A 57022-nucleotide genomic window follows, 5' to 3' on the forward strand; every position below is an offset into this window, starting at 1 on the left:
GCGCGTGATACAGGTGCCGATGCCGCCGGGCTTGCCTTTGATGCGATTGATCAGGCCAAGCGCGAAGGTTATGACCTTTTGCTGATCGATACGGCCGGGCGTTTACAGAACAAGGCGCATCTGATGGACGAACTTAAAAAGATCGTCCGTGTCATTCACAAACGCGATGAAACCGCCCCGCATGATACGTTGCTGGTGCTTGATGCCACCACCGGTCAGAATGCCCATTCCCAGGTCGAAGTCTTTTCCGAGGCAACCAATGTCACCGGCCTGATCGTGACCAAGCTGGATGGCACGGCAAAGGGCGGCGTTGTTGTCGCACTGGCCGAAAAATTTGCCAAACCGGTTCATGCAATCGGGGTGGGCGAAAGTGCCGAGGATTTGCGTCCGTTCGAGGCCAAATCATTTGCCCGCAGTCTGGCCGGGCTCGAAGACTGAGCCGCCAGACATCAAATCAGAAAAAGGCGGGGAAAATCCCGCCTTTTCTATGCCTGGAATTCATCCAGACTTTGCTGCAAATCACCGATAAGCTCCTTCATATCCTTAAGGGGCACGGATATGTCGCCCGGAATATCGTCAAGAGCACATAGATCAAGTGTCTTTCCGAGTTCTACGGACTGGTTTTTCAGACCCCGCGCAAGGCGCATATCGGCATCGGGCAGCATCCATGACATTGCCCGGTCACGTAACTGTTCCAGACTGTGCAGATCCGGATCGGGGGACGATGTCGGCAGGCCATAGGGCCGAAGGGCCAGTTCAAGACGGCGATTGATGTCACGCAGGCGATTGGCGGTATCGTGGCAGATCGCCTTCATCTGGTTGTCTGTGGCCATGGGGTAGATGGCCGATAGCCGCAGCGAAAGGTCAAGCGCGTCGAGCGCAACGTCATTGACGATTTCCTGATCCTGAAACGATGCCGTGCGGTCCGTCTCGCCGTGAAAGGCGTTGGGGGCGAAAACCGGCAGAACCTTGGCCTCCAGGGTGAAGTGCGCAGGCAACTGGCTTATGATTTCACCGTCGGCCAGAATAGGCTCACCTTCGCCACCTTCAAGGCGGATGTCGTCGCATTCCTGACTGATCGCATATGAGCTGTCATCAACAGAGCCAAACAGCAATTCAGCCGCAATATCCATGCCCGATAATGTGTCGACATTGGCCTGAATGGCAAACATGTGAAGTTTGCCGTCATCAAGGCGTTTGTTTTCGCGTGGACGCAAACCGCCGCCAAAATACTGGCCATTGGTAACCGTCAGCTGGCGCAGTTTCAGATTTCTTGCCGGATTGTCGCCACAGGTCACACTCAGTTCCAGTGGCTTCATGTCGTTCCAGCTTTGCCAGTTCGCCACCGCATAGCTGATGGCCCCGGTCCAGCGTTTCAGATCCGGGTCAATGCGTTTTCGGGCATCGGCGGGGACGCCGATACTGGCCGCATTGACAAAGCTTTTGCCATTGACCCGACCGATATCAAGCATGGCAATCTGGCCATTGATTGCCGCGCGCGCGGCCTGAAGGATATCGTCGGGGATATACAGGCTGCGGGCAAAATCGTTTGCCGTGCCAAGCGGCAGGGGAACCATCACCACGCCCGCCTCGATCACGGTATCGATAACCGCATTGATCGTGCCATCACCGCCGCCGATCACGACAATATCGCCCCGTTCGCAGGACGCGCTGATGAAGTCATTCATGGCGACGGGATCGTCACACAGTTCCAGTTCGGCCCGATAACCGGCATCCTCGAAAATGGCCCGCAATGGTTCTGCACCATTGTCCCGCCATGCGTCGGGCACCTTGTGGCGTGTCAGAAGGATGCAAACCTTGCCTGTCAACTCGGTCGATTTCACCTTGATGCCTCCAAAACGGGTGCGGGACTTGCTGCCTGTTTACCATGCTCGAACAGAACGGCAAGATTGAGACACAAAACCGGCGCCAATCTGGCGCCGGTTTTACAATGTGTGATTTAGGAAATGGTTGCGCGAAGCATCCATGCCGCTTCTTCGTGAACGCCAATGCGTTCCGTCAGAAGGTCGGCAGTCTTGACGTCCTCTGCCGCTTCGGCCTCTGCAACACCTTCGCGCAACAGGCGCGATACGCTATCGTGGTCTTCGACCAGTTCCTTGACCATGTCATTGGCCGGAAGAAGTTTGGTCTGATCCTTGACCACGGAATGTTCCATCATTTCCGCAAGGCCGGTGGGGGCCTGGAAGCCGATTGCACGAATGCGTTCTGCCATATCGTCAATCGCTTCGTTCAGGTCCTCATATTGCTCTTCGGTCATTTTATGCAGCGAATAGAAGGCCGGACCAACCACGTTCCAGTGAACCCCGCGAATTTTGGCATACAGTACGTGCGACGAGCCAATGATCTTGGTCAGCATCTTGGCCAGTTCGCGACGGTCTTTGCGGTCGACTCCGGTTTTGACCGGAAATTCTTTCGCAACGCTCTGCATACTGCTGTGTGCCATTTTTAACTCCTGTATTTCTTTATAACGTTCTGTCGCTCTGACCCCGACCCCGTTATTGGCGGCCGGGCATATCCCGAACGCATGCCCCAAAAACGTCACCCGAAAGCAAATGTTCCAGAAAATAAAATCGGAATAATTGGAACATTCTTTTGGATCACCCGTTTGAATGGGCAAGCAGTGCGAAAGAAAAAGCGCTGTTGTTTAATAACCAGGAGGTTGTGATGCTGAATAAAACTGTTCTTATGGCTGGTACTATTATGATGTCTGTTGCCGTGACTGCACCGGCTTATGCAGATGCATCGAAAAGCTCGGATCAGACAGGCACGATGGCAACCGATGACGCGATGAAATCGGATGCCAACAAAATGGCTGATAAGGCAGAGGCCGGCTATGAAGATGCCAAAGATTTCACCTATGAAGAAAAGAACGAATTTCTTGCCTGGGTTGAAGAAAAATCCAATCAGCTTGGCGAGAAATACGATGAAGTATCCGCAAGTGTCAGCGAGGAAAGCGAAGACGCTGTGGATGAACTTGCAGAAGCTTGGGACGGCGCCAGTGAAAATCTGAACGAGGCGTATGAAGAAACCAAGGATGCATCGGCTGATACCTGGGAAACCATGAAGGCCAAAACCCTTGAGGCTCTCAACAATGCTGAGCAGGCGCTCTCGGATGATCATGCCACCGAATAAGACATCACAACCTTGACTCGGTGATGTGGTGTTCCGGGTGTCCGCGGCCCGCCCTTTAACGTGAAGGGCGGGCCGCTTTACGTTTGACGATGTTCAGTCAGAGGCATCTATGGAAAAAGAAGACAAAAGCCAAAACCAAAACCAAAACCAAAACAATAAAGGTCTTGTCGGATGGTGGCGTGTCTGGCAGCAGCGTCTGGAAAAACTGGCCGCCGGTCGTAAAGGACTTGGCGGCATTGCGGTGGCTTCATTTCTTGAAACCACGATTATTCCCATTCCGATTGAAATCCTGATTGCGCCAATCATGGCAGCATCGCGCAGGCGCGGTGTGATTGTTGCGACCGTTACATTGCTTGGCAGCGTTGCCGGTGCGGTTTTCCTGTATTTGATTGCCTACGGCCTGTCGGGCGAGCTTATCCAGCCGATCATTGAAACAGCCGGCGGGCAGCAGGAATTCCAGAAGGTCGAACAGCAATTCGAAGAAGGCGGATTCTGGGTTGTCTTTGCAATCAGTATCGCGCCGATACCCATGCAGCTTGCCGCTCTGGCGGCCGGGGCGACGACATATCCTTTCTGGCTGTTTCTTGTCGCCATCGGGATATCGCGTGCCTTGCGCTACTATGGTTTGTGGTTGCTGGTTCTTGGTTTCGGTGTCGGGATCGCCCGTCTTTTCGAGGGCAAGAAACCTGACAGGCTTGAAAAGCCCGAGAAAGGTGATTCGGTTTAATCCGAAAACACGCAAAATCGAGATAGAAACAACAAAGCCCGGCTATTTGCCGGGCTTTTTTCAGAGATATTGAAAAAAATCTCTTTGGACTATTCCGCTTCAATCCGGAAATCGGTGGTGGTTTTCCCTTCGGTTTCCGGATCTTCGACATCCTCGGAGACCAAGCCGCGGCGAATCAGTTCACGAATGGCTGCTGCCCGGGTTGGCATACGATGCTCAAATCGCCAATCGTCGATGAACTTCAGCTCATCGTCGTCGAGCATAATCTGAAGCTTTTCAGTTCGTTTCGAGGTTGACACTCGTGGGCCCTCATTAAGTTCAGACGTTCTAGGGTGCGTCTGAAACCATTGATACGCAACGTGTTCAGAAATTTTGGAGTAACTTACGTTACCTCCGTTTTCTACATATTACAACCAGGTTCCTGAACTGAACCAGTCAACGCAACCTGATCAAGTAATGTAAAGTAATGATTAAATGTTATCTGCGTACAATGATCATATTGATGTGGTTATGTTTGTTGAGCTTGTTGTTGTTGTTAATGATTTGAAGCAGGTTCATTGTATTGCCTAAGTGAACCATACGATTTTACTTTAAATAATATTTTCTTTTGTTACGGTGGGGACATCCAAAAACGGAGGTTGTGATGTCTGATCAAGTTATGAACGAAATTGAAGATCACGTTCCCGCTCTGCGTCGCCATGCTTATCGGCTGACCAGCAGCATGGACCGTGCACAGGATCTCGTGCAGGACACCTTGCTGAAAGCCATCAGCAAGAAGGACCAGTTTGAAGAAGGCACCAGCCTTAAAGCCTGGTTGCACCGGATCCTTTTCAACACATTCATTTCTGGCAAACGTCGGGAGAAAACCCGCGGGCATCATGTCGACTGGGATGATCTGGGCGATGTCTATGGACATGGCAGCAACCAGATGGCCCGTTTGCAGTTGCGTGACGCCGATCGTATCCTTGGTGAACTTCCTGAACAGGAACGTCAGGCGATCCTTTTGACGGCTGTTGATGAAGTTTCCTATCAGGACGCCGCCGACCAGATGAATGTCGAGATTGGCACGGTCAAATCCCGTGTAGGTCGCGCACGCCGGAAGCTGCGTTCTTCCGTCGGCCGTATCGAAGCCCGGGAACACGCATCGCGGTTCGTGGGGGAGGCAGCCTGATGACCCATGTGCTTGCTGTTTACGGCAAGGACGACATCGTAAGTTACGTGCACGGATCCATTGACGATGAAGACAAGGGCGATATCGAAGATCTTGTCCAATCGGATCCGCGCGCCGCAGGAATTGTCCGTGATTTCGAAAAAGATCATTTAAGTGACGGAAAGACAGTTGATCTCCTGCGTTACCGTCGTCTTAAAAAATTGAAGTCTCTGGCTTCAGGTGCCGGTCTCCTGCATGAGTGATGCGTTAAATGCAATAGTGCATTGAAGCGAAAATTTATTGACTTTGTTGACCAACGGTCAGATAAAGTATGCATCGGAGTTGATCGTCTTTTCCCTCAACGTCTAAGGCCCTTCTCCGAAATCGGCCGGAACCTCTTGGTTTCGGCCCTTTTTTTGTCTTGATGCTGCCCTGCCAGCGATGAGGCCGCGAATCGATGCTTTCCATCCCCGTGCGGGGATGAATTTCGCGTCATGGTTATGAGCCATGCATCAAAACTGTCATTTGGATTTTTTGAAAATAATCCCGACATATATGTCTGGCATGTTTCCGTGTGGCCCGGCTTTATGCGCCTCCGACACAATCGGTATCCCAACTTTGCGTAACGGATCCGCCGTTTTGATGCTCGGCCATGCATGAATTGGGGGTTGCCAGAGGCAAGGCTAGCGGTGATAAATCTCTCGCTCAATACAACAATAAGAAAAAGGAGCAACCTGTTATGGTATCCGACGTCCACGGATCGGTCCGCGATCTGTTTGAATTTACTGACGCCGAAAAGGCAATTGCCCGTATCAAGGAAATTTATACGACGGGTGCAGAGTCCGTTCGCGACGCATTTATCCGGTTTGGAAACGGCGAGCAATCCACGCCTGTGCGCGCCTATTACCCGTATCTCGGGATCGAGGTGCCGCCCGAGAAATTGCATGTCGAAAGCACACTGTCCTACGGTGCGCCGCGTGACCCCGGCATTTATGGCACGACCCTGACGCGCCCGGACCTGTTCGAACAATATTACCGTGAACAGATCGAACTTCTGCTGAAAAACCACGACGTGCCGGTCGTCGTTGGTGTGTCGGATCGCCCGATTCCATTGCCGTTTCTTGTTGAAACCGCAACCGACAATATCGGCCCGACCGACATCCGCCAGCTTCAGATGATCTTCGATATGCCCGATCTGGCGCGCACCGATGATGATATCGCCAATGGTGTGCATTACGGCATTACCGAGGGACCAAAGCCGCTTTCGCTGTTTTCCGGCGAACGTGTTGACTACTCGCTGGCGCGTTTGCGGCATTACACCGCGACACTGCCGGAACATTTCCAGAAATTCGTGCTGTTCACCAACTATCAGCGCTATGTCGACGAATTCATCGAATTCGCCAAGCTCCAGCTTGAAGACTCCCAAAGCCCCTATGTCGCCTTTGTCGAACCAGGCCCGAAAGTCCATGTTCGCAAAAACGCGCCAAAGGGCTGGGTCGAAAGCGGCGAACCGGTCGCACAATTGCCGCAGATGCCGTCCTATCACCTGATCCGTGAAGACGGGCTTGGGGTGACGTTGGTCAATATCGGCGTTGGTCCGTCAAATGCCAAAACCGCAACCGACCATATTGCCGTTCTGCGCCCGCATTGCTGGTTGATGCTGGGCCATTGTGCCGGTCTTCGGCGCAGCCAGCTTCTTGGCGATTATGTTCTGGCCCATGGTTATGTGCGCGACGATCATGTGCTCGACTCCGATTTGCCGCTCTGGATTCCGGTGCCCCCGATTGCAGAGGTGCAGGTCGCCCTTGCCAATTCGGTGGCCAAGATCACCGGTCTTAAAGGGCGCGAAATGAAGGCCCGCATGCGGACCGGGACCGTGGCGACCACGGATAACCGGAACTGGGAACTGCGTTACAGCGAATTGTTTGTCCGCCTGAACCAGTCGCGGGCGATTGCGGTGGATATGGAAAGCGCCACGATTGCCGCCAACGGTTTCCGTTTCCGTGTGCCTTACGGCACGTTGCTGTGCGTTTCCGATAAACCGGTACACGGCGAACTGAAACTGCCGGGCATGGCCAACAACTTCTATCGCCAGCGTATCGGTCAACACCTTCAGGTCGGTCTTGATACCATCGATACCCTGCGAAACGAGGTCAACCAGCTGCATTCGCGCAAACTGCGTTCCCTTGACGAGCCGGCCTTCCGCTAGGTCCTCCTGACATTCACGAGAACGCCCGTTGCCTCACGGCGGCGGGCGTTTCAGACCGCTGACACCACACTCCCAACCTGATCGTCATTCCGTTTCGATGGGATGTGGATTCCGGCTCTGCGCCCCGAATGACGATTTGACCAACCGCCCGGCTAATCCAGCCAGCCAACCAACCCCGGACCGCTGACAAAGCATTATCAACCTGATCGTCATTCCCGCGACGGCGGGAATCCAGTCTCTTTCAACGGGGCATGGATTCCGGGTCTGCGCTTCGCTGCGCCCGGAATGACAGTTTTGATCAATCGCCAAACGCCACCAATCAGAGGGACCGCGACCCGAACCCTGCTGCCTCGAACAAACGCTGCTCGCTCTCGGTTGCCCCAAAACACACATCACCCCAAGGGCAACGGCGTTGCGGCATGGCAGACACACAAATCCCGCCATCGATCACCGGCCTTTCGGCACGTCCGAACGCACCATCGATCCGCTGGCAAGCAATCCTGCCCGCTGCTCCGGGCAAACCGATCCAATCCCGCCAAGCCAAGCCCGTTGCCCCCGGCATTGCCAAACGCCACCAACTGCACCCCGGACGGACCCTGCTGCCCCGAACAAGCACCCGCCGCCCTCGGTTGACGCCGCAAATGCACCTCACCCCAAGGGCCACACGTTGCCGCATGGCAGACACACAACTCCCGCCATCGATGACCGCCCTTTCGGCATGTCCGAACGCACCATCGGCCCACTGACAACCGATCCTGCCAGCCAATCCCGGTCAGACGATCCCGTGCCGATCCAATCCGGGCGCAATTCGGGCCCGCTGATTCTCGGCATTGTCACACTTCACCGACCGGACCGAACCAACTTGGCCCAGCCCCCGCTGCCCCGAACAAACGCCCTTGCCCCAAGGGCACATTTCTCCCGTCATGATAAACACCCGTTTTCGTAAGTTTCCGACGGCCTCACGGCCCGAACACACCACCGCCGTAATGACTTTTCCATGCGCCATTCACGGCCCGTTGGCGATACCGCCAGCGTCCTTTCAGACAATCAGATCGCTGTCCCGTCATCATCCCATTCCTGTTTTTGCCGCCCGAAACGCAAAAAACCCGCAAAGGCGAATCACGCTTTGCGGGTTTTGTCTCCGGACCCATTTGTCCTGTTGACTTTATCTTTATGCCACAACGAAAAGAACAAATCAAGAACTTTTCCTCAAAAACCCGGAAAAAGTTCCCGGTCAAAGCTCTGCGTGGAAAGAATGGTATATTGTTCAATGTCTTGGTCGGGCGTTTTGTGATGGTTTGATGAAGTCGGCAAAATCGGCTGCTTTGGGCTTTGGCCCTGCGGTTGCGTCCATTATCCTTCGCGCTTGGTTCCATCGGGACCGCAGTGATCTGAGCACGGGGAAAGCATGACCGACCAAAACCTGGCCAAGCCCGATTTACGCCTTTGGCAGATTTTCCTGATTTTTCTGCGTCTGGGGTTAACCAGCTTTGGCGGGCCGGTCGCCCATATCGGCTATTTCCGCGAAGAATTCGTTCTGCGCCGCAGGTGGCTTTCGGATGCAACCTACGGCGATCTGGTTGCACTTTGCCAATTTGCGCCCGGTCCGGCCAGTTCGCAGGTTGGCATGGGGATCGGCATGTCGCTGGGGGGGCTTGCCGGTGCCTTTGTGGCATGGCTCGGTTTTACCATGCCATCGGCAATCGTTCTGGCCGCACTCGGGCTTGGCCTTTCGGCGGCTGATCTGGCGGCGACCGGGCCGGTGATCTGGGGGCTTAAGCTGGTTGCGGTTGGTGTGGTAGCGCATGCGCTTGTCGGGATGGCACGCAGCTTATGCCCCGATGTCCCGCGCGCCATACTGGCGTTGATTGCGGCGGCGTTGATGATCGCGATCAACAGTGTTGGCATGCAGGCAATTGTGATTATCGGCGGGGCCTTTGCCGGTTTTGTGTTTCTGCGCGGTGATCATGGAAAGGTAGAGGGAAGCCTTGGTGCAGGCCTATCGCCGAAGGGGGCCATATGTGCCTTGGGCCTGTTTGTTCTGTTGCTGATCGGGTTGCCTTTATTGGCCAATATTGTCCCATCGCCCTGGCTTGCGGTGTTTGACGGGTTTTATCGCAGTGGCGCACTGGTTTTCGGCGGCGGGCATGTGGTGCTGCCGCTGTTGCAGGAAGCCGTGGTTGCCCCCGGATGGGTCGATCTGGATGTGTTTCTTGCCGGTTACGGTGCAACCCAAGCCGTGCCGGGGCCGATCTTTACGTTTGCGGCCTATCTGGGGGCTGTGTTGCAAAATGGTGCCGGGGGAATTTGGGGCGCTTCTGTGGCCCTGATCGCGATTTTCCTGCCCGCGTTTCTTCTGGTGATCGGGTTATTGCCGTTCTGGGATCGCGTGCGGCATATACCCAAAATGCGCGCCGGACTGGCCGGGATCAATGCGGCGGTTGTCGGTTTGCTGGCATCGGTTTTATATGACCCGATCTGGACCGGAACCATCCATGACGTAAAGGACGTGGTTATTGTGGCCCTTGCGTTCGTCGTTTTGCAATGGCGCGTAATGCCGGTCTGGGCGCTTGTTCTGGCCGGGGGTGCCGGCGGGGCAGTGATGGGTGTTCTGGGTTTGGCGGAGGCAATCACCTGATCCGAAATTTAGATCCATGGATCCCTTATTCCGCGACCTGACGGGCACTTTCGACTTCTACGGTCGTATCCCCGTTGCGGGCGACAATATCGGGAAACAGGGCCGCAATCGATCCGACAAAGCGACGCAGATCAAAGGCATCTCTGTCGCGCGTCAGTCCCAGACGCACGATCACCAGGTCCTTTGATGGAATGATGCTGATCGATTGTCCGTCATGACCAAGGGCAAAGAACGCGTCATCGGGAACAGGCGGCCCATCGTCACGCAGATTTCCATCGCTGTCGCGTGCCCCCGGAAGTTCAAGCCACCAATGTGCGCCATAGATGCCGTTTGGGGCCGCTGGTGCCGGGGTGATGGAATAATCGACCCAACCCGCGGGCAGCAGCCGTTCATCGTTCCAGATGCCATCCTGCAGGAACAATTGGCCAATCTTGGCCCAATCGCGCGCGGTGGCATGCATGAAGCTCGATCCGATGAAATAACCGTCCTGATCTGTTTCAATGACGGCATTGCCAATGCCAAGCGGCCGGAACAGCAAATCAAACGGAATACGCTGATAGCTTTGGGACGAGCCACTGATATTGCGCATCGCAGCCGACAGAATGTTTGTCGCCCCGGAATTATAGGCAAAGACGGTGCCCGGACGATGTTCAAGCGGGCGGGCAACAGCAAATCCGGCGGCTGCCGGTTCGACAAACAGCATCTGAACCACGTCCGATAACGGGTTCCAGTAGCTTTCATCAAATGCCAGCCCGCTGCTCATATGCAGCAATTGGTCATAGGTGATAACCGAACGCGGATCGTTAAGCTGTGATTGCCATTCATTGATCAGGACCGGGCCGTCAACGCCGGGGAGCATATGTTCCTGCTGCATGCGGCCAAGCAGGGCATTGAAGACGCTTTTGGTCATTGACCAGCCGGGCAGGGGGGTGCTGGCGGTGATGCCAGGTGCATAACGTTCGGCAATGACCTTGCCCCGGTGCAAAACAACAATAGCCCGGCTGCGCCGCGAGGCATTGGTGCCGGGTTCGTCCATCGCGTCTGCAAGAATGGTGCTAAAGGCGCGCCGGTCGATATTGCCAGGCACGGATGCCGTTCGAAGCGGCTGGGCCGGGATCGGGCGAATTAACGGGCTTGTCGTGCGAAGCTGTTCTATGCGTGCCGGATCATCGGAAAGTGTGCAGCCCAGATTGGGCCTATAAACAGCAATCCGTTTGCGAAAACCGAATGCATGCGCGCTGACCGTCTGATGACGCAAATCGACATTGGCGGTAATCAGCGACAAAGCAGGATTGTTATCGGCCAGAACATCTTCTTCATGTGCCCGGTTCGATGGCAGGCCATTCACAAAAATGGCCGAACACATGATTTTGGCCGTATAGCCCGCGCCGACCGGTGCCAGCCAGATGAAGAACGCGGAAATCACAAGAATGCCAAGCAATATCATGCCGATAAAGGTGGCTTTAATCCAGGTCATTCCGTTTCCCTTGCGCCGGGCGTTATTTGCCCTCTGCTTTTGTCAGGCAAAGAGGGTCGCCTGCTTTGCGGGATAGGTCAAGACAGCGCATTGTATAGTCGGACTAATCCGCGGTTACGATGCGGACCGGGCGGTATCGAAGCGAAATGACAAATCCCGCAAGGTAAAATCCGGCCAGCAGAAATGCCGCCCCCTGCCAGCTTGCCCAGTCGATCATGGCACCGGCGACCGGTGGAACAATCACAACGAAAATCTCGGCAAACTGGGCCAGCATCCCCTGAAGGGCGGGCATCGAAAGATCGCGACCGGCAATGCGCGGCAAAAGGGCAAAACATGTACCGGCAACCGATCCCTGCCCGATATTGAACAGGATTAATGCCAAGACGCTGATCACGATGTTCTGACTGACAAACAGGGCGAAGATGGCGGCTGCCATCACCGGAAGGCCGATGGCAAGGATCCGGCGGCCCGGGACATCGCGGCCCAGAAACATCCCGGCACCGACGCTTCCGATAATGTTTCCGGCAATCGCGGTGGTGCCGATGATGGCGGCAGCCACAGGAATGCTGATTGAAAGATTATCGGCCATCATGGCGGGCATGAACGCAAGGGCGGCGGACGTTGCCCCGGCAAAGGCCGCGAATGTCAGCGCAACCTGCATCGCCGGACGGGATTTCAGGACGCCGGAAATACCCGATGTCAGGGACCGGTTGAAATGCTGGTCGCGCGGTTTGGTCAGCAACATCAGGGCAGGCAGAAGAACGGCAACCGGGACGGTGCAGGCAACAACCGCCATGCGCCAGTCAAGCCATGCGACAATCGCGGCACTGGTCCAGTTCCCCATGGCAATGCCGACCGGGATAAAGGTGCCCCAGATGCTCATGGCCATGGCGACGGTTTTCGGATTGCCCAGATTGGCCATCCAGCTTGGCGCGCCCACCACAATCAGAAGATATCCGATACTGGTGACAAGGCGCCCGACATAAAGCATTCCGGTGTTTGATGCTGTTGCAAAGATTGCAGCCCCGATGATCATCATGATGCCGCCCAGAAACAGCGAACGGCGTAATCCGGCCTGTGCGGCCCAGACGCCTGCGGGAATCGCAAAAAGGGCCCCTGCCGCCGTGATCAGCGATGCGACAAGGCCGAACTGCGCCTGGCTCAGATCAAAACCGGCACGAAGATCGGGGGCAATCGGCCCCACCAGACCAACCTGCATCGAGGCAGTCAATCCAAGGCCATACAGAACAAAAATTGCAAAAATCGGTGGCATGAGGGGGCAATCCGTTACGTCAGCAAACTGTCTGGTCGGGGCAAACCAGAAGAACGGATTTCTTTTAGCTGAAACCCGTTACAACGATCCACGTATGAAATATGCGCGAAACGGCTATGCAGGTGGGTGGTCAAAGCCGGTCGTCAGACGAACGGCGGTGCCATCGGACAGGAAAAAACGTTCCCACAGGATGAATTTATCGACAATCGGCATCGGCGGGCCGTTGCGCCCGGATGTTGCGAAACTCAGGTGATCGGCCTGATCTTCGTGCCAGCCCATATGATGCAGGCGTTTTTCCGCCTGTGCGATTTCCGGCGTGGCAAAGCGCCAAAGGGATGTGCCAAGAAGATCACCAGAATCCCGTTGCCATTCCTTTTCGCGCGGTCCCGATGCGCACAGTAAACGATGGCTGCGATCCTCGATCAGATGAACACGTTGCCGCGAATGGATCACCAGCCGTTTGATTGCCTGATCCAATCGGAAATTGCGGTTGCGCGTCATCATCTGATGCAAAAGGTCGATCTGAAGCGGGGCGGGCGTTTGCAAACCCTTTTCCCATCGCGATACGGTTGCCTGTGTCACGCCGACAATATCGGCAAGGCGTGCCTGTTTGATCTCGCTTTCGCGGCGCCATTGGCGCAGGCGGCGACCAAATTCAGGATCGGGTGCTGTCGGGGGCAGTAGCTTCATTGCTTAACATCGCCTGACATTTCGAAAGGCAGCCCACCATAACACAGCCGGGAAATCAATAAAGGTTCAGGACGCAGCGCCAAGGCGATAGATATCGATCTGGCAGCGGCCATATTTGCGGCTATCAAGGGTTTCAAGGCCGTCGACTTCCGGTGCCGGTTCGCGCGGATCGCGTTCGGCAATGATCAGCGTTTCATCATTGATCCAACCGGCATTTGCCAGTCCCGCAATACTGGGGCCAAGCAAATCCTTCTGATAGGGCGGATCAAGAAACACCATGCTGGCCGGTTCGGGGGCACGTGGCGGTTTGGTCGCGTCGGCACGTTGAACGCGGGTTTTATCACCCAGTTTCAGATCGGCGATATTTTGTTCGATGGCGGCCAGTGCACCGCGATCAAGGTCAAAGAAAACCGCCTTTTGCGCACCGCGTGAAATGGCTTCAAGGCCGAGCGCCCCGGAACCGGCATAGGCATCCAGAATAAGTCCGTCATAAAGCGGGTTCTGGTCGTCCTCGTACCAGCGCGATGCATGTGTCAGGATGTTAAACAGGGCTTCGCGAACGCGATCCAGTGTCGGGCGTGTATCGCGCCCGGTGGGCGCGGTCAAAAGCCGCCCGCGAAGACTTCCGCCAACAATCCGCATTCTGCCTTAACCCTTTTTGCCGCGCGGACGATTGCCCGCCGGTTTCGATCCGCTGCGTCCCGCCGGGCGGTTGCCGGGTTTGCCATCGGCAATGCTGCCGCGGTTGTTGCCACCGGTATTGCCAGACGGCTTGCCGCGACCCCCACCAAACGATTTGCCGCCATCGTTGTTACGTTCACCACCGGCTTTGCCACCGGGCGCATAACGCCCGCGGCCTTTGTTGGCTGGGCGGTTTGTATTGTCGCGATCATCAAAACGATTATCCCGGTCGTTTCGAGCGCCGCGATCATTACGATCATTGCGGTCATTGCGATCTTCGCGGTTTTCCCGCGCTGGGCCGCTACGCGATACCTCTCCGCGTGCGACGGCCGGTTTGGCGCGATTACCCGGACGTGTCCGGTTTTCAAAGCTGTTCTCTGTCCGGGTGTCATCGGTGACGGTGTTTGGGTTGCTGCCCTGCTGGCGGCGGCGGGGGGCGGCGGGTTTGCCAAATACGGTACGCGGTGCCTTGGGGCGGCCGGTGCCGCCGCGCGCGACTGATTTCTTTTCGGAAACCTTGCTGTAATCACCTTTGAAGAACGCGGCCAGCTGTTCCTTCATCACCTTGCCGGTGATTTCTTCGCAATCGCCGGGTGCCAGATTGCCTAACTGGAACGGGCCATAGGATACACGCATCAGGCGCGTCACCGGCCAGCCAAGATGTTCCATCACGCGGCGGATTTCACGGTTTTTGCCTTCGCGAAGGGTCACCGTCATCCAGGCATTGCTGTCTTTCTGAACGTCAACTTCGGCCTGAATCGACCCGTAATTGATCCCATCAACCGTGACACCGTCTTCAAGCTGTTTGAGTTTGGCCTCGTCAATCCGGCCATGCACGCGCACCCGATAACGGCGTGCCCAGCCGGTGGCAGGCAGTTCAAGATAACGGGCAAGCTCGCCGTCATTGGTCAGCAGCAAAAGACCTTCGGAATTCAGATCAAGCCGCCCGACCGAGATCACGCGCGGCATATAGCTTGGCAGATGTTCGAAAACCGTATCGCGGCCCTGCTCGTCGCGGTGGCTGGTGACAAGCCCGCGTTTTTTAAACAGACGCCACAGGCGCGGCTTTTCCTTTTGCGGCAAGGGTTTGCCATTGACGTAAATTTCGTCTTCGTCGGTGACGGTCACGGCCGGGCTGTCAAGCACCTTGCCGTTCAGCTTCACCAAACCTTCCTCGATCATGCGTTCGGCATCACGACGCGAACAAACGCCGGAACGGGCAATGCGTTTGGCAATGCGTTCGGGTTTGCTTTCTTCGGTATCTTCGGTCGGGTTCGGGGTCTGGTCGCTCATTTGCGGGCCTCGGAAATCAGGGCGTCGAAGATTTTCGCATCGCCCGAACTGATATGAAATTCGGGATGCCACTGCACCCCAAGACAATAACGATATCCCGGATGTTCAATCCCCTCGATCACGCCATCCGGGGCGACGGAATTGATGATCACATCCGGGCCAACCTTATCCACGGCCTGATGATGGGCGGAATTGACCGACAGGCTTTTGACATCGCCAACAATGCGCGAAAGCAGGGTATCGGCTTCGACGGTCACATCATGCCCCGGCTCGTTGCGCGGGTTGGGCTGTTCATGCGCCAGACAGTTTTCAACACTGTCTGGGATATGCTGGATCAATGACCCGCCAAGGATCACGTTCAACAATTGCTGCCCGCCGCAAATGCCCAGAACCGGCATATTGCGTTTCAGCGCACCTTCGGCCATCGCCCATTCAAACTTGGTGCGGCGGTCTTTGGTGATCACCGTGTCATGGCGTTCTTCGGCCCCAAATAGGCTGGGATCGACATCAAATGCGCCACCGGTGACCACAAGCCCGTCAATCAGATCCAGAAGATCGGGAACCAGTTCCACCTCGTGGGGCAGGGGCATCGGAATGCCACCCGCCGCCGTGACCGCACCGGCATAGTTTTCACGCAGCGCATACCACGGAAATTTGGAATAGCCACCGGGTTCCTCGGAATCAAGGGTAATGCCGATGATCGGTTTTCTGGCACTCATGTTCTGTCAAATCCCGTTGGTGGTGGCTGATGGTTGCTTTGCATATGTGCGATGCCATGAATTTGGCCGGAAACTAACCCCGGTGCGTTAGAAGGGCAACGGCAATTCACGCATATGTGCAATCGGTCGCGATCTTATCACCGCTTGACCGATCCTTGCACAGATTGCAATCTCATATGCTTAACGCCCGATAAAAAACAAAACAAATCAAACCCGCAATGTGCCCGTTGGGGGCAATTGCTTTTCCGGGATGGAAAACAGATCATGAGCGCAGACAGCTTTATGGATATGGCGCTAGATGAGGCGCGCGCCGCCGCAAGGCGCGGTGAGGTGCCGGTTGGTGCGGTTCTGGTCGATGCCGACAGTGGCGAGGTGCTGGCACGTGCCGGCAACCTGACCGAGGAACTCAATGATCCGACAGCCCATGCCGAAATCCTTGTGATCCGTGCCGCTGCCGGGGCCAAGGGCGAGCCGCGCCTGCCCAATTGTGATCTGTATGTCACGCTGGAACCCTGCCCGATGTGTGCCGCCGCCATTTCATTTGCCCGCCTGCGGCGGGTTTATTTCGGGGCCTATGATCCCAAAAGCGGCGGCATCGATCACGGTCCGCGCGTGTTCGAAAGCACAAGCTGCCATCACCGCCCCGAAGTCTATGGCGGGATTGGCGAGGTCGAGGCGGGCAAGCTTTTGAAGGATTTCTTCGGATCTCTGAGGTGAGTGGTTTTATTTTTACTCAATATTTTTAGGGTCAATGACCGTACAATGAAACTCTTCAGCTGCTATAGTTAGATTGTGATCATTTGTAATGAGCGCGAAGTTTTCACTGATAGCAGTGGCAGCTATCAGGGCATCTCTACTTTGATTTTCAGGTCTTTTCTTTTTACCTGAGGCCTTATCAAGGTTTTGTATCCTGGATAGCAACTTTTCATAGAGCCCGTTGGCATCGCCCCATTTTGCTTCATTCCAGTTTGAGATGCCCCAAACTGCCGCGTTTGTGGGAATGGATTCTGCATCAATAGTCTGGAACCGTGAAAGCAACTGTGCTCGTCTATCAACGCAAGAAGTTTGTTTGATTTCATCAAGTTGAATATGAGTTACGAATAATTTGTGATTTGTAAAATGGTCTAAATTCGCAAGATCATCCAAAACGTGATTGAAAACATTGGTGTCCAACAGGTACTTATTTATTTTTTCCATGTTTTTGCTCAATTATAAAGATATTCTCCATACCGTATCATTGTATATAAATATTTGAAATTTATATTTATCTAATATTTCGAGATTAAATTTTTGATCTAATCTCTCTCATGGATTTGATAAAAAAGCCCGCCATTATGACGGGCCTTTGTTTTTATTCGCGTGTCTGTCCACGCAATCCCGGCAAATGCTGATACATCCAGGTTTCGCTAAGCGGGGCATCACCACGTTTCAGATACATCCGCAAATCAACCGGCTCATTGCCCTCGACTTTAAGGTCAAACGCCGCACGCCAGATACGGGTATCCATGATCGGTTCGATCTTGGTGCGGACAATTTCCCCGCGCGAGGTTGAAACAATGACTTCCGGGAACTCGCCATAGGCCAGGGTTCCAAGGATTTCCCCCTCGAATTCGACCGAGAATTTCAATTCGTCCTTCGGGCGGACCGTGCCGGGATTGCCGCCGCGGCCCATACGGGTGGCGGTCGCATGGGCAAGCTTGTCCATCGGGAACGGATTCTGTGCCTGCCAATACAGGCGATAACGGAACTGATAGCTGTTGCCCGCCTTGGCCGGAGCATTCGGCACCCAGAAGGCACCGATATTGTCATGAATTTCATCGTCGGTCGGGATTTCGACAAGCTGCACGGCCCCGTCTTCCCATGCGCCAAGCGGTTCGACCCACAGGCTGGGGCGGCGGTGATAACGCACACCGTCAAGATAATGGCTGACTTCGCGGTCACGCTGCATCAGGCCAAAACCACGCGGGTTTTTGTCACCGAATGCTGATGTGCGGATGATTTCCGGATTGTTCAACTGACGCCAGATGCGTTCGCCGTTTCCGGTCCAAAGCTCCAGCCCGTCGCTGTCATGCACTTCGGGACGCCAGTCAAAGCGGAACGATTTGTTCTGTTCCGAATACCAGAACATGCTGGTCAGCGGTGCGATGCCAAGGCGTTCGATATCCTTGCGCAGGAACAGGTGTTTTTCGACATCCATGGTCACACCTTCGCCGCGCGTCAGATAAAACCGGTAGGCACCCGTGATGCTGGGGCCATCCAGCAGGGCATAGACCGTGACCGGGGCATTGGCCGATTTCGCGGGCTCGATATAAAATTCGCGGAAATCGGGGAATTCTTCGGGCTGGGACGTTGCCGTATTGACGACAATACCGCGCGCAGACAGGCCATATTGACCTTCATCGCCAATCGCACGGAAATAGGATGCGCCAAGAAACGCTGCCCAGTCCTGTGTTTTCCAGTCATCACGTTCGACATTTTCATGCAGACGGAACCCGGCAAAACCGCTGTTTTCCGAAAGCTTGCGCGCGATGCTGTCTTCGGGCATGTCGAAATAGTCGGGCGTATAAACCATTTCGCGCGATTTGCCACCATCCACCAGATACATATGCACCGGTTTGGCAAAATACATGCCCAGATGGAAGAAGGTCAGCGGATAGGTGCCCGAACCATCGGCGTATGGCGAAAATTCGCGCTTGTAATGCAGCTTGCCATGAATGTCGTAATCGATCTTGCCGACAATTTCGGGATCGGGGGCGACAGGCGGCTCGTAAGGCGATTTTGCCATGGCTTCGGCGCGTTTGATCAGGGCGTCAAAGCTGAAGCTTTGCGGTTCGCCAAGATCAAGTTTTTCGTTCGCGGCCGAGGCACCATTGACCATCGACATGCCCGGCAGGATCAGCCCGGCAGCGGCCATGGATTTCAGAAATCGTCTGCGTTCCACAGAAGTCGTCATCAATCAGGTCCCGTTAATTTAAGATGTCCGGAACTATACCGGACAGTGTGGACGTAATCGGGATAAAACATGGCGAATTCAAGATCGTAATATCTGCATTTTTCGCATAGCGGTATGCCAGATGTCTGCCTAAATAAACTTGCAATCATTGAAATGGCGAGGTCGCCATCGCAGAAAGGCATGTTCATGCAGCAAACCGTTATGGGAAAGCCCGGGCAGAGAGCCATTTTCCATCAGGCGGAACAGAACGGTCTGCGACTGGCGATCAAGGGGCGTCTGGTCGCGCTGATCCTGATGGGGGTCTGGCTTGTGGCGTCGCGGTCGGGGGACCCGTTACGTGCCATTGAATATCTGATTGCGCTTGGTGTCTTTGCCGGGTTTGGCATCATCCATTACCGGATTATCGGATCATCCTATGACCGGAACTGGATCAAGTATCTGTTCATTGCACTTGATATCGGGTTCCTGTCGCTTCTGATTGCGACCCAACCGGTATTTGACAATGTCGATCTGCCCCAGGCGGTGATTTTCCGCACGCCGATTTTTCCGTTCTATTTCATCATTCTTGGCGTTGCCGCGTTCAGTTTTTCGCCTGGCCTTGTTTTATGGGCCGGTATGTGTGGGGCGGCCGGGTGGCTTGGTGCGTTTCTTTATGCCATCCGCGATATGGATCAGACCTATGACTGGCAGGATATCGGCACATCTCCCGATACCCAGACTTTTGTGACCTATTTCTTCAGCCCCGATTTTATCGGTGCCTGGAGCCGCGCACAGGAAGCCCTCTCGCTGGTTGTTGTTGCCATTCTGATTGGTCTGGTCATGTGGCGTGCGCGCCATACGGTGCGCCGGCAGATCGAGGCAGAACAGGAACGTAGCGCCATTTCCGATATTTTCGGACAATATGTGCCGCCCGCCATTGCCGAAGTGCTGATTTCCAAACGCGGATCGCTGGCCCCGGTCGAGCGTGAGGCAACCATCCTGTTTGCCGATCTGGCCGATTTCACCAAGCTGACCGAAACCATCGGTCCAAAAGGTATTGTCGAGGTTCTCAATACCTATTTCGATGCAGTGTCACAGATCATTACCCGTCATCATGGTGTGATTACCCAGTTTCAGGGCGATGCGGTACTGGCGACCTTCAATGTTCCGGTCGAGGATGCCGACCATGCCAGATGTGCCGTGCGGGCCGCACGCGAGATTTCCGATCTCGTGCAAAGTCGGGATTTCGCCGGGATCCATGTTCGTACGCGTATCGGGATATGCACCGGCACGGTGATTGCCGGCAGTGTCGGCGGGGGTGGGCGTCAGAACTATACCGTGCATGGCGATACGGTAAATATGGCGGCCCGATTGGAAGTGATGAACAAGGAACTGGGAACCGACGTTCTGATTTCTGCAACGACGGCACAGTATCTGACCGCAAAAGAATTTCGCAAGATCGGGCAGATGGATGTCCGTGGGCTTTCCGAACCGATTGATCTGTTTACCCTTGCCACGGCTGATGAACGGAATGTCGCGACTGGCAATGTGCCCGTGACAGCGACCTGATTATTGGCAAAGTTTTCGCGCATGAAAATGAAAAAAAGGAACGGCATCCATTCGATACCGTTCCTTGCGGGTTCTGCGCCGGGTTAGCCGGTGCAGCGGGGCTTTTAAAGCCTGAATGCTATTGTATGGGCTGGCGATACATCACCATTCCGGCGTGATACAGAACACTGTCCTCGAAATATCCGTCGGCGGTAAAACCGGTATCATCCCAGTAATCGATGTGATTGCCGGAAATTTCATAACGCCCCTGATAGGCAGACGGGCGATTGCCGCGCGCCTCGTCATAACGTCCGTTGGCCAGCAATTCCTGACGGATATTGCCATCAGCCGTGACCCACATGCCAACATAGGGATGCGGGTCGTTCGATGTGGTTCCGGACATGACGGTTTCCTCCTGTGCGGTGGCGGTGCTGGAAAACAGCATCAGAAGACTGGCGATAGAAGACGCAAACATATGACGTGCCATGTGGGCCTCCTTGGGCGTTACGGATCAATATGCCGATGCGGTCGGGCGCACGATGATCTCGTTGACATCGACGCTTTCGGGCTGGGCGATTGCGTAAAGCACCGACCATGCAATGGAAATCGGACTGAGTGCGGTTTTGCGCAGTTCACCGAGAAACCCTTTGGCATTGTCATCGGTAATGTCGTTGCCAAGTTCTGTTTCGGTAACGCCCGGCGAAATGGTGGTGACGCGGATATCGCGGCTTTCCTGACGCAGGCCATCGGAAATCGCCCAGACGGCATATTTCGTGGCGCAGTAAACGGCGGCAGTCGGGGATACCAGATGTGCGCCAATGGATGCGGTATTGATGATGTGGCCGCTACCCTGTTCCTTGAACAATGGCAGACCGGCGGCAATGCCATTCAGGACGCCGCGAATATTGACGTCGATCATCTTGTTCCACTCGTCAATTTTCAGTTCGGCAAGCGGCGACAGGGGCATGACACCGGCATTGTTGAAGATCACATCAACGCGGCCATAGGTGTTTTTGGCGAAATAGATCAGTGCTTCGACGTCGTCGGCATCGGTGACATCAACCGCGCGACATGTGGCGGTGCCGCCTTCGGCCTCGATTTCGGCGACGATGGAATGAAGCTTTGCCGTGCGTCGGGCCGCAAGAACGACCTTTGCACCGTTTTCGGCCAGAAGTTTTGCCGTGGCCTCGCCAATTCCGCTGCTGGCACCGGTAATGACGACAACCTTGTTTTCAACATTGCTGGACATAAGCGACATGACATCCTCCTTGTCTGGATCATGGCGCTTACTGTGATTGCAAATGGTTGCCTGATGAATACACAGAACTCTTGATCAATTGCCTGATTCTCCAGGCAGGGTGAAAACCGCTTTTCAGGATGGTTCTGGTTGCTATAGTTCATATTAGAGAAACAAAGGAGTTTGGTGATGCCTGTGTTTGAAGAGATGTCTGAACTGATTGACAGATACTGCGAAGGCGAAGGTGTTGCCGAGACGCCGGTGAAGGCGGTGCATCTGTATCGTGCGACCGGGCCGTCGATGAAAGTTCCGACAATCTACAAGCCATGCCTTTGCATTATCGCGTCAGGTGCCAAAGAGGTCACTCTGGGCGAGGCGGTTTTCAGTTATGCGCCCGGAAAGTATCTGGTGGCGTCGGTCGACCTGCCGATTGTCGGCTGTGTGACAAATGCCAGTGCAGCACTTCCGTATCGCAGTTTGTCGATTGAACTGGATGGTCAGATGTTGGGCGATCTTGTCACCCAGATTGATCTTCAGGTCGGCTCGGCATCCGAAAGCGATTGCGGGCTTCATGTCGATAACGCCAGCGATACCTTGCTGGATGCCGTGATGCGCCTGTTGCGCCTGTGTGATGAGAAAGACGATATTTCGGTGATGGCACCGATGCTTCTGCGCGAAGTGCATTATCGCCTTCTGCGCGGCCTTCAGGGGGCCAGGATTGCGCAAATCGGCATGGGCGGCAGCAACATGCAGCGCATTTCCAAGATCATCCGGCTTATGAAGGACGATTTTGCCGCACCGCTTCGGGTCGATGATCTGGCGGCACAGGCGAATATGAGTCCGTCTTCCTTCCATCATCATTTCAAACAGGTAACCTCCATGAGCCCGCTTCAGTATCAGAAACGCCTTCGCCTGACGATGGCGCGCCAGATGATGCTGACCGAAATGAAGGATGCGGCAACCGCGGCCTATGAAGTCGGATATGAAAGCGCATCACAGTTCAGCCGTGAATATGCCCGCATGTTTGGCGCGCCACCGATGCGCGATGTCTCGGCGATCCTTGGGCGGCTGGGCGGCGATGGCACGGCGGCGGCGAACGCCTATTGAAAATTGTAATCATTGCGATTTATTCGCAATTGGCTTGACCGGCCTTCGTGACTATGTGACACCGATAGATGTCAGTATCCGATAAGGATAAAGGGAATTCGAAGCCGTCCGTGAAGACGGTTAACCGAAGCTGCCCCCGCAACTGTAGGCGGTGAGTGTTTCCTTCTGAAAGCCACTGGGATATTTCCCGGGAAGGCAGGAAAACACAACGACCCGCGAGCCAGGAGACCTGCTGACATGAATACGACGGACCGGGCGGGGTGCCCCGGAGGATGTCGGTATATGTCACCGTTCCGGGCGGGCTGAAAGCCATTGGACCGCCCTTGGATCCCGGCATTTCCCGCCATTTTTCAGCACTTTAGCCAGTCCCTTGACCATAGTAACTTTGATGTTATGTTATAACATAACATTTATTGGTTTGGTATGTCCGGTCGGGAAATGAAATTCCCGATCAGCATATCCATGAAAGGACGCAAAGTGATTGAACTGAACAAAAAGGTTTTTGCAGTCGGGGTGTTTGCTGCAGGACTGGCTTCTTTCGCACAATACGCATCTGCCACGGAATATCCGCTTACATTGGAAAATTGTGGTCGAACCCTGACCTTTGATCAGGCTCCGAACCGTGCCGTATCGCTTGGCCAAAGCAGCACTGAACTGCTTTATCTTCTGGGACTGGCGGACAGGGTGGTCGGAACGGCCGTATGGCTTGGCCCGGTGCAGGAACAGTTTCGCGACGTCAACGCCACCATTCCGCGGCTTGCCGACAACGATCCCAGCTTTGAAAGTGTGGTCGGCCAGAAACCCGATTTGGTCACAACCCAGTTCCAATGGCATATCGGCCCGAATGGCAAGGTCGGAACGATTGACCAGTTTGCTGAACTTTCAATCCCGGTCTATACCGCACCAGCCGATTGCGTCGGTAAGGACAACACCACGGGCGGTGACGGAACGCGGATTGATGCCTTTTCGATGGATCAGATCTATCAGGGGATAGCCGACCTTTCGAAAATCTTCGATGTCGAGGAACGCGGCGCAGATCTGATTGCCGATTTCAAAGCCCGCGAACAGGCTGCGCGCGAAAAAGTCGCCGCCGTGAATGGCAAGGGAATTTCGGCACTGTTCTGGTTCTCCAGTGCTGAAATCGATGTTGATCCGTTTGTTGCCGGGCAGAAAGGCGCACCGGCCTATGTCATGTCGATCCTTGGTGTGGAGAATGTCATCGACAGTGATGATGAATGGCCCACAGCCGGGTGGGAAACCATCGTACGGACCAATCCCGATATCATTGTGATTGGCAAAATGGATCGTCGTCGTTTTCCGGCCGATGACTGGGAACTTAAAATGCAGTTCCTGAAATCCGATCCGGTAACCCGTCAGATGAATGCGGTCAAAAGCGGAAATATCGTCGTCATGGATGCCCAGTCGATGAACCCGACCATGCGGACAATCGACGGCATTGAAACGCTGGCCAAGGCAATCGAGGCGTTCGAGGCAACCCAGTGATCGGGCCAATGATCGGGAATATCATTTCCAGCCCTGTTTTCATCAAACGCATCAGCGTGGCATTTGCCGCGCTGATGTTGCTGGCAGCGGTTCTGGCGGTTGCCGCATCGGTGGGCGAAACAGCGATCCCGGTGGGCACGGTGATCAATACGATTGCCAATCATTTGTGGGATGCCGGGTATCCGGTGGATGCGATTGATGCCGGTATAATCTGGAACTATCGGCTGAGCCGCGCCATCGTTGCCGCAAGTTGCGGGGCGGCCTTGGCCGTTTCCGGTGCGGTCCTGCAGGCGCTTTTGCGCAACAGTCTTGCCGATCCCTATCTGCTCGGCATTTCGGCCGGGGCATCGACCGGTGCGGTCAGCATCGTGATCCTAGGTCTTGGGGCCGGGATGCTTTCGCTGTCACTTGGTGCATTTATCGGCGCAGTGGCGGCATTCGCCTTTGTGACCCTTCTGGCGTTACAGGCCGGGCGCGGTACGGGTGCGATCATTCTGGCCGGGATTGCCGGATCGCAGATGTTCAATGCCCTGACATCCTTCATTGTCACCAAATCGGCTAGTGCCGAGCAGGCGCGCGGCATCATGTTCTGGCTTCTGGGCAATCTTAGCGGCGTGCGCTGGCCCGATGTGTGGCTGGCTTTACCCGTGGCTCTTGTCGGGCTTGTCGTGTGTCTTTGGCATGCACGCGCACTTGATGCCTTTACATTTGGTAGGGAATCCGCCGCATCGCTTGGTGTTCCGGTCAGGCGGGTTTATGCGATCCTGATTGCCGCAGCCGCGATGATGACCGCGGTAATGGTCAGTATCGTTGGTTCCATCGGCTTTGTCGGGCTCGTGATCCCGCATGCGGCGCGCTTTTTTGTCGGAACGCGCCATGGGCTGCTATTACCGCTATCGGCATTGATTGGCGCACTGTTTCTGGTCTGTGCCGATGTCATCTCACGCGTGATCGTTCCGGGGCAGGTTTTGCCAATCGGGGTGATCACTGCCCTTGTCGGGGCCCCGGCCTTTGCCCTGATCCTGTGTCACGGAAGGATTTTGCGATGACCCTGGAACTGCGCGATATCGTCTGGTCTGCCGGTTTTCGCAAGATCATCAAAAATGTCTCCCTCCGGGTTGAACCGGGCGAGTTCCTTGGCCTGATCGGGCCGAATGGATCGGGCAAAACAAGTTTGATGTCGGTTTTGGCCGGTATTCGTCCACCTGATCAGGGGCGTGCAATACTGGCAGGGCAGGACATGAAAAAGCATGGCCGTCGCAAACTGGCCCGGCAGATCGGCTTTGTCGAACAGCAGGCCGACACCACCGACCGCCTGACCGCGCGCGAGGCGGTGGCACTGGGACGCACACCTTATCTCAGCATGCTGTCGCCTTGGTCGGAACGCGACGATGCGATTGTGGAACGTGCGCTCGGCGATGTCGACATGACCCATCTGGCTGACCGGTTCTGGCATACGCTTTCGGGCGGTGAGAAGCAGCGGGTTCATATCGCGCGCGCGCTGGCGCAGGAACCAAAATTCCTTCTGCTGGACGAGCCGACAAACCATCTGGATATCCGTCATCAGCTTGGATTGCTGGAGCTGGTGCGTGAATTGTCGGTTACCGTGGTGGCGGCCCTGCACGATCTGAACCATGCCGCGATGTATTGCGACCGGATTGCCATGATGCGTGACGGGGAACTGGTGGGGATCGGCAGTCCTGCCGATATTCTGACGACCCAAAATCTGCGCGATGTGTTCGGTGTCGAGGCCACCATCGAACATGGCCCGAACGGGCAATGCGCGGTGCGCTATCACGCAGGCATGAAAAAAGACCGGGCTGCATGACCCGGTCTTTTCCAAGTTGAATGTTTATTTCTGCTCGCGGGCAATCGCGCGCCAGCCGATATCACGACGGCAAAAACCACCCGGCCAGTTAATGGCATCAACCGCCTGATAGGCGCGTTTCTGTGCCTCGGTCACCGACGTGCCGCGTGCGGTAACGCCAAGAACGCGCCCCCCCGTCGCGGTCAGTTTGTCACCATCCATTTTCGTGCCCGCATGCAGGACCTTGACCTTGTCCATCGCATCCGCATCGGCCACGTTTCTGATCTCGGTGCCTTTGTCGTAGCTGCCCGGATACCCCTTGGCGGCCATGACAACGACCATGGCGGTTTCGTCATGCCATTCGGGTTTGACGGTATCGAGTTTGCCGGTGGCCGCCCCATCAAGGATATCAAGCACATCCGATTTCAGGCGCGTCATCAGAACCTGGCATTCCGGGTCGCCAAAACGGATGTTGTATTCGATCAGTTTCGGGTTGCCGGCATCGTCAATCATCAGACCGGCAAACAGGACGCCCTTGAACGGATGGCCTTCGGCGGCCATGCCCTTGACGGTCGGAACAATGATCTGTTCCATGACCTTGTCTTCAACCGATTTGGTAAAGACCGGGGCCGGGGAATAGGCCCCCATACCACCGGTATTCGGGCCGGTATCGCCTTCGCCAACGGCCTTGTGATCCTGTGCTGCAATCAGCGGAATGACGTTTTCACCGTCACAAACCGCAAAGAAGGATGCTTCTTCGCCGGTCATGAATTCCTCGATCACCAGCTCCGCACCGGCATCGCCGAATTTGCCACCGACCATGCATTCGTCAATTGCGGCAAGGGCTTCGTCAACTGTCTGGCAGATCGTCACACCCTTGCCCGCGGCAAGGCCGTCGGTCTTAACGACAATCGGCGCACCGTGCTTTTCAACAAAGGCGCGGGCATCGTCGGGCGTGGTGAAACGGCCATAGGCCGCAGACGGGACGCCAAACTTTGCCACCATGTCCTTCATGAAACCCTTGGAGCCTTCAAGCTGTGCGGCGGCCTTGGAACAGCCAAACGATTTGATGCCAGCCGCATCCAGCGCATCGACAAGGCCCGCGACCAGCGGGGCCTCGGGGCCGACAACAACCAGATCAACCGCATTGTCGGCGGCAAATTTTACAAGGCCATCAATGTCGCTATCGGAAATGGCGACACATTCTGCTGAATCGGCAATCCCGGCATTGCCCTGCGCACACCAAAGCTTGGTCAGTCGCGGGCTTTTGGCAATTGCCCAGCACAATGCATGTTCACGTCCGCCACCGCCAACGACCAGAACCTTCATGATTTTAACCTCGATTACGTGTCCGACTGCTTGATGGTCCAGACGGGATGAACTAGGCTTACACCCCATCCCGCTTGAAAATTTATGCGGGCTTTTAGCATAAAGTGCCCTTGATGACGCAAGATTTGTTCGACCCGTTCGCCCCCATGCCCGAAGAACCCGCGAAACCGGGAAATCTGCCGGAATTTTCGGTCTCCGATCTTTCCAACGCGCTTAAACGCACGGTCGAGGATGCGTTTTCGTTTGTGCGTGTGCGCGGCGAGATTTCCGGCTTCAAGCGCGCAAGCAGCGGTCACATGTATCTGGCACTCAAAGACGATCAGGCGGTGCTGGATGGTGTTTGCTGGCGCGGGCAGGCATCCAAACTTGGCATCGCACCCGAAGACGGCATGGAAGTCATTGTAACCGGCCGATTGACGACATTTCCCGGCCGGTCGAAATACCAGATTGTCATCGAAACGATGGAGGTTGCCGGCGAAGGCGCACTCCTGAAACTTCTGGAAGAACGCAAAAAGAAACTTGCTGCCGAAGGACTGTTTGATGCGGATCGCAAAAAGCCGATCCCGTTCCTGCCCGATGTCATCGGGATTGTAACATCCCCGACCGGGGCGGTGATCCGCGATATCATGCATCGGCTGCGCGAACGTTTCCCGCGCCGGGTTCTGTTATGGCCCGTATTGGTACAGGGAACCGGTGCCGCCGAACAGGTCGCGCAGGCCGTGCGCGGTTTCAATGATCTTTTGCCCTATGGCAATATTCCGCGTCCCGACGTCCTGATTGTTGCGCGCGGTGGCGGGTCGTTGGAAGACCTTTGGGCATTTAACGAGGAAATCATTGCCCGCGCGGTGGCGGAATCCGACATTCCGGTGATTTCGGCGGTCGGTCATGAAACCGATACCACCCTGATTGATTTTGTGTCTGACCTGCGTGCGCCTACTCCGACGGGGGCCGCGGAAAAGGCCGTTCCGGTGCGGCTTGATCTGATCGGTCAGGTCGAGGAAGACGGCCTTCGTCTGACGCAGGCGGTCCGTCGGCTTGGTGTGGAAAAACGCACCGCCCTTGAAAGTCTTGCGCGTGGTCTTGGCGATCCGCGCCGGATGCTTGAGGAACGCAGCCAGACCCTTGATAACTGGGCCGACCGGCTGCCTCGTGCGGCAGGCAGTGTCTTGCAGCAGGCGCGCGCACGCCTGAACGAAGCCGGGGCACGGTTGGTTAGCCCGCGTGAACAGCTTTCGGAAAAACGCGGGCGATTGGAAAATGCCGGTCTGCGACTGGATGGGGCGATCAAATCCGCCATCCAGATGCAAAAGGCACGTCTTGATCAGGCCGCAGCCGGACTTCGCCCGGCAAATGCCAGACGCGATATCACACGCGACCGCAAACAGATCGATGATCTGGCGGGCCGTATGCAGGCGGCGGTTAAAAATATCCTGAACCGCGAAGCCGAAGGACTGGCGCGGTATGACCGTCTTCTGGAAAGCTATTCCTATCGCAATGTTCTCAAACGTGGCTTTGCCGTTGTGCGCGGTGCGGATGAAGGTTTGATCGGCCGGGCGTCGGATTTGATTGCCGGGCAGGGTTACATTCTGGAAATGCAGGATGGACGTGCCGATGTAACAGCAGGGACGTATTCCTCTGGAGCACCCGAGGCGGCACCGGTTGCCACGGTCGCGCCGAAATCGGCTGCCAAACCGAAACCGGCCCGGAAAAAAGACCCGGCCCCCAAAGATGACGACAGGCAAGGGAGCCTTCTGTAATGCGTTTCGCAATGAAGATGTTTTTGGCGGCAACCGGTTTGATGGCGTCATGCGTTGGGGCAATCGCGGCCGAGCCGATCTATCAGGGTCAGTTTGTTCAGGGCGGCATCGTGTTCGGTCAGACCGAACCCGGAAGCAGCATCCTTCTGGATGGCAAGGCCATTGATACGATTGGCCCGGACGGGGCGTTTATCCTTGGCTTCCCGCGCGATTACGAGGGGCCGGCGAAGCTGACACTGCGCAAGGCAGACGGGGCTGTCGAAGAATATGCCTATGACATCGGTGATCGTGAATTCGATATCCAGCGGATTGATGGCCTGCCGCCCAAGATGGTGACGCCGGACCCGGAGGTCTTGGAGCGGATCAGGGATGATTCGCGTCAGGCCCGCGAAGCGCGTGTCGAACGGTTTACCCAGGAATTTTACAAGAACGGCTTTATCTGGCCGGTTCTGGGCCCGATCAGCGGTGTCTATGGGTCGCAACGCATCTTGAATGGTGAACCGCGCGCCCCGCATTGGGGGGTGGATATTGCCGTTCCCACCGGCACACAGGTCGTGGCCCCGGCGGACGGGATTGTGACGCTGGCGCATCCCGATATGTATTTTTCCGGGGCGACCCTGTTTATTGATCACGGGCTTGGCATGGTTTCGGCGTTTTTGCATCTGTCGGAAATCGATGTGAAAGTTGGTGATGTGGTTCGGCAGGGTGATCCGATTGCCAAGGTCGGGGCAAGTGGCCGGGCAACCGGGCCGCATCTGGATTGGCGGATCAATGTCGGGGATGCGCGTGTTGACGCCGCCCTGCTTGTGCCGCCGATGGAAGACGCACAAAAGGCCGCGAAAGTGAAGGCCAGCAACTGACGATGAATAAACAATAAGGAATCTCTGCCATGAAAAAGCACGGAGCCGTCGCCGCAGGACATGATGTCACCGCACGCGCGGCTGCCGATGTGCTTGAGGCGGGCGGTAATGCCTTTGATGCGGTGACTGCGGCGATGTGGACGGCGTGCGTGGCGGAGCCGGTTCTGGCATCATTGGGCGGCGGCGGGTTTGTCATGACACGCCCGGCGGGAAAACCGCCCCGGCTTTATGATTTTTTTGTCGAAACCCCGCTTGCCAAACGCCCGCGTGAAGAACTTGAATTCGAAAGCCGGTTTGCGACATTTTCCGGTGGCGTTACCCAGGAATTTCACGGCGGATACGGTTCGGTTGCAACACCGGGCGTGGTTGCCGGTATTTTCAAGCTGCATGACGATCTTGGATCCCTGCCGATGGCGATGCTGGCCGAACCGGCAATTACAGCCGCACGCGACGGGATCAAGCTGGATGCGTTTCAACGGTATGTCATGGGGATCGTAACCCCGCTTCTGGCATTTTCCAAAGATAGCCGGGCCGTTTTCGGTGCGCCGGGGCATCAGGATGAAGACGGATTTGAATTGCCGGACGAGGGTTCCATTCTTCGTCAGGCTGATATGGCCGATAGCATTGAATATTTGCTGCGGGCTGGATCGGACGGTTTTTATCACGGCGATCTTGGTCATGCGCTGGTGACCGAATGCCGGGAATATGGCGGCTATCTGACAGGGGCGGATTTGGCGGCATACCGCGTTCTGGTCCGTGATCCGCTATTGATCGCCGGACGCAACGGGCGGTTTGTTTTAAACCCGCCACCGGCGTCGGGCGGGGTTCTGGTTGGCTTCGGACTTAAGCTTGCGCGTGAAATTGAACTCGGGGCATTTGGATCGGCCCGTCATCTCGAAGCCATTTCGCGCATTCTTCATGCCACCGGGCTGGCACGCAGCGAACATGGCGCAAGCCCGACAATCCTTGCCGACGAATTTTGCGAATCCTACCGGTCTATGATTGGCGACCGCCCGCTTAGCCAGAATGGCACGACCCATATTTCCGTGGTTGATGGCGATGGCAATCTTGCCGCGGCGACGATTTCAAACGGGTCCTGTTCCGGGCGCATGGTGCCGGGGACTGGTATCATGCTCAATAACATGCTGGGCGAAGCCGATCTGTCACCCGACGGGTTCCATCACTGGCCGTGCGGTGTGCGGATGACATCGATGATGACTCCGGCCCTGTATCTGGCGGGCAATGGTGATGCGATTGCACTTGGTTCTGGCGGGTCAAACCGCATTCGTTCGACCATGTTGCAGGTGATGCTGAATATCGATGCCTATGACATGACCCTGCATGGGGCGGTGGCGGCACCGCGGCTTCATGTCGAAGACAGTCTTCTGTCTGTCGAACCGGGATTTGACGGATCGGCTCTGGATGGTCTTAGCCTTGAAGACCAGCAACGCTGGGATGCGGAGGATATGTTCTTTGGCGGTGTTCACGCCGCTAAGGTCAGTCGCGATGGGAAGAAATTCAATGCCGTCGGCGATGCCAGACGTAATGGCCACCAAGTGGTGATTGCTGATCTGTAATCCGGTTTGAACCGACCTAACGCGGAATTTCGTCGGCAGGGCGGACGTCAAGCAACGGGGCCGCATCAATCTTTTCCGCATTCATCATTGTCGCGACCCGCTGCATGGATGACAGAAGCTGCGTTTTTTCCCAATCGGGCAGGGCTTCGAATTGGGATATGAATTCTTCGTGCAGCATGGTTGGGGCTGCTTTCAGAACATTCTGACCTGCCTCTGTCAGAACCGTATTGACCACGCGCTTGTCCGTGGTGCTGCGACGACGCTCTGCCAGCCCGCGCTGTTCAAGGCGGTTCAGGATCGTGGTGACCGTTGCCTGGCTAAGGGACACATGATTGGAAATGCGGCGCACCGTAACGTTCTGCAATTCGTCAATCGCGCGCAGAACCATCACCTGCGGGATGGTCAGGCCACAGGCTTTCATCATGCGTTTGGAATGCAGATCGGTTGCGCGAATGATCTGGCGCAATGCAACCAGAATGTCCTGCCAATAGGCCTGTGTCATTATTTCTTTGTTTCCTCGGACGATCGCTCTTGAGCCAGTCGGTAACGGGGTTTGATCACATTATCAACGCAATTTGTCCTGCAACAAAGGATGCTGATCCTAATTTCCCCGAATGCGGCGTGTGGCGAAAAAGATCATCGCGAAAATAGCGATCAGGACAAGCGTTACACCCGCGATCAACATCGCCTGATTCAGGCGCAGATCATATTCCTGTTTGCGTTCGACATAGACAATAACCTGTCGGCGCAACTGATCCATTTCCGGCGTGATATCGAAGCTGGTCCGATACATTGTTGCCCCGGCACGGGACAGAAGGTCGTTGGTTTTATTGAGACGTTCGATGAACATGGCAAAACGTTCTTCGGTTGCTGCCAGTTCATCAAGCGGGCTTTCTTCCGCGTCGCGATCTTTGGCGCGTGCAATCGATAGTTTGGCTTGCGTCAGGTTATCGTCGTCTTCGGCAATGCAATCTGACAGTGATTTCTTTTCGCCGCTGGCACCGCATTCGATCTGGCGATCGCCGAATTTTTCGACCGCTTCTTGCAGATGCGTGCGCAACTGCTGATCAAGCTCGGCAATCCGTATGCGCACATTTTTTGAACTGCTTTCGATCTTGCCGATGTCGCCTTCAAGCGCAAAGGACGGCCAGACCGCAAACATCGATGCAATAAGGATCAGGAAAAGCGGGACGACGAAACGCAGCAAAAAAAACTTCCCCGGAGATGGTGGTGAGGTGCCCACCAGTCTGGTGCAAGGTCGTTCCAATTAGGTTAATGCCAGCGTGATAATTGCCGCTTAGTTCGGCCAGCGTTTGTGAAGCCAAAGCCATTGTGCCGGTCGTTCACGGATCCAGCCTTCCATGATGGCGTTCACTTCGGTCATGATGCGAAGGACATCTGCCTCGCGGTCTTCGGTGGGGATAATTGTCAGCGCCGGATAAAACGTCATCCGGAAATTGGCATCGCTCAACCTTTCGACCCTCACCGGAATGACCGGACAATCGTATTTCAGGGCAAATTGTGCCAGTGCCGGGGCCGTCATCGCATCGCGGCCAAAGAAAGGTACGGCGATCCCGTTATTGAGCTTCTGATCGACCAATAGGGCTGCGTGGCCACCTTTTTTCAGGAAGGCGGCAAATTTCCGTGCACCTTTGGCGCCCTTTGGCACCAGTTCGCCGCGAAATCCCTTGCGAACGCTTTTGAAAAGTTTATCGACCCAGGGGTTATCCGGTGCGCGATAAATGGTCATCATTTCCATATCAAGCGCATCGCCAATCTTGGTCGAAACTTCCCAGTTCCCCATATGGCCGGTAAAGAACAGGCCGGGTTTGTTATCTTCCCTTGTCGCCATACCGTTTTCCAGACCGACGATTTCAAGGCGGGGGCTTCCGCAATCTAGCGTTGGAAGATGGGGAATTTCTGCCGCACTACGACCGAGATTTTCCCACATATCTGTAATGATGGTTTCGATTTCTTCGGCTGACTTTTCTGGAAAAGCCTTGACGAGATTATTTCGGGCTTTCTTGCTTTGCCCAAGTTTTGGGCCAATCGCGCGCAGAAGCCGACCGCCGATAGCAGACGCAAGATCAATCGGCATGACCTTGAAAAAGCCAAACAGCAAATAGGCGCCAAGCCCCTGTAAAGGGTGTGAAACATATTTTTGGCGTGCTTTGTAAAAGGCGCTGCGTTCAGCCATCAGACAATACCGCTTTAATGATTTTCTCAAGCTGGTCCGGGGCTTCGAATTCCAGTTTGATGCCAAGTGTGCTTATGCCGTTGCGCGCCGCGACAGGCAAGCGCATCAGATCTTTTTCCGTTGTTACCAGATCCGCGTTCAGGGCTGCGGCCCTTTGGCGCAGGTCAGCCAGTTCATTCGGGCGAAACGGATGATGGTCCGCGAAATCGACGCTGGCAACAATATTGGCACCAACGGTACGCAGGCTGTCATGGAATTTCGCCGGGCGGGCAATGCCCGCAAATGCAAGGACCCTGCGACCGTCAAACTCGACACCGTTGCAAGGCACAACTCGGGCTCTCAGAACCGGGACAGAGGCAGGAAGATTTGCCAGAAATGGCGGATTGCCATCGCCAATCAGGATAATGGCGTGGACTTTTGCCAAGCCCTGTTCAAGTGTTTCGCGCATCGGCCCAGCCGGGATCACGCGACCATTCCCAATGCCGAAACCACTATCGACAACGGCAAAGCTGCAATCCTTGATCACGGACGGGTTTTGCAGTCCGTCATCCATGATAATCGCATCGGCCCCGGCATGACGGGCGGTTTCAGCCCCCATGCCCCGGTCACGCGAAACCCACGTTGTGGCGGTATGTGCCAAAAGCAGCGGCTCATCACCGACATCGGAGGCCGTATCGGTCGCCGGATCAACGCGATGCGGGCCGATTTCACGCCCGCCATAGCCACGGCTCAGAAAATGGGCGTTGATGCCCATATGGTGCAGCGTGTGATAAAGCGCGATTGCCGTCGGGGTTTTTCCAGCACCGCCGATGGTAAAATTGCCAACGCAGAAAACCTTGCATCCGGGATGACGCATGGTTGTTTTCATGGCGCGAATGCCCGCACCCGCCCGCCACAGCAGCGACAGGGGCGATAATGCCTTGGCCCAGAAACCATCCGCTTGCCAGAAATCAGGGGCGCGCATTGGCGGCCTCGCTGATTAAAAGCGGCGCGATTGCATCCATCGTCCGATCAAGCACCTCGGCCTTGGAATTGGCATATTCCAGCGCAGCATTTGCCAGTTCCCGGGCCTTTTCCGGATATGTCAGAAGGGTATCAACCTGCCGGGCCAGATCATCGATATCGGCAACCGGACGGCATGCTCTGGCGGCAAGAAGTTCGCGGCTGATTTCGTTAAAGTTGCTCATATCCGGGCCATGCAGGATCGCACAGCCAAGCCTTGCTGGTTCCAGCGGGTTTTGCCCACCCGATGCGCAAAGGGTCTTGCCGATCAGGCATACCGGTGCAAGCCGGTAATAAAGCCCCATCTCGCCCATGGTGTCGCCAAGATAAACATCAACCTGATCGGTAATCACATGGCCAAGGCTTCGGCGCGCCACGCGCAGGCCCTTTGCGATCAGGTCGGTTTCGATATCGTTGGCCCGATCAGAATGGCGGGGAACGATCACCGTCAGAAGGTTTTCATGTTTGCTGGCAAGGCTTTTATGAACCTGCGCGCATGCGGCTTCTTCGCCGTCAAATGTACTTGCGGCAAGCCATACGGCACGATTGCCAATCTGTGTCTTGAGTTCGGACAACGTGTCGCTATCAACCGGCAGGGCGGGGGCTGCGAATTTCAGGTTCCCGACCGCACGAACATCGGTTCCCCCCAATGCGATGAAACGCCCGGTTTCCTCTGCCCCCTGACTGAGGATCAGGTCAAAGGCCGAGATCACCGGGGTAATGAAGGAAGGGAACCGGGAATAGCTTTTAAAACTTCGGGCCGAGATACGACCGTTCAGAAGTGCCAGTCTGGTCCCCGCCTTTTTGGCCTTTGTCAGAATGTTGGGCCAGAAATCGCTTTCAAGCCAAAGTGCAACATCAGGTTTCCAGTGATGCAGGAAACGGGCAACGCAGACCTGTCGGTCAATCGGAATAAACTGATGGATCACACCTTCCGGAAGGCGTTGATACATCATTGCCGCGGATGTGACGGTGCCGGTGGTGACAAGTATCGACACATCGGGAAAACGCGCGCGAAGGGCATCAATCACCGGCAGGGCGGAAAGGGATTCGCCAACGCTGGCCCCGTGTATCCAGACCAGCTTTCCCTTCGGGCGCAATGCGCTGGCATGACCGAACCGTTCGCCGATCCTTCCTGCATCTTCCTTGCCGCGTTTTTTGCGCCGTTGCAGATAAAGACCAAGTACCGGACCCAAAAGCCGTGTCGCAACGCGATAGGCGTAAAACAGGCTCATTTGGCCGTTTCCTGTTCTGCCGCCGCCACCACGGCCGACCGCTTCTGTTTGGGAAGTTCATCCGGTCCGGCAGGTTCAATCACGTCAAGGCCAAGCTTGGCATCGCTTTCCTGTGTCAGCTTGGTCAAAGCTGCTTCAAGTTCCAGCCGCTTTTCTTCCAATCCGTCGTCATCCAGATCGCGCGGGATATGGATGGGATCGCCCCAGCTAAAGACACCTTTTGAAAATGGAAGCGGCAAAACAAACCGGTCCCAACTGCCAAAAACGCGGCGTCTTGAGGCAGAATAGGTCAGTGGGAAAATCGGGACTTCGGCCAGTCGTGCGGCCTGAACGATGCCATCGGAAATCCGCATGCGTGGTCCGCGCGGTCCATCCGGGGTCATGCCGACGACTTCGCCTGCCTTGAGGGCCTTGAGAATACGCCGCAACGCTGCCGCGCCGCCCTTGCCTTGTCCGGTTGACCCGGCAATTGTCGCAATTCCGAAATGACCGATGGTGCGGGAAATGATTTCACCGTCGCGATGCGATGAAATCAGCATGTTAAACGGTCGGTTCCCCGCAACCGAACGCCATGTATAGGGCATCATCAGCAACCGCTGATGCCAGAAAGCCACGATAAAGGGTTTTCCTTCGGTCAGGAAATGCGCAGGATGATCGCCACCTTCCGTGTGCCAGCGACCGGTAAGACGAATGAACCGGATATAGGTTGCCGCAAGCCAGCACAAAGTGCTGCGCGCCTGATCGCTTTTTATGATCCGCTTATGAAACTGCACGCCAGTTTATCCCGATTTCTGTCGGCCTAGTTATCGCTCTCTTCCGAGAATTGCAGATTATAGAGATTGGCGTAAGCCCCTCCAAGCGCAAGCAATTCTTCATGGCGTCCCTGTTCGGTAACATGCCCGTTCTGAATGACGCAAATTTTGTCGGCATCGACAATCGTCGAAAGGCGGTGCGCGATGACAAGCGTCGTCCGTCCTTTCATCAATTCGGTCAGGGCCCCCTGAATGTGGCGTTCGGATTCCGTATCAAGGGCCGATGTTGCCTCGTCCAGAAGCAGGATCGGGGCATTTTTCAACATCGCACGTGCAATCGCGATCCGCTGGCGCTGGCCGCCTGAAAGCTTCACACCATGTTCGCCGACAATGGTGTCATAACCGTTTTCAAGTTGCAGGATGAAATCATGGGCTGCTGCATGACGTGCGGCTTCTTCGATTTCGGCATCGCTTGCGCCAAATCGGCCATAGGCGATGTTGGATCGAACCGTATCGTCAAACAGCGTGATTTCCTGGCTGACCAGTGCGGTCGCTGATCGCAGGCTTTCCAGCGTTACATCGCGGATATCCTGACCATCAATCGTGATCGCACCGGCATTGATATCATAGAACCGCGGGATCAGGTTCAGGATGGTCGATTTACCGGCACCCGACGGCCCGACAAGGGCAATCGTCTGACCGGCCTCTATATCAAGGCTGATGTTACGCAGCGCCGTCGTTTCATTGTTATAAGAAAAGGAAACATCCTTGAACTGGATGGCACCACCCTTGACCTGAAGCGTTTTGGCATCGTCGGCATCGCGAATTTCCGGTTCGATATCAAGGACGGTAAACACGCGCTGCGATGCTGCAAGACCGGCCTGCAAATTGATATTGATATTGGCAAGGCGCTTGACCGGCTCGTAGGCCAGCAACAGGGCCGTGATGAACGAAAAGAAACTGCCTGGATCGCTTGCCCCGTCAATGACGCGGCTACCGCCGTAAATAATGATGGTCGTGATCGCAGCGCCGCCGAGTGTTTCCATGATAGGGGACGAACGTGCGCTGACTTTCTGCGCCTTGAAGCTCAGATCAAAGACGGTTTCAACAAGCTTTTCCATCCGCGAACATTCATAGGGCTCCATGCCATAGGCTTTGACATGGCGGACACCTTGGAAGGTTTGTTCAAGGAGGGTTGCAAATTCACCGATCTGCTGCTGGGTGTTGGCGGAAACCTTGCGCATGCGCTTGCCCAGGCGGGCAATCGGCAGGATGGCGGCGGGAAACACCGTGAACGCAATGATGGCAAGCTGCCAGTCCTGATAGAACATGACGCCAATCAGCACGATGGCGGTCAAAAAGTCCTTGCCAAAACCGGTCAGCGATACGGAAACGGCGGCCCGCATCGCGGTGATATCGCTGGTGAAACGCGTGATCAGTTTGCCGGTATTGGTATTGTGGAAGAACCCGATATCAAGCCGGATGACATGTTCGTAAAGCTTGTTCTGAATATCGGCAAGGATGCGACCACCGACATAGCTCATCAAAACCGACTGCCCATAGTTGGCAAAGCCTTTCAGCGCAAAAGCCGCAAGGACGGCAACCCCGACAGGGACCAGCATCGCCGGGTTCTTTTTGACAAAGACCTCGTTAATCACCGGATCCATCAGATAGGCATAACCGCCAGTCGCGGCAGCCATAAGCGCCATGCAAATCAGAGCCAGGACAATCTTGCCGAAATAAGGGGCAACCGCATCCTGAACGATGCGTCTGATCATTGGCCACGTATTCCAATGTTCCGTCGTGTGATCTAGCGAATGCTTTGGCAATGAATTCTTCCCGGTCGTGCGACGCCATTTCCGATTGTGTCAGTCCGACACTATCTATATGGATGAGGCATCATGGATATCTTGATCTTTCCGGGCTGTTGCTAGCATGCCCGGGCAGGTGCGGCAAGCCGCAGCAACGTAACTTAACTGATACTGACAGGGCCTGCAGGAATGCAGGCCACGAAAAACGACATATAAGATAAAAAAATGACAGAGCAACTCCACGATATCGTGGAACAGACGATTGCCCAAGGTGTTGGCGCACGGGTTTTTCCATTGCGGTGGAAAGGACGGCGTATCTGGATCAAACAGGCTGTCCGGCCAAAGCAAAAGGGCTGGCACCGCTTGCAGCGTTTTGTCGCAACCCTGACGCGGATACCGATGTTGCGCCCGACAGTGTCGCCAGGCGGCAAGGCCGGTCTGGCAAGCGAGGCTGAAGTCCTTCGTGCCCTGAACCGTGCAGGCGTTCTGGTGCCTGATCTTCTCGAAGTCGCCGATAACTGGATCGCTATTGGCGATAACGGAGCGATCTTGCAAACCGTAATCAGCGATGCGGTCAAGGCTGGGGATGAAGCACGTGTCGCTGAACTGATTGCCATGGCCGGAACTGCATTGGCGGATTTGCATGCCAATGGTTTTGCGCATGGTGCCCCTCTTTTGCGCAACATGACCATTCGGGATGATGGCAGGATCGGTTTTATTGATTTCGAAGAAGACCCCAATAAACGTATGCCATTGCCCGACGCACAGGCGCGCGACATTCTGCTGTTTGTGTTTTCCATACAGCGCGGTTTTAAACGTCGTCCCGATCTTTTGCGTTCCGGATGGCAGGCTTATCTGAGCCGCAGCGGCATGACCGCACCACAGATGAAACCTCTGTCCCGTATCGTGGCGGTTATCCGGCCGGTTTATGTCGCGCTTAAACCGTTCCGTCGGTGGCTTGGGACGGATGCGATCAATGCGATGCGGGCATATGGCACTCTACGCCGAAGCCTGCGAGGGAAAGAAACCCCGCAGGACGGATCTCAGTTTGCCAGATAATAAACGGCTGCCGGTTATTGCGCCGGCATGACAATCGCCGGTTCTTTTGCTTCGGTTATGTCTTCAACGGCCAGACGTTTGGCTGCCGCCCCGTCAAACCCGCCTGAAAACGGTGCCAGATTGTGCAGGAACTGACTGGCGGAATTGCGCCAGCTATATTGTTCTGCGAGTGCGCGCGCATCCTTGCCGTCAAGTTCAAGTGCCGCCATCGCCGCCTTGCGAAGGTCGGCATCAATGGCGCCTGCCTTGGTCCCGCGCACGATATCGGCTGGTCCCTGAACCGGGAAAACCGCAACCGGGGTTCCGGACGCCATCGCCTCAAGGATGACAAGGCCGAAAGTGTCGGTTTTGCTAGGGAAGACAAAAACGTCTGCCGATGCGAAACAGACAGCCAGTTCTTCGCCAACCTTTTTCCCGAGAAACTGTGCATTCGGGTATTTCGATTTGAGTTCCGCCAGTTGCGGCCCGTCGCCGACAACAAATTTTGTCCCCGGTAGGTCAAGGTCAAGGAAATGGCCGATATTCTTTTCAACCGCCACCCGACCGACAAACAGCCAGTGCGGTTTTGGGAAATCCCCGAAACTTGCATCGGGTCGCGGTTTGAACAGGTTAAGGTCAACACCCCGCGACCAGATATTCAGCCTGTTAAAGCCGCGATCAGCCAGCTCTTCGCGAAGCGATTCCGTGGCCACCATGACCGATTGTGATTTGTTATGGAACCGTCGCATCCCGCGATAGGAAATCGAAAGCGGCAGCCGTGTCCGCGCATGCAGATATTCCGGGAACCGGGTGTGATAGGCTGATGAAAACGGTAGTTCGCGTTTCAGGCAATAAGCACGTGCCGCCTGACCCAATGGGCCCTCGGTCGCGATATGGATCGCAACCGGCTGCAGGGCATCAATCATCCGGGCCAGTTTGCGTTTGGCAAACAGGGCCAACCGGATTTCAGGATAGGTCGGGCAGGGGATCGTCCGGAATTGATCAGGCGAGATGATATGCACATCATGTCCCATCTCGCCCAGTTCGCTGCGCACGGTTTCAAGGGTGCGCACCACACCATTTACCTGAGGATACCAGGCATCGGATACGATCAAAATTCTCATGCGGTCTTTCCAATTGGCGTGCCGCTGCTCTTTTTGGAACTGGCATTGGCAGCACGGTTATTGTCCCCGACAACCCGAAACAGCGACATCAGTTTGCCCAATCCAAGGGATGGGGCACTGGCAGCATCGCGGCCGGGTTGGGAATGTGTCATCGCCATCTGGCGCATTTCAGCCCAGTACAGCAGTTCAAGCTTGCCGTTCTGGTCTTCGGTAAGGGCCGTGCAGCTTTCAACCCAGTCGCCGTCATTGCAGTAAAGGACATCGCCAATCATGCGTTTTTCGGCATGATGGATATGCCCGCATACAACACCGTCCACCTTGCGCTTGGCAGCTTCGTGGGCGACGGCATTTTCAAAATTGCAGACGAACTGAACGGCGTTCTTGACCCGGTTCTTAAGATAGGCCGACAGTGACCAGTATCCGTAACCCAGTTTGCGACGGATGCCGTTATAATAACGGTTCAGGACAATCGCGAGGTTGTAGGCCGTATCCCCAAGATAGGCGAGCCACTTGGCGTATTTGACCACACCGTCAAACTCGTCGCCGTGAATGATCAGAAGCTTTCTGCCATCCGCCGTCTCGTGAATGTCGTTCATCTTGACTTCGACATGTCCAAAGGTCATATCGACAAACTCACGGGCGAATTCATCATGGTTGCCGGGGACAAAAATGACCTTTGCCCCGTTCTTGGCCTTTTCCATGATTGTCGTGATAACGGCGTGGTGGCTTTCGGGCCAGTACCAGCTTTTCTTGAGCCGCCAGCCGTCAATGATATCGCCGACCAGATAATAGGTATCTGCCGTCACTTCATTGAGGAAATCCAAAAGAAGATCTGCCTGACATCCACGCGTTCCGAGATGGACGTCCGAAATCCAGACCGTGCGGTAATGCGGTTGCAGCGTCATCGCTGTCATTGCCGCTCCTCCGTATCCTGCCAAAAGGATGGCTGGAATTCGACGGTTTTACATGCCGAATAGTGTCCCCAACCAGTAATGGTTTAAAACAAATCGCGCGAATATATAACCCGTTCATATAAATTTATCGGTTCTGTCAATATACTGTTACATGTTTCATTTTCTATAAAGAGAACGCGAAAGTAATGTTTCATTTTTATTACGGAAGTTTTTCGCAATGACCCATTCCGGGGTGACTGTTATCTTCAATCCGCGCGCTGGCGGGAATAAACAACGTTTCCTTTCAAGCATTTTGCAAAAAGCCGGTGTAAAGGTTGAATTGTTACAGACAACCCATCCCGGTCATGCTCGCGAACTGGCGCGCAAGGTTCGTGCCCATCAACGGCTGTTTGTTGCCGGTGGCGATGGATCGCTGAACGAGGCCCTCAACGGCCTGCTTGATGCCCAGATCGAAGGTCACGAAGTCCCGCCGCTTGGCATCATTCCGCTGGGAACGGCCAATGTTCTGGCGGTCGAGGTCGGGCTTGAAATCCGCGCACAGGCGATTGCCGATTATATAAACAATCCGGCCCAGGTTTGGGTGCGGCCCGGTCTGGTTAATGGCCGGGCATTCTTTTTGATGGTCGGCATGGGGGCGGATGCCGATACGGTCGCAAATGTGTCACTGAAACTCAAACGACTGATCGGCAAGGGTGCCTATGTGATCGAAGGTTTGCGCAATATTATCTTTCCGCATCACCGCGATTTCGAAGTTAATATCGGGCGCGAACAATATCGCGTTGCCGGTGTGGTTGCGACCCATGCCAAACATTATGGCGGGGCGTTTGTTATTTCCCCCGATGCCAAACTGACCGATAACAGCCTTGATGTCGTGCTGATGCCCGGCAGCGGCTTTATGGCGCTGGCACGCTACGGGATTGCTTTGACCCTGAACCGGTTGCATGCGCAAACCGACGTGTCGGTCGTGCAGACCGAACGTCTGACCATCACCAGCCATTGCGGCCCCGCACCCTTGCAGATTGACGGCGAAAGTGCCGGTAAACTGCCGTGTGAAATCAGCCTGTCGCCTTATCCGGTGCGGGTTATGGTGCCTCAGGCCTATGCCGACCAATGCAATGGCCGCCAAAATGAAAACAGGGATGCGCAAAACGCACCCCTGTTACAAATCACATCTGGGTAATTTTGGCTTATTGCCCGGCCAGCGTCATGCCATCAATCCGGATTGTCGGGGCATTCGTGCCGTATTTGAAGGTCAGGTCATTGGCCGGAATGGCCGTTTTGAACATGTCCTTCAGGTTTCCGGCAACCGTGATTTCGGAAACCGGATAGGCCAGCTCGCCATTTTCGATCCAGAAGCCCGATGCCCCGCGCGAATAATCGCCGGTCACGCCGTTGACACTGCTGCCGATCATTTCGGTAATATACAGGCCCTGCTTGATATCCTTGATCATGTCGGCGGGCGAAATGGTGCCCGGTTCCATGTAAAGGTTGGTGGTGGATGGTCCTGGCAGGCTTCCGGCCCCGCGCGATGCGTTGCCGGTCGATTTCAGGCCAAGCTGGCGGGCGGACCGCAAATCCATGATCCAGGTTTTCAGAACACCATTTTCAATCAGATGGCGTTTCTCGTTGGCGACGCCTTCGGCGTCAAACGGTTTGGACCGCAGGCCACGTTTGCGGTGCGGGTTATCAATGATGTTGATCCCCGGCGCAAAGATTTCCTTGCCCATGGCATCCAGAAGGAAGCTGGTGCCGCGTGCAATGCCCGATCCGTTGATCGCACCGGCCAGATGGCCGACGAGGGATGCCGAAACACGCGGGTCATAAATCACCGGCACCTGCGTGCTTTTGACCTTGCGCGGGTTCAACCGTTTCAGGGTCTTTTCCGCCGCCTTCAGGCCGATATCGACCGGATCGCGCAGATCGGTCGAAAACACCGCACTGTCATAATCATAATCGCGTTCCATCCCGGTGCCGGTTCCTGCAAGGACCGATACGGAAATGTGGCTGCCGCTGCCAGCATAGGAATTGGCAAAGCCGTTGGTCGCGGCAAGCGTGATCTGGTGGGTGCCCCAACCGGCATCCGCGCCCTCGGAATTGGTGATACCTTCAACCGACCGTGCAGCCTCTTCACAGGCGGTCGCCCACGCCATCAGTTTTTCTTGGCTGACTTCGCCCGACTCGCAAAGCTCAAGCGCCTCGACATCAAATGTTTCGGCCAGTTCGGATGGATCGGCAATGCCGCAGAACGGGTCTTCGGGGGCGTTTTTCGCCATCGCAACGGCGCGCTCGACCAGTTCGTTCAACGCGCTTTCGCTGGTATCCGATGACGACACAACCGCCTGCTGCTTGCCGATCAGAACACGCAGGCCAAGATCGGCCCCCTCGGATCGTTCAAGCTTTTCCATCTTGCCCAGTCGCTGCGATACCGAAAGTGACGTGCCTTCGACATAAACGGCATCCGCATCGTCAGCACCCGCCTTTTTTGCGCGCGCCAGCAGGTCGGTGATGCGATCGAGTGTCATATCGGTTTTGGGCATGGAAGCTCCCTTTGGTCGGAATGTGGTTTCCTATGGTTATAGGCAGGCTGATCGCTTTTCGCAAAGGGCAAGAAAAGGCAGTCGCCTGAAAGACCCAACCAGATACCGTCTGACGCACATTTGAATGAACCATTTAGCGAAAACCGATCTTTGGTCATTTTTTCTTCGCAAGTTGCTATTATGACCTGAAATCCGAACCGGGACGAACCGGAAACCTGCAAGAGAATGACGGGAAACACACGTGCGAAACCTGTTTGTGGCAACACTGCTTCTGGGCACTTCCCTGACGATGTTGCAAGCTGATGCGCAAGAAGCCAAAACTGCGGCACCAAACGATACGGTGGCAGCACCAGTCACCGCCAATGATCTTTACCGCGAAATGCGCATTCAGGCCGGACAATATGCCGCGCAAAACCGTCATCAGGTTCTGGTCGGGGATTTTACCTGTGACGATATCAATGACCAGATCGTCGGCTGGGTGGATCGTGACAATCCCGAGGGACCGTTTTTCGATGTCCTGATGGTCACCAGGCACAATGGTCAATTACATTCCGAATTCAAACAGATCCCGTTTGCGCAATCGGAACAATACGCCCTTTGCATCGACGATAAAACCGCCCCGCCAGTCATGAGTTGGCAGGTCAACGACCCTGAATATATCCGCGATGTGATCGGTGATGGCGACCTTTGCAATATCGCCGTGCGGGTCGATGATTTCATGTGCGACGCGCCGCAATTCTTCTGGTCGGAAAAGCCGGACGAAAGCGGCGAACACTGGATGTTCTTCCGGAATTGAGGCAAGAGACTATGCGTGATATAATGCGCATATATGATGCACATGAATTATGGGCGGAATTATGGGCGCTGTTACGAACAAACATACCCGCAAGGCAACCAATGTCAGTCTTGATTCCGAACTTCTGGAAACGGCAAAGCAGCTTGGAATCAATATTTCACGCAGTGCCGAGGCCGGACTGAGAGACGCCGTCTTAAAACGACAGGCCGAAATCTGGAAAAAGGAAAACAGTGCGGCGATACAGGCCAGCAATGACTATGTTGAAACGCACGGTATTCCACTGGCATCGCATCGAAAATTCTGATGGCACGTTATGATATCCATAAGCTTGCCAGCGGATATGTTGTGGATGTGCAGGCCGATCTTCTTGCCGATATGAACACGCGTGTGGTTGTGCCGCTTCGTCCGCATTCGGAAATACCAAAACCAATCGGGCGTTTGAACCCGGTCATTATGATTGGCGACACCCGATGGGTTTTGCTTCCACAGTTCATTGCGACAGTAACGGTCGCCGAACTCGGAGAGGTGGTCGGTGAGTTTTCTGAAAAATTCGTCTTCACCGACGCACTGGACATGGTGTTTCAGGGAATTTAATCCCGCCAGATTTTCTTGCCCGATCCCGGCAATCCGTATCGATCCCATTTGGCATCAACCCGGTCAATAATCTCGTCTTCCATGAAAATCTTTTCGCCCCATTCCCGATGGGTTTCGGGGGGCAGCTTGTTGGTGGCGTCAAGGCCAAGCTTGCCGCCAAGGCCGCTTTCGGGCGATGCGAAATCAAGATAGTCGATCGGTGTTTCGGTCACGGTGGTGATGTCGCGCACCGGGTCCATGCGGGTTGAAATCGCCCACATCACGTCTTTCCAGTCGCGCACATCAATATCGTCATCCACCACAATGACGAATTTCGTATACATGAATTGCCGCAGGAACGACCAAACCCCCATCATCACGCGCTTGGCATGCCCCGGATAGGCTTTTTTCATCGACACGACCGCGATGCGATACGAACATCCTTCGGGTGGCAGCCAGAAATCGACGATTTCAGGGAATTGCTGCTGCAATAATGGCACGAAAACATCGTTAAGCGCCTCACCAAGCACCGACGGCTCATCTGGCGGGCGACCGGTAAAGGTCGACAGATAGATCGGCTTTTTGCGCATGGTGATTGCGGTGATGTTAAAGACTGGGAATTCCTCGACCGAATTATAATAACCGGTATGGTCGCCATACGGCCCTTCGGGCGCGTATTCATCCAGCGACACATAACCTTCCAGAATGATCTCGGCGGTCGCCGGGACTTTCAGCGGAACGGTTTTGCACTCCACCAGCTCGACCTTTTCCCCGCGCAGCAATCCGGCAAACTGATATTCCGAAAGCGTATCGGGAACCGGTGTCACGGCGGCAAGGATCGTTCCCGGATCGGCACCCAGCACAATGGCGGCTGGCAACGGATCGCGCTTTTCCTTTTTCCAGCGCGCATGATGTTGCGCCCCGCCACGATGTTTCAGCCAGCGCATGATCGCCTTGTTCTTGCCCAGAACCTGCATGCGATAGATGCCAAGATTGAACACATCGCGTTTATCGCCGCCTTTTTCATTGGCGGTCGGGCCTTGTGTCACCACCAGCGGCCACGTGATCAGCGGGGCCGGCTCCCCCGGCCAGCAGGACTGGATCGGCAGTTTCGAAAGATCTATGTCATCGCCCCGAAGGACGATTTCCTGACAGGGGGCCTTGGAAACCGTTTTGGGCTTCATCGCCATCACGGTTTTGGCCAAGGGCAGCATTGAAAATGCTTCCCTAAGGCTTCCGGGCGGTTCGGGCTGTTTGAGAAACGCCAGCGTTTCACCGACTTCGCGCAATTCTTCGGGTTTGCGGTTCATGCCGGCCGCCACGCGGTCCACGGTGCCAAAAAGGTTCACAAGAACCGGGATGTCATATTTCTGGCCATCTTCGCCAATGACATTTTCAAACAGAACTGCCGGGCCACCTTCGGCCAGAAGGCGCGTCTGGATTTCCGTCATCTCAAGATAGGGCGAAACCGGTTCGCTCACCCGGACCAGACGGTTTGTCTTTTCAAGCGCGTCGATGAAATCGCGAAGGGATTGATAGGGCATGGGCACCACAATCTGTGAAGTCGGTCGGTCTGAGCTGGCAATAGCCGGGCCAGCGACAAACCGGGCCAACAATAAATCTGTTGTTTCACGAATTAATACGGTGCAGGCGCGATGTCCAGCATCCACTCCCTTATCGGTGGGGAAGGGAGTGGATGCTGGACAGGAAAATTACGACGAGCGATTGGTGTAATAGGCGACGTTTCCATCATTATCGACGGTCGCCAGCTGCCCCGCCTTGGTCAGGACCGACATGCAATCGTCTTCTTCATCCCGTCCCCAAAGACACAGATATTGCCCCTGTTCGATGGTCCAGAGTTTTTCGCGCATGCCGCGATCACCGTCCTCGTCAATCCAGGTGATTGATGCCATGCCATTCTGGAAATAGGTGACATTCACATTGGTTTCCTTGCCCTCGTCACGATAGGAAAAGGTCTGATCATTGATCGTATTGACCAATGCGGTACCGGTTAACGGGCTGTATCCCGACGCAAGGACCGTTGCACTGGCTTCTTCCATGTCGTCACTTTGAACATCAATATCCGGGGTCGCCGATGGTGTGCCGCAGGCAGACAGGGCCGCGGTGATCGAAATAACGCCAGCAAGACCGGCACGCTTGATATGTGTTATGTTCATTTTGTTTTCCTTTTGCTCTTTGTGCCCACCAAATCATTTGGGATATCTGCCGCCCATGGCGGCGATCCGGCAGAGCGAACCGTCAGAATAAAAAGGAAAATTGTCGCCTTCTGGTCGTCCATGCGTCGACTGAATGGCAATATTGACCAAATTGGTGGTGTCGGTCGCAGACGGATTTGGTTATACAAGGGCAGGAAACCGGGTTGCGCAGCACCACCCTGCACGGCCTGTCGACATTCACCAAAGCATGAAGGACGCACAGATGGCCAAGTACTGGGTTATCGGGGGCACCTATCAGGATACCGGTTTTGACAAGCCGATCGGCGAAGAAACCAAAGTCGGTCCGTTTGGCAGCTTCGAAGACGCGGAAAAAGAATGGTCCAAGATGGCCTGGCAGTCGGTTGACGACGCCAATTCGCGTTACCGCATCGAACGCCTTGAAGAATATTGGGTTGTCGGTGGTGAATACGAAACCACCGATTTCGAAAAGCCGGTCGGCGGCGAAGAAGAACGCCACGGCCCGTTTGCGACCTTCAAGGATGCCGAAAAGGCATGGTCGAAACTGGCATGGCAGCACGTTGATAACTGCAACTGCCGTTATCGCGTCGTTGAAGGCTGAACCGGGCTTCGAACCGGAACCGATCGAGAAACAGAAAACGCGCGCAAGACATCCTTGCGCGCGTTTTCATATTGGTACTTCGTGCCTGACGAGGACGGGCTATTTATCGCGATCTGGCAAAAGTTGCCAGATCCGGGTGAATTTGGTGTCGACATCCTCGACCGCGACATCAACCGGCACGTCATAGGTTTCAAGTTCGTCGATATTATGCGTCGGGGCATATGTCCGGCCCGGATCGGCAAGAATGACCCGCGTGCCAAGCCGTGCCTCGCCCATCAGCCATTGCAATACCGCATTGGCCATATCCTGCTGATAGCAGACATCACCGGCAAAAATCACATCCCAGCGGCGGGTTGCCGATTGCGTGCCGACAAAGTTTTCGGTGGTGGTTTCAAACCTAACACCATTGCGTTCGGCGTTAAGGCGGGTTGCCGTAATCGCCACCGGATCAATATCGTTTGCCAGAATGCTGTCTGCCCCGGCCATGACACACGCAATCGCCTGCATGCCGCCGCCACACGCAAAATCCAGAACCTTTTTGCCGCGCACCAATTCCGGATGATCAAGGATATATCGCGTAATCGCCTGTCCGCCCGGCCACGCAAACGCCCAATAGGGTGGCGGGATATCCAGCACGCCAAGGATATCCTCGGTCGCCTGCCAAAGTGGCGTGATATGCGTTGCCAGATACATTTCGATTTCGGGCGCTAATGGCACCCGTGCCGGTACGGTAAATGTATCGATCAGATCGGCAAACCGCGGATCGTCGACTTCGGGGACCAAGGCATCGGCGAAAACATTATCGGTCATGATCGGCCCATATCGGGGTGAAACGGATTGCCGGGGCTTACTTGCTTTGTGCCTCGGGCGCAAGCGAAGTCGCCTTCGGGTTTTCGTCAGGCTTCTGACTGTTCTGGGCATTGCGGCCAAGATACAGCAAAATATCACGCGGCTTTGCCTTTGGCATATCGGGCCCCATATGAAGCTGCGCCCCGCGGACAAGGGCAATGACCGGCGGTTCGGTCCCCTGCAGGGCGATAAATTCATCCCAGCCGAATTCTTCGGTCAGGCGGGTTTGCCGGATTTCTGCACCGTGCCGGAAATCCTCCCGGATGTCGTCGGTTGTCATCGGTTCGGAAAACAGTGGCAACCCGCCCAATGTCTGGCTATGGCGTTTCGGGTCTTCGGGCGATCCGTGCATGCCGGTCTGAAAAACGGCGCGACGGCCAAATTCCGGTGCGAAATCGGTACAGACCAGCGTGTTATAGGCATCGTTGTCCGTGGTTGCGATCAGCGTGCCAAGCGATGAAGTATCAAGGTGATGTTCGAACACTTCCGAAAGCACTTCCCCGTAATAGGTCTGCAATCCGGCTTCGCGCGCCAGACGCATGCTGTGCCAGCGGCTATCGGCAACCACAACCGGAATGTCGAGTTCAACAAGACGCTTGGCGAAATCAATCGTCCAGCGATGTGCTCCGACAATCAGAACACCGGGTGGTCCTTTAACCGCCAGATCAAGCTGGCGGGCCATCGGTCGGATTGAAAAGCCGTGCAACACAACGGTCGAAAATACCATCGCAAAGGCCAGCGGGATCAAAAGTGCCCCGTCGGCATAACCAAGTTCGACAAGTTCGGTCCCGAACAGGCCGGAAACCGCGACCGCCACAATCCCGCGCGGCGCGATCCAGCCAACCAGAAACCGTTCTTTCCAGCTCACCCTTGAAAAGGCCAGCGACCCGATCACCGAAACCGGCCGCACGACAAACAGCATGGCCAGAACAAAAAGCCCATGCCCCCATGTCAGTTCGGCAATCATCGACCATTCAAGTGTCGCGGTCAGGATGATGAACACGCTGGAAACCAGAATAACCGTCAGGGTTTCCTTGAACCGGCGGATTTCATCAATCGCCAGCAAATGGGCATTGCCAATTGTCAGGCCCAGCACGGTTACGGCCAGCAAGCCGCTTTCTTCCTGAATTTCATTGGCCCCGGCAAAGCAGGTCAGAAGCACGCCAAGAACAAGCGGGGCTTTCAGGAATTCGGGAATCCAGCCACGCTTGAAAATCTGAACCGTCCCCAAACCAAACGCCAGGCCGATCAGAACCGCCAGAAGAATATTGATCGCCAGATGACCGACTGCCGCGCCAAAGCCGTTGCCATGCTGGCTTGCGGCAATGACTTCGTAGGCCAGCACCGCAAACAGGGCCCCGATAGGGTCATTCACGATGCCTTCCCATTTCAGAAGCGTCGCCGGGCGCTTGGACAATCGGGCATGACGCAACAGCGGTGCAATCACCGTCGGGCCGGTCACGATCATGATCCCGCCAAACAGGGCCGCCACCGGCCATGAAAGATCGGCCAGATAATGCGCCGCCCCCGCACCCAGAAGCCACGCCACAAGCGGGGCAATGGTGGTCAGGCGGATTACACCGCTGACACTGTGCGTCAGTTCTCGGAAATCAAGTGCAAGCCCGCCTTCAAACAGGATCACCGCGACCGCCACCGCAACAAGGGGCTGCAACAATGTACCGAAATCATTGACCGGATCGATCAGATCGGTTCCCGGCCCCAGCAGCAGGCCGACGATGGACAGCAACACGATTGCCGGAATACCGGCCCGCCATGCAAACCATTGCGCCCCGACACCCGCAAGGATCAATCCGGCAATCATCAGGGCAAGCGGTGCGATCATGGGCAGCCTTTCAATGGTGCAGATATTGGGTGGATCAGTCCGTATGCGGGCCTAAAGTCCGGTGCCGACCAGATTGGCAATGATGATGGCAGCAAGCACCATTAAACCGAAATCACGGTTTGATTTAAACCGTTTCAGGCAGTTCGCGGAATCATCAAGTTTGACCGTGGCAACCTGCCACGCCAGATGCAAACACGCCAGTGCCAGAAGCGGGAAGTAAATCCAGTGCAACCCGGCCAGCACACCCGAAACACCCAGCAAAAGGGTGGTTACGGTATAAAACCCCATCGCCCATCGCGGTGTTGCATCGCCAAGCCGAAGGGCAAGTGACTTTACCCCGATCTTGATGTCGTCATCCTTGTCCTGATGGGCATAAATGGTGTCGTAACCAAGCGTCCAGAAGAAGCCCGCAACATACATCGCAACCGCCGCCGGTGCGACAGTTCCGGTGACAGCCGCCCAGCCGACAAGCGCCCCCCAGTTGAATGTCAGCCCCAGAACCGCCTGCGGCCAATAGGTAATGCGCTTCATGAACGGATAGGTAATGACAAGCGGCAGGGAACAGATACCGACAATGATCGCCTCGATCCGGAACTGCACCAGCACAGCAAGCCCTATCAGAAGCAAAAGACCCAGAAACGCGATTGCCTGCCATACCTTGACCTGTCCGCTGGGGATCGGGCGGGTTGCCGTGCGTTCGACCTTGCCGTCAAAATTCCGATCCGCCAGATCGTTGACGACGCAACCGGCCCCGCGCATGATCAATGCACCAATGGCAAAATAAACCATCATCAATAGGCTGGGCGCGCCGTTGCTTGCCATGGCGGTTGACCACCAGCAAGGCAAAAGCAGAAGCCATGTGCCAATCGGTCGGTCAAGTCGTGCCAGCTTAAGATACGGCCGACTGGCCAACGGCGCGAACCGGTCGATCCAGCCATCAGACGGCATATCGTTCTTCGTGTTCTGTATCGGTTGGTTGACCTGTGACATAATTGGCCTATGTAACTCTTTAACAAACTGAACTTCGCCGAATAACCGGCCTGGGGACATATATGACAGATGACGCCACCCGCGCCCGGCAACGCCTTTTCGTTTCCGATCCTATCACGCCGGGATGCGAGATCGAACTCGCACCTGAACAGTCTCATTACCTTGAACATGTGATGCGCCTCAAGCCCGGAACGCCCATCAAGATATTTAATGGTCTTGATGGCGAATGGCTGGCGACCATCGACCACCTTCGCAAAAAGAAGGGCACGGTGACCGCCGAACGGCAATTGCGTGACCAGATTGTCGAACGCGGCCCGATCCTGGCTTTTGCGCCAATCAAAAAGCAGCGCCTTGATTTTCTGATCGAAAAGTCGGTCGAAATGGGTGTTGGCACCCTGCAACCGATTGTCACTGCACATGGCATTACCGACAAGGTCCGCCTTGATCGTTTGCAGGCCCAGGTGATCGAGGCCGCCGAGCAATGCGAACGCCTCAGCGTGCCGGAAATTGCCCCACCGGTAAAATTGCTTGATTGGCTCGCGGACTGGCCGGAAAACCGGCATTTACTGTTCTGTGACGAGACGGGATCAGGCTCACCAATTGGTGAAGTGTTAAGTCAGCTATTGGCAAAGGGCGCTGGCTCGGCTATCGACAACGACAATGTTGTTAACCATGCAATCGTGATTGGACCCGAAGGCGGCTTTAGCGCCGACGAAATTGAACGCATCCGCAAACAGCCTTTTGCAACGCCTGTAAGCCTTGGTCCGCGTATCTTGCGGGCCGAAACTGCGGCAATTGCTGCTTTGTCCGTGTTTCAGGATCGCATCGGCGACTGGTCGATACCTCCGGTCACGAGAGATTAGGGGAAGCCCTTATGACTGTCAGCGCCTCCACCGGCGACAGCCCGGTCATCGAAAGCCGTCGTCAGCTTGTCGAATGGTTCGAGTCCGGTTGTACTCCGAAAAAAGACTGGGCCATCGGCACAGAACACGAAAAATTCGCCTTTACCCGTAACGATCTTCGCCCGATCCCTTACGAAGGGGAGAGGGGGGTAAAGACCCTTCTGACACAGCTTGCCGAACGCTTTGATTGGGAACCGATCATTGAAAACGGCAATGTGATTGCGCTTACCAAGGATAACTGTTCCGTCTCGCTTGAACCGGGCGGGCAGATCGAATTGTCCGGTGCGCCTCTTAAAAACATTCACCAGACCTGTGGTGAAGTGCATCAGCATCTTCATGAAATCCGCGAAATCTGCGGTGATCTTGATATTGAAATGCTTGGTGTCGGCCATCAGCCGAAATGGGAACGCAAGGATATCCCGTGGATGCCCAAGGGCCGCTACGCGATCATGCGTGACTATATGCCCAAGGTCGGCAATCTTGGTCTGGACATGATGCTTCGCACCTCGACCATTCAGGTCAATCTGGATTTCGCCTCCGAAGCCGACATGATCAAGAAATTCAGAACGTCGCTGGCGCTTCAGCCGGTTGCGACCGCGCTTTTTGCCGCATCCCCGTTCGTGGATGGCAAACCAAGTGGCTATCTGTCTTCGCGATCCCACGTCTGGACCGATACCGACCCGGACCGTTGCGGCATGCTGCCCTTCGTGTTCGAAGACGGTTTTGGCTTTGAACGTTATGTCGATTACATGCTCGATGTGCCGATGTATTTCGTTTATCGCGATGGCAAATACATCAATGCCGCAGGCAAATCGTTCCGCGATTTCATGGCCGGAAAGCTCGACGTTCTGCCCGGTGAACGCCCGACGATGAATGACTGGTCCGATCACATGACGACCGCCTTCCCCGAAGTGCGTCTCAAGAAATTCCTTGAAATGCGCGGCGCGGATGGTGGCCCGTGGAAACGCATCTGTGCGCTTCCGGCCCTGTGGGTTGGTCTGTTGTATGATGACGCGGCGCTGGATGCGGCATGGGATCTGGTCAAGGATCTCAGCCATGCAGAACGCGAAGCCCTTCGCGATGATGTGCCGCGTACCGCCCTTGCCACGAAGTTCAGGAACGGCACCGTTCAGGACCTTGCCAAGGATGTACTGGCCGTCTCCAAACAGGGGCTTAAGGCGCGGGGGCGCATGGATGCCTATGGCGACGATGAAAGCCATTTTCTCGACAGCCTCGAAGACGTCGCCGAAAGCGGTCGGACCCTGGCCGAGGAATTCCTTGATAAATACGAAACCGAATGGAACGGATCGGTTGATCCGCTGTTCAAGGAATATGCCTATTAGACATTGTGAAGTGGCGGTGAATAATCACCGCCATTTTTCACTTTTTTGTGAATAATGAAAGTTCTGCCGTGATGACGACCAAAGCCAACCCTTGCGAAACCATGTCCGATGTCCGTGCGAATGTGGACCGGGTGGACAGGCTTCTGGTGGCGCTGATGGCGGAACGGTTGAACTATATCGAACAGGCCGCGCGCATCAAACCGACCCGGGATGCCGTGCGTGACGAAGACCGGATCGAGGACGTGATCACCAAGGTCCGTGCCCAGTGCCGCATTGATGGCTTTGACGAAGACATGGCCGAACGGATGTGGCGGGCGATGATGGAAGATTTCATCGCCCACGAGTTTGTTAAATGGGATGATCTGCGCAAGTAACCGGTTGCCGGTTTCTTACTGTGCGGCAAGTTGATCCGCGCTGTTTGCAAACCAGTCCCGAACCGCGTTGATATCGCTTTCTTCCATGCCAAGGCCAAGCTTGGTCCGCCGCCAAAGAACATCCTCGGCGGACCTCGCCCATTCCTGCGTCATCAGGAAACGCAGTTCTGCCTCAAACAGGTTCGGCGCAACTTCCCGACCCAGATCACCAATGGCCGTGGCATCCGGTGCAATGTCAAACAGGCGTGTGCCATAACAGCGCGCCCAGCGATGGGCGATCTGTTCGGGCAGCCAGTTCAACTTTGTTCTGACACCGGCCAAGAACCGGCCGAAATTGCCATCACTCATATCCCCGCCCGGCAGAACCGATGTCGCGGTCCAGTCCGATGCATCATTGCCCAGAACCGGGCAAAGCTTTTGCAGAGCATGTTCGGCCAACCGGCGATAGGTGGTGATCTTCCCGCCATAGATCGACAGGATCGCGGGGGCATCGCCGTCCCCCGTATCCAGATCAAACACGTAATCGCGCGTCACCGCCGATGCGTTGCTGTTCTTGTCGTCATAAAGCGGCCTGACACCGGCATAATCCCAAACGATATCGGCCCGCGTTAATGGTGTCGCCAGATAGCCATTGACCAGCTCAAGCAGGTAATCGATTTCGTCATCATTGATCTTCACCTCGGCCGGATCGCCGTCATAGGGCACATCCGTCGTCCCGATCAGGGTGTAGTCCCGCTGATAGGGGATGGCAAAGGCAATGCGGCCGTCCCCGTTCTGGAAGATATAGCAATGATCATGCGGATGAATGCGCGGCACGACAAAATGGCTGCCTTTTACAAGGCGTAACCCCGCGGCCTTGTCGCCAAGCCCGGCACGGTTGACCATTTCGGTCACCCAAGGGCCGGCGGCATTGACCACGGCGCGCGCCGAAACGCTGGTTTCTTTGCCGTCTTCGGATTGCAGTGTCGCCGTCCAGCCGTCCGTTCCGCGCACAAGGGCGGCACAGCGCGTCCGGGTTTTGATCACCGCCCCGCGGGCCTGCGCATCAAGGGCGTTCAAGACCACAAGCCTGGCATCATCAACCCAGCAATCGGAATAGGAAAAGCCGCTGGTGAACTGGTCCAGAAGCGGTTTGCCTTCGGCAGTGCCGTTCAGGGATAGCGCACGGGACCCCGGCAGGCGTTTGCGCTTTGCCAGATGGTCATAAAGAAACAACCCGGCCCGCAGCATCCATTTGGGCCGAAGGCCCTTATGGTGCGGCAGAACGAAGGTCAGCGGCCAGATGATATGCGGGGCGGCCGCAAGCAGAACTTCGCGTTCCTGCAAGGCTTCGCGCACCAGCCGGAATTCGTAATGCTCAAGATACCGCAGGCCGCCATGGATCAGTTTGGTCGAGGATGAAGACGTGGCCGAGGCAAGATCGCGCTGTTCGACCAGAAGGACGGACAGACCGCGACCGGCGGCATCACGGGCAATACCCGCACCATTGATGCCGCCGCCTACGACCAGAATGTCGTAATGTTCAGACACGTCAGATCACCTTTTTGCGCAGCCAGGCCGCCAAAGCCTCGCCCACGATCACAAGACCGATGATCGCCAGAAGAATGGTGGCAACCGTCTGCCAGGCAAAGGTGTCAATCGCGCCTTGCAGGACGATACCGATCCCGCCAGCCCCGACCAGACCCAGAACCGTACTTTCGCGGAGGTTGATGTCCCAGCGCAGGATCGACACCGCAAAGAAAGTCGGCATGACCTGTGGCACAACCCCATAGATCAGGATTTTGAACCGCGATGCGCCGACGGACTCAAGCGCCTCGATCGGGGCCCGGTCGATTTCCTCGATCGCCTCGCCCAGCAATTTGCCGATAAAACCGATCGAACGGAAAATAATCGCCAGAATACCGGCCATCACGCCGGGGCCGAAAATCGCAACAAACAGCAGCGCCCAGATGATGGTATTCACCGACCGCGACGACACCAGAATGAACCGGCCAATCCACAGCGTCAGCTTGTTGGGCGTGGTGTTCTGGGCCGCGATAAGGGCAATCGGCAACGAAAGGAATACCGCAAAAAACGTTGCAATCGTCGCAATATTGACGGTTTCAAGCAACGTGATGGCGATCATTTCCCAATCATTGAGGGATGGCGGATACATGCGCGAAAAAAGATCGCCCATCTGTTGCGGGGCATCCCAAAGCCACGGCCAGATGATGTTGATCGTCGAAAGCGACCAGACCGTTGCCAGCACGACACCGCCATACATGGCAAAGCGCAGCCAG

At 55.5% G+C, this 57022-nt stretch carries 56 protein-coding genes and 1 riboswitch (2 of these 57 only partly in view); of the genes, 25 read left to right on the top strand and 31 right to left on the bottom strand.

The genetic code is table 11. From position 1 onward, the window contains the following. Positions 1-438 carry the final stretch of a signal recognition particle-docking protein FtsY gene (gene ftsY / locus P8T57_RS12390; RefSeq protein ID WP_007091256.1) on the top strand. 498 nt of this gene lie to the left of the window's left edge, so 438 of the gene's 936 nt are visible here — the last part of the coding sequence; the start codon falls outside the window, past its left edge; the stop codon is at positions 436-438. Positions 439-485: 47 nt separating this feature from the next. Here ftsY and P8T57_RS12395 read toward each other — a convergent pair whose 3' ends face one another. Further along, positions 486-1844, bottom strand: coding sequence for a YegS/Rv2252/BmrU family lipid kinase (locus tag P8T57_RS12395; protein WP_341363270.1), 1359 nt, complete (start codon positions 1842-1844; stop codon positions 486-488). A 116-nt stretch (positions 1845-1960) separates the two neighbouring features. Further along, positions 1961-2464 carry a DNA starvation/stationary phase protection protein gene (locus P8T57_RS12400; protein ID WP_037991679.1) on the bottom strand — a complete coding sequence of 168 codons (504 nt, stop codon included), beginning with the start codon at positions 2462-2464 and terminating at the stop codon, positions 1961-1963. Positions 2465-2613: 149 nt separating this feature from the next. Here P8T57_RS12400 and P8T57_RS12405 point away from each other — a divergent pair, with 149 nt between their 5' ends. Both P8T57_RS12405 and P8T57_RS12410 read left to right on the top strand, forming a co-directional pair. Further along, positions 2614-3153 carry a hypothetical protein gene (locus tag P8T57_RS12405; protein WP_341363271.1) on the top strand — a complete coding sequence of 180 codons (540 nt, stop codon included), beginning with the start codon at positions 2614-2616 and terminating at the stop codon, positions 3151-3153. Positions 3154-3262: 109 nt separating this feature from the next. Beyond that, on the top strand, positions 3263-3880 hold the full coding sequence (locus P8T57_RS12410; protein WP_341363272.1) for a VTT domain-containing protein: 618 nt from the start codon (positions 3263-3265) through the stop codon (positions 3878-3880). A gap of 89 nt (positions 3881-3969) precedes the next feature. On the opposite strand, the gene P8T57_RS12415 is transcribed toward P8T57_RS12410, so the two are convergent. Next, the gene (locus P8T57_RS12415) at positions 3970-4143 is read right to left on the bottom strand and encodes a hypothetical protein (protein WP_007091251.1); all 174 of its coding nucleotides are present in this window, start codon (positions 4141-4143) and stop codon (positions 3970-3972) included. A gap of 380 nt (positions 4144-4523) precedes the next feature. Here P8T57_RS12415 and P8T57_RS12420 point away from each other — a divergent pair, with 380 nt between their 5' ends. The 4 genes from P8T57_RS12420 to chrA all read left to right on the top strand — a co-directional run bounded on the left by P8T57_RS12420 (position 4524) and on the right by chrA (position 9877). After that, entirely contained in the window at positions 4524-5051 is a 528-nt protein-coding gene (locus tag P8T57_RS12420) for a sigma-70 family RNA polymerase sigma factor (RefSeq protein WP_007091250.1), read from the top strand. After that, a complete protein-coding gene (locus tag P8T57_RS12425) occupies positions 5051-5293 on the top strand; it encodes a hypothetical protein (protein ID WP_007091249.1) in 243 nt (80 codons plus the stop codon). The genes P8T57_RS12420 and P8T57_RS12425 overlap by 1 nt, the downstream gene beginning before the upstream one ends. A 476-nt stretch (positions 5294-5769) precedes the next feature. After that, a complete protein-coding gene (locus P8T57_RS12430; RefSeq protein ID WP_071239469.1) occupies positions 5770-7239 on the top strand; it encodes an AMP nucleosidase in 1470 nt (489 codons plus the stop codon). A gap of 1408 nt (positions 7240-8647) precedes the next feature. Continuing rightward, complete coding sequence (chrA, locus tag P8T57_RS12435; RefSeq protein WP_341363273.1) at positions 8648-9877, top strand: chromate efflux transporter; 1230 nt, start codon at positions 8648-8650, stop codon at positions 9875-9877. Positions 9878-9902: 25 nt separating this feature from the next. On the opposite strand, the gene P8T57_RS12440 is transcribed toward chrA, so the two are convergent. The 6 genes from P8T57_RS12440 to P8T57_RS12465 form a co-directional block, all read right to left on the bottom strand. Then, positions 9903-11354: a serine hydrolase gene (locus P8T57_RS12440; protein WP_341363274.1), complete on the bottom strand. Its 1452-nt coding sequence runs from the start codon at positions 11352-11354 to the stop codon at positions 9903-9905. Positions 11355-11457: 103 nt separating this feature from the next. Continuing rightward, entirely contained in the window at positions 11458-12627 is a 1170-nt protein-coding gene (locus P8T57_RS12445) for an MFS transporter (RefSeq protein ID WP_341363275.1), read from the bottom strand. 114 nt (positions 12628-12741) lie between these two features. Then, on the bottom strand, positions 12742-13317 hold the full coding sequence (locus P8T57_RS12450) for a helix-turn-helix transcriptional regulator (RefSeq protein ID WP_063093265.1): 576 nt from the start codon (positions 13315-13317) through the stop codon (positions 12742-12744). A 66-nt stretch (positions 13318-13383) separates the two neighbouring features. Beyond that, on the bottom strand, positions 13384-13959 hold the full coding sequence (gene rsmD / locus P8T57_RS12455; protein ID WP_341363276.1) for a 16S rRNA (guanine(966)-N(2))-methyltransferase RsmD: 576 nt from the start codon (positions 13957-13959) through the stop codon (positions 13384-13386). Between the two features lie 6 nt (positions 13960-13965). Further along, the gene (locus P8T57_RS12460; RefSeq protein ID WP_084716632.1) at positions 13966-15291 is read right to left on the bottom strand and encodes a pseudouridine synthase; all 1326 of its coding nucleotides are present in this window, start codon (positions 15289-15291) and stop codon (positions 13966-13968) included. Continuing rightward, complete coding sequence (locus tag P8T57_RS12465) at positions 15288-16010, bottom strand: gamma-glutamyl-gamma-aminobutyrate hydrolase family protein (RefSeq protein ID WP_037991064.1); 723 nt, start codon at positions 16008-16010, stop codon at positions 15288-15290. Before P8T57_RS12465 ends, P8T57_RS12460 begins: the two co-directional genes overlap by 4 nt. 264 nt (positions 16011-16274) lie before the next feature. Here P8T57_RS12465 and P8T57_RS12470 point away from each other — a divergent pair, with 264 nt between their 5' ends. Then, complete coding sequence (locus tag P8T57_RS12470) at positions 16275-16727, top strand: nucleoside deaminase (RefSeq protein ID WP_007091239.1); 453 nt, start codon at positions 16275-16277, stop codon at positions 16725-16727. A 12-nt stretch (positions 16728-16739) separates the two neighbouring features. Here P8T57_RS12470 and P8T57_RS12475 read toward each other — a convergent pair whose 3' ends face one another. After that, positions 16740-17219 (bottom strand): PIN domain-containing protein, encoded by a 480-nt coding sequence (locus P8T57_RS12475; protein WP_341363277.1) that lies wholly within the window; start codon positions 17217-17219, stop codon positions 16740-16742. 142 nt (positions 17220-17361) lie between these two features. Next, positions 17362-18963, bottom strand: a complete 1602-nt coding sequence (locus P8T57_RS12480; RefSeq protein WP_341363278.1) for a glucan biosynthesis protein D — start codon at positions 18961-18963, stop codon at positions 17362-17364. A gap of 186 nt (positions 18964-19149) precedes the next feature. Between P8T57_RS12480 and P8T57_RS12485 the strand changes: the two genes are divergently transcribed. Then, on the top strand, positions 19150-20511 hold the full coding sequence (locus P8T57_RS12485) for an adenylate/guanylate cyclase domain-containing protein (RefSeq protein WP_341363279.1): 1362 nt from the start codon (positions 19150-19152) through the stop codon (positions 20509-20511). Positions 20512-20629: 118 nt separating this feature from the next. On the opposite strand, the gene P8T57_RS12490 is transcribed toward P8T57_RS12485, so the two are convergent. Both P8T57_RS12490 and P8T57_RS12495 read right to left on the bottom strand, forming a co-directional pair. Then, positions 20630-20977 (bottom strand): Atu4866 domain-containing protein, encoded by a 348-nt coding sequence (locus P8T57_RS12490; protein ID WP_341363280.1) that lies wholly within the window; start codon positions 20975-20977, stop codon positions 20630-20632. 24 nt (positions 20978-21001) lie between these two features. Beyond that, positions 21002-21748, bottom strand: a complete 747-nt coding sequence (locus tag P8T57_RS12495) for an SDR family oxidoreductase (RefSeq protein ID WP_341363281.1) — start codon at positions 21746-21748, stop codon at positions 21002-21004. Positions 21749-21916: 168 nt separating this feature from the next. Here P8T57_RS12495 and P8T57_RS12500 point away from each other — a divergent pair, with 168 nt between their 5' ends. From P8T57_RS12500 to P8T57_RS12515, 4 genes are all read left to right on the top strand, one after another. Beyond that, positions 21917-22834 (top strand): AraC family transcriptional regulator, encoded by a 918-nt coding sequence (locus P8T57_RS12500; protein ID WP_007091234.1) that lies wholly within the window; start codon positions 21917-21919, stop codon positions 22832-22834. A gap of 55 nt (positions 22835-22889) precedes the next feature. Beyond that, positions 22890-23086: riboswitch (cobalamin riboswitch) on the top strand. Between the two features lie 210 nt (positions 23087-23296). Further along, positions 23297-24337, top strand: coding sequence for an ABC transporter substrate-binding protein (locus tag P8T57_RS12505; protein ID WP_341363282.1), 1041 nt, complete (start codon positions 23297-23299; stop codon positions 24335-24337). Positions 24338-24345: 8 nt separating this feature from the next. Continuing rightward, positions 24346-25386 carry an iron ABC transporter permease gene (locus tag P8T57_RS12510; RefSeq protein ID WP_052268345.1) on the top strand — a complete coding sequence of 347 codons (1041 nt, stop codon included), beginning with the start codon at positions 24346-24348 and terminating at the stop codon, positions 25384-25386. After that, a complete protein-coding gene (locus P8T57_RS12515) occupies positions 25383-26165 on the top strand; it encodes an ABC transporter ATP-binding protein (protein ID WP_341363283.1) in 783 nt (260 codons plus the stop codon). Before P8T57_RS12510 ends, P8T57_RS12515 begins: the two co-directional genes overlap by 4 nt. 24 nt (positions 26166-26189) lie before the next feature. Here the strand turns inward: P8T57_RS12515 and purD are convergent, their stop codons facing one another. Continuing rightward, positions 26190-27473, bottom strand: coding sequence for a phosphoribosylamine--glycine ligase (gene purD / locus P8T57_RS12520; RefSeq protein WP_341363284.1), 1284 nt, complete (start codon positions 27471-27473; stop codon positions 26190-26192). Between the two features lie 113 nt (positions 27474-27586). Between purD and xseA the strand changes: the two genes are divergently transcribed. The 3 genes from xseA to P8T57_RS12535 are packed head-to-tail and all read left to right on the top strand — an operon-like array spanning position 27587 to position 31667. Next, positions 27587-29230: an exodeoxyribonuclease VII large subunit gene (xseA, locus tag P8T57_RS12525; RefSeq protein WP_341363285.1), complete on the top strand. Its 1644-nt coding sequence runs from the start codon at positions 27587-27589 to the stop codon at positions 29228-29230. Beyond that, complete coding sequence (locus P8T57_RS12530) at positions 29230-30090, top strand: M23 family metallopeptidase (RefSeq protein WP_341363286.1); 861 nt, start codon at positions 29230-29232, stop codon at positions 30088-30090. The genes xseA and P8T57_RS12530 overlap by 1 nt, the downstream gene beginning before the upstream one ends. Before the next feature lie 29 nt (positions 30091-30119). After that, positions 30120-31667: a gamma-glutamyltransferase gene (locus P8T57_RS12535; protein ID WP_341363287.1), complete on the top strand. Its 1548-nt coding sequence runs from the start codon at positions 30120-30122 to the stop codon at positions 31665-31667. Positions 31668-31683: 16 nt separating this feature from the next. On the opposite strand, the gene P8T57_RS12540 is transcribed toward P8T57_RS12535, so the two are convergent. From P8T57_RS12540 to P8T57_RS12570, 7 genes are all read right to left on the bottom strand, one after another. Then, positions 31684-32169 carry a MarR family transcriptional regulator gene (locus P8T57_RS12540; protein ID WP_063093276.1) on the bottom strand — a complete coding sequence of 162 codons (486 nt, stop codon included), beginning with the start codon at positions 32167-32169 and terminating at the stop codon, positions 31684-31686. A gap of 99 nt (positions 32170-32268) precedes the next feature. Further along, positions 32269-32874, bottom strand: a complete 606-nt coding sequence (locus P8T57_RS12545) for a hypothetical protein (protein ID WP_037991048.1) — start codon at positions 32872-32874, stop codon at positions 32269-32271. 90 nt (positions 32875-32964) lie between these two features. Beyond that, on the bottom strand, positions 32965-33864 hold the full coding sequence (locus tag P8T57_RS12550; RefSeq protein ID WP_341363288.1) for a lauroyl acyltransferase: 900 nt from the start codon (positions 33862-33864) through the stop codon (positions 32965-32967). After that, a complete protein-coding gene (gene lpxK / locus P8T57_RS12555) occupies positions 33857-34828 on the bottom strand; it encodes a tetraacyldisaccharide 4'-kinase (protein WP_341363289.1) in 972 nt (323 codons plus the stop codon). Before lpxK ends, P8T57_RS12550 begins: the two co-directional genes overlap by 8 nt. Beyond that, positions 34815-36101: a 3-deoxy-D-manno-octulosonic acid transferase gene (locus P8T57_RS12560; protein ID WP_071239450.1), complete on the bottom strand. Its 1287-nt coding sequence runs from the start codon at positions 36099-36101 to the stop codon at positions 34815-34817. The genes lpxK and P8T57_RS12560 overlap by 14 nt, the downstream gene beginning before the upstream one ends. Then, positions 36098-36874, bottom strand: coding sequence for a lysophospholipid acyltransferase family protein (locus P8T57_RS12565; protein WP_071239449.1), 777 nt, complete (start codon positions 36872-36874; stop codon positions 36098-36100). The genes P8T57_RS12560 and P8T57_RS12565 overlap by 4 nt, the downstream gene beginning before the upstream one ends. Positions 36875-36900: 26 nt before the next feature. Continuing rightward, positions 36901-38631 carry an ABC transporter transmembrane domain-containing protein gene (locus P8T57_RS12570; protein WP_063093282.1) on the bottom strand — a complete coding sequence of 577 codons (1731 nt, stop codon included), beginning with the start codon at positions 38629-38631 and terminating at the stop codon, positions 36901-36903. Between the two features lie 258 nt (positions 38632-38889). Here P8T57_RS12570 and P8T57_RS12575 point away from each other — a divergent pair, with 258 nt between their 5' ends. Beyond that, positions 38890-39723, top strand: a complete 834-nt coding sequence (locus P8T57_RS12575; RefSeq protein ID WP_341363290.1) for a hypothetical protein — start codon at positions 38890-38892, stop codon at positions 39721-39723. A gap of 14 nt (positions 39724-39737) precedes the next feature. Here P8T57_RS12575 and P8T57_RS12580 read toward each other — a convergent pair whose 3' ends face one another. Together P8T57_RS12580 and P8T57_RS12585 are read right to left on the bottom strand one after the other, a co-directional pair. After that, on the bottom strand, positions 39738-40826 hold the full coding sequence (locus P8T57_RS12580) for a glycosyltransferase family 1 protein (RefSeq protein ID WP_063093283.1): 1089 nt from the start codon (positions 40824-40826) through the stop codon (positions 39738-39740). After that, positions 40823-41740, bottom strand: a complete 918-nt coding sequence (locus P8T57_RS12585) for a UDP-2,3-diacylglucosamine diphosphatase (protein WP_341363291.1) — start codon at positions 41738-41740, stop codon at positions 40823-40825. The genes P8T57_RS12580 and P8T57_RS12585 overlap by 4 nt, the downstream gene beginning before the upstream one ends. 217 nt (positions 41741-41957) lie before the next feature. Between P8T57_RS12585 and P8T57_RS12590 the strand changes: the two genes are divergently transcribed. Then, the gene (locus P8T57_RS12590) at positions 41958-42920 is read left to right on the top strand and encodes a diacylglycerol kinase family protein (RefSeq protein ID WP_341363292.1); all 963 of its coding nucleotides are present in this window, start codon (positions 41958-41960) and stop codon (positions 42918-42920) included. Positions 42921-42927: 7 nt separating this feature from the next. On the opposite strand, the gene P8T57_RS12595 is transcribed toward P8T57_RS12590, so the two are convergent. After that, a complete protein-coding gene (locus P8T57_RS12595; RefSeq protein ID WP_341363293.1) occupies positions 42928-44277 on the bottom strand; it encodes a TldD/PmbA family protein in 1350 nt (449 codons plus the stop codon). Positions 44278-44518: 241 nt separating this feature from the next. Between P8T57_RS12595 and P8T57_RS12600 the strand changes: the two genes are divergently transcribed. The 3 genes from P8T57_RS12600 (at position 44519) to P8T57_RS12610 (ending at position 45667) form a co-directional block, all read left to right on the top strand. Continuing rightward, complete coding sequence (locus P8T57_RS12600; protein WP_037991733.1) at positions 44519-45073, top strand: hypothetical protein; 555 nt, start codon at positions 44519-44521, stop codon at positions 45071-45073. 61 nt (positions 45074-45134) lie between these two features. Next, complete coding sequence (locus P8T57_RS12605) at positions 45135-45377, top strand: type II toxin-antitoxin system CcdA family antitoxin (protein ID WP_007091213.1); 243 nt, start codon at positions 45135-45137, stop codon at positions 45375-45377. Next, entirely contained in the window at positions 45377-45667 is a 291-nt protein-coding gene (locus P8T57_RS12610) for a CcdB family protein (RefSeq protein ID WP_341363294.1), read from the top strand. The genes P8T57_RS12605 and P8T57_RS12610 overlap by 1 nt, the downstream gene beginning before the upstream one ends. On the opposite strand, the gene P8T57_RS12615 is transcribed toward P8T57_RS12610, so the two are convergent. Further along, the gene (locus tag P8T57_RS12615) at positions 45664-47190 is read right to left on the bottom strand and encodes a UbiD family decarboxylase (RefSeq protein ID WP_341363295.1); all 1527 of its coding nucleotides are present in this window, start codon (positions 47188-47190) and stop codon (positions 45664-45666) included. The two genes, P8T57_RS12610 and P8T57_RS12615, sit on opposite strands and share 4 nt — an antisense overlap. A gap of 168 nt (positions 47191-47358) precedes the next feature. After that, positions 47359-47823: a hypothetical protein gene (locus P8T57_RS12620; protein ID WP_341363296.1), complete on the bottom strand. Its 465-nt coding sequence runs from the start codon at positions 47821-47823 to the stop codon at positions 47359-47361. A gap of 262 nt (positions 47824-48085) precedes the next feature. On the opposite strand from P8T57_RS12620, the gene P8T57_RS12625 reads away from it, so the two are divergent. Further along, positions 48086-48442, top strand: coding sequence for a hypothetical protein (locus P8T57_RS12625; RefSeq protein WP_007091209.1), 357 nt, complete (start codon positions 48086-48088; stop codon positions 48440-48442). Between the two features lie 99 nt (positions 48443-48541). Here P8T57_RS12625 and P8T57_RS12630 read toward each other — a convergent pair whose 3' ends face one another. The 3 genes from P8T57_RS12630 to ubiA are packed head-to-tail and all read right to left on the bottom strand — an operon-like array spanning position 48542 to position 52124. Next, on the bottom strand, positions 48542-49252 hold the full coding sequence (locus P8T57_RS12630; RefSeq protein WP_114095548.1) for a 50S ribosomal protein L11 methyltransferase: 711 nt from the start codon (positions 49250-49252) through the stop codon (positions 48542-48544). Between the two features lie 37 nt (positions 49253-49289). Continuing rightward, positions 49290-51134 carry a sodium:proton antiporter gene (locus tag P8T57_RS12635; RefSeq protein ID WP_341363297.1) on the bottom strand — a complete coding sequence of 615 codons (1845 nt, stop codon included), beginning with the start codon at positions 51132-51134 and terminating at the stop codon, positions 49290-49292. Positions 51135-51185: 51 nt separating this feature from the next. Beyond that, complete coding sequence (ubiA, locus tag P8T57_RS12640; RefSeq protein ID WP_097051100.1) at positions 51186-52124, bottom strand: 4-hydroxybenzoate octaprenyltransferase; 939 nt, start codon at positions 52122-52124, stop codon at positions 51186-51188. A 62-nt stretch (positions 52125-52186) separates the two neighbouring features. Here ubiA and P8T57_RS12645 point away from each other — a divergent pair, with 62 nt between their 5' ends. The 3 genes from P8T57_RS12645 (at position 52187) to P8T57_RS12655 (ending at position 54743) form a co-directional block, all read left to right on the top strand. Then, the gene (locus P8T57_RS12645) at positions 52187-52987 is read left to right on the top strand and encodes a 16S rRNA (uracil(1498)-N(3))-methyltransferase (protein ID WP_062950612.1); all 801 of its coding nucleotides are present in this window, start codon (positions 52187-52189) and stop codon (positions 52985-52987) included. A gap of 11 nt (positions 52988-52998) precedes the next feature. Next, positions 52999-54369, top strand: coding sequence for a glutamate--cysteine ligase (locus P8T57_RS12650; protein ID WP_097051099.1), 1371 nt, complete (start codon positions 52999-53001; stop codon positions 54367-54369). Positions 54370-54440: 71 nt separating this feature from the next. Continuing rightward, positions 54441-54743, top strand: coding sequence for a chorismate mutase (locus P8T57_RS12655; protein ID WP_037991166.1), 303 nt, complete (start codon positions 54441-54443; stop codon positions 54741-54743). A 15-nt stretch (positions 54744-54758) separates the two neighbouring features. Here the strand turns inward: P8T57_RS12655 and glpD are convergent, their stop codons facing one another. Both glpD and phnE read right to left on the bottom strand, forming a co-directional pair. Beyond that, positions 54759-56273, bottom strand: a complete 1515-nt coding sequence (gene glpD / locus P8T57_RS12660) for a glycerol-3-phosphate dehydrogenase (protein WP_341363298.1) — start codon at positions 56271-56273, stop codon at positions 54759-54761. A 1-nt stretch (position 56274) separates the two neighbouring features. Further along, a protein-coding gene (gene phnE / locus P8T57_RS12665) for a phosphonate ABC transporter, permease protein PhnE (RefSeq protein WP_097051097.1) crosses the window boundary here: on the bottom strand, positions 56275-57022 show its 3' portion. The gene runs 77 nt beyond the window's last position; only the last 748 of its 825 coding nucleotides appear in the window; the start codon falls outside the window, past its right edge; its stop codon occupies positions 56275-56277.

Origin of the sequence: Thalassospira sp. SN3W (assembly GCF_038070535.1) — a bacterium.
Lineage (GTDB): Bacteria > Pseudomonadota > Alphaproteobacteria > Rhodospirillales > Thalassospiraceae > Thalassospira > Thalassospira xiamenensis.

Bases quoted from the DNA above. Each gene is read 5' to 3' on its own strand.
- P8T57_RS12560 (WP_071239450.1), bottom strand. From the start codon at position 36,101: ATGAGCCTGTTTTACGCCTATCGCGTTGCGACACGGCTTTTGGGTCCG.
- xseA (WP_341363285.1), top strand. From the start codon at position 27,587: ATGACGCAAGATTTGTTCGACCCGTTCGCCCCCATGCCCGAAGAACCC.
- P8T57_RS12510 (WP_052268345.1), top strand. From the start codon at position 24,346: ATGATCGGGAATATCATTTCCAGCCCTGTTTTCATCAAACGCATCAGC.
- P8T57_RS12515 (WP_341363283.1), top strand. From the start codon at position 25,383: ATGACCCTGGAACTGCGCGATATCGTCTGGTCTGCCGGTTTTCGCAAG.
- P8T57_RS12450 (WP_063093265.1), bottom strand. From the start codon at position 13,317: ATGAAGCTACTGCCCCCGACAGCACCCGATCCTGAATTTGGTCGCCGC.
- P8T57_RS12645 (WP_062950612.1), top strand. From the start codon at position 52,187: ATGACAGATGACGCCACCCGCGCCCGGCAACGCCTTTTCGTTTCCGAT.
- P8T57_RS12595 (WP_341363293.1), bottom strand. From the start codon at position 44,277: ATGCCCAAAACCGATATGACACTCGATCGCATCACCGACCTGCTGGCG.
- P8T57_RS12505 (WP_341363282.1), top strand. From the start codon at position 23,297: ATGAAAGGACGCAAAGTGATTGAACTGAACAAAAAGGTTTTTGCAGTC.
- P8T57_RS12465 (WP_037991064.1), bottom strand. From the start codon at position 16,010: ATGAGTGCCAGAAAACCGATCATCGGCATTACCCTTGATTCCGAGGAA.
- P8T57_RS12415 (WP_007091251.1), bottom strand. From the start codon at position 4,143: ATGCTCGACGACGATGAGCTGAAGTTCATCGACGATTGGCGATTTGAG.
- lpxK (WP_341363289.1), bottom strand. From the start codon at position 34,828: ATGCGCGCCCCTGATTTCTGGCAAGCGGATGGTTTCTGGGCCAAGGCA.
- P8T57_RS12535 (WP_341363287.1), top strand. From the start codon at position 30,120: ATGAAAAAGCACGGAGCCGTCGCCGCAGGACATGATGTCACCGCACGC.
- P8T57_RS12490 (WP_341363280.1), bottom strand. From the start codon at position 20,977: ATGGCACGTCATATGTTTGCGTCTTCTATCGCCAGTCTTCTGATGCTG.
- P8T57_RS12400 (WP_037991679.1), bottom strand. From the start codon at position 2,464: ATGGCACACAGCAGTATGCAGAGCGTTGCGAAAGAATTTCCGGTCAAA.
- P8T57_RS12625 (WP_007091209.1), top strand. From the start codon at position 48,086: ATGGCCAAGTACTGGGTTATCGGGGGCACCTATCAGGATACCGGTTTT.
- P8T57_RS12585 (WP_341363291.1), bottom strand. From the start codon at position 41,740: ATGACAGCGATGACGCTGCAACCGCATTACCGCACGGTCTGGATTTCG.
- P8T57_RS12480 (WP_341363278.1), bottom strand. From the start codon at position 18,963: ATGACGACTTCTGTGGAACGCAGACGATTTCTGAAATCCATGGCCGCT.
- P8T57_RS12590 (WP_341363292.1), top strand. From the start codon at position 41,958: ATGACCCATTCCGGGGTGACTGTTATCTTCAATCCGCGCGCTGGCGGG.
- P8T57_RS12620 (WP_341363296.1), bottom strand. From the start codon at position 47,823: ATGAACATAACACATATCAAGCGTGCCGGTCTTGCTGGCGTTATTTCG.
- P8T57_RS12530 (WP_341363286.1), top strand. From the start codon at position 29,230: ATGCGTTTCGCAATGAAGATGTTTTTGGCGGCAACCGGTTTGATGGCG.
- P8T57_RS12630 (WP_114095548.1), bottom strand. From the start codon at position 49,252: ATGACCGATAATGTTTTCGCCGATGCCTTGGTCCCCGAAGTCGACGAT.
- P8T57_RS12495 (WP_341363281.1), bottom strand. From the start codon at position 21,748: ATGTCGCTTATGTCCAGCAATGTTGAAAACAAGGTTGTCGTCATTACC.
- P8T57_RS12605 (WP_007091213.1), top strand. From the start codon at position 45,135: ATGGGCGCTGTTACGAACAAACATACCCGCAAGGCAACCAATGTCAGT.
- P8T57_RS12550 (WP_341363288.1), bottom strand. From the start codon at position 33,864: ATGGCTGAACGCAGCGCCTTTTACAAAGCACGCCAAAAATATGTTTCA.
- P8T57_RS12410 (WP_341363272.1), top strand. From the start codon at position 3,263: ATGGAAAAAGAAGACAAAAGCCAAAACCAAAACCAAAACCAAAACAAT.
- P8T57_RS12440 (WP_341363274.1), bottom strand. From the start codon at position 11,354: ATGACCTGGATTAAAGCCACCTTTATCGGCATGATATTGCTTGGCATT.
- ubiA (WP_097051100.1), bottom strand. From the start codon at position 52,124: ATGTCACAGGTCAACCAACCGATACAGAACACGAAGAACGATATGCCG.
- P8T57_RS12580 (WP_063093283.1), bottom strand. From the start codon at position 40,826: ATGAGAATTTTGATCGTATCCGATGCCTGGTATCCTCAGGTAAATGGT.
- P8T57_RS12500 (WP_007091234.1), top strand. From the start codon at position 21,917: ATGCCTGTGTTTGAAGAGATGTCTGAACTGATTGACAGATACTGCGAA.
- P8T57_RS12540 (WP_063093276.1), bottom strand. From the start codon at position 32,169: ATGACACAGGCCTATTGGCAGGACATTCTGGTTGCATTGCGCCAGATC.
- P8T57_RS12570 (WP_063093282.1), bottom strand. From the start codon at position 38,631: ATGATCAGACGCATCGTTCAGGATGCGGTTGCCCCTTATTTCGGCAAG.
- P8T57_RS12610 (WP_341363294.1), top strand. From the start codon at position 45,377: ATGGCACGTTATGATATCCATAAGCTTGCCAGCGGATATGTTGTGGAT.
- P8T57_RS12420 (WP_007091250.1), top strand. From the start codon at position 4,524: ATGTCTGATCAAGTTATGAACGAAATTGAAGATCACGTTCCCGCTCTG.
- P8T57_RS12445 (WP_341363275.1), bottom strand. From the start codon at position 12,627: ATGCCACCGATTTTTGCAATTTTTGTTCTGTATGGCCTTGGATTGACT.
- rsmD (WP_341363276.1), bottom strand. From the start codon at position 13,959: ATGCGGATTGTTGGCGGAAGTCTTCGCGGGCGGCTTTTGACCGCGCCC.
- P8T57_RS12485 (WP_341363279.1), top strand. From the start codon at position 19,150: ATGCAGCAAACCGTTATGGGAAAGCCCGGGCAGAGAGCCATTTTCCAT.
- purD (WP_341363284.1), bottom strand. From the start codon at position 27,473: ATGAAGGTTCTGGTCGTTGGCGGTGGCGGACGTGAACATGCATTGTGC.
- P8T57_RS12460 (WP_084716632.1), bottom strand. From the start codon at position 15,291: ATGAGCGACCAGACCCCGAACCCGACCGAAGATACCGAAGAAAGCAAA.
- P8T57_RS12635 (WP_341363297.1), bottom strand. From the start codon at position 51,134: ATGATCGCACCGCTTGCCCTGATGATTGCCGGATTGATCCTTGCGGGT.
- P8T57_RS12430 (WP_071239469.1), top strand. From the start codon at position 5,770: ATGGTATCCGACGTCCACGGATCGGTCCGCGATCTGTTTGAATTTACT.
- P8T57_RS12470 (WP_007091239.1), top strand. From the start codon at position 16,275: ATGAGCGCAGACAGCTTTATGGATATGGCGCTAGATGAGGCGCGCGCC.
- P8T57_RS12615 (WP_341363295.1), bottom strand. From the start codon at position 47,190: ATGCCCTATCAATCCCTTCGCGATTTCATCGACGCGCTTGAAAAGACA.
- chrA (WP_341363273.1), top strand. From the start codon at position 8,648: ATGACCGACCAAAACCTGGCCAAGCCCGATTTACGCCTTTGGCAGATT.
- P8T57_RS12575 (WP_341363290.1), top strand. From the start codon at position 38,890: ATGACAGAGCAACTCCACGATATCGTGGAACAGACGATTGCCCAAGGT.
- P8T57_RS12650 (WP_097051099.1), top strand. From the start codon at position 52,999: ATGACTGTCAGCGCCTCCACCGGCGACAGCCCGGTCATCGAAAGCCGT.
- P8T57_RS12425 (WP_007091249.1), top strand. From the start codon at position 5,051: ATGACCCATGTGCTTGCTGTTTACGGCAAGGACGACATCGTAAGTTAC.
- P8T57_RS12655 (WP_037991166.1), top strand. From the start codon at position 54,441: ATGACGACCAAAGCCAACCCTTGCGAAACCATGTCCGATGTCCGTGCG.